We start from the raw sequence: 47,071 nt of genomic DNA on the forward strand, positions 1-47,071 counted from the left end.
TTTTTGGGTAAACCCTAACGGAACTACTTATGCCGTAGATAAGCGTCATCTATTTGCGCTTGGGGGAGAAAAACAAACTCCCGAAGGAACAGCAGGCCCTTTTGAGCAGGGAAATAAACGCATTATTATTCAATATAAAGAGTTTACAATATCGCCATTTATCTGTTACGACCTGCGCTTTCCCGTATGGTGCCGTAATCCAAATGATGTGCCGATTGACATTCTTCTATTTGTAGCAAATTGGCCGGAAAAACGCATAGATGTTTGGAATACACTGTTAAAGGCCAGAGCTATTGAGAACCAGTCTTTTGTAGTTGGAGTGAATCGTGCTGGGACGGAACCTAATGGGATAGAATATTCGGGAAATTCTGGTGTGTATTCGCCTATTGGAAAAAACCACTTTATGTCGAAAGAGAAAGAAGGGATATACTTTGTTTCAATTCAAAAAAGTGAACTAACAGAAACACGAGAAAAATTTCCTTTTCAAAAAGATGCAGACTGTTTTACTGTTTCAGATCAAGAAATAGAATACTTAACAGTATAAAGGGAATATTCTTTGCTATAAAGTGAGCCATCTGGCAGAATCGAACTGCCGGCCTGTTGATTACGAATCAACCGCTCTACCGACTGAGCTAAGATGGCCTAATATCGCGGCGCGAAATTACACAAAATTACGTTAATAGATAATGTGATTTACTTTTTTATTTTTTATTTGGATTAAATCTAAAATTGGACTTGTTTTGTGGCTGTGAATGAGTTTATAATCACTTTTCGGGAAAGCTTAGAGGCAGCTCTTGTGGTAGGTATTGTTGGTGCATTTGTTTCTAATTCAGGTGAAAAATCTAATTTTCGCTTTGTTTTATATGGAATACTTGCAGCCGTTGTTTGTAGTATTTTGGCGGCAGTAGCCTTAGAGTCTGCTGAGGAATTACTCCAATATCATTCTGCCGAGTATTTTTTTGAGGCTGCTATGATGTTTTTAGCATCAGGTTTCTTGATTTATATGGTCTCATGGATGGCTAAGAGAAGCAATATTCGCCAAGAATTAGAACAAAAGACTTCTACGGCATTGGAAACCGGTAGTAAGTGGGGGATTTTCTCAATCGTATTTTTTGCAATCATGAGAGAGGGCTTTGAAACTGTACTTTTTCTATTTGCAAGTGAAAACCAGACAAAAAGTTTTTCTTACGTAGGCGCAATAACTGGAATAATAGCAGCTGTTTTGATAGCATGGCTGATATTTTCACAAAGTAAAAGGCTGCCAATAAAGCAATTTTTTAACATTACCTCTATATTGTTGATTGTGATGGCTGCCGGCATGGCGGCTTATGGCACACATGAATTGGAAGAAGGTTTTGAAAAAGCTAAAATGTTAGGCTTGTTTGGTTTACATGATGAAACCTTACCTGACGGTAAAGTTATAGAAGCTGAAGATAAAATTGCCCGCCCATGGGATATTTTAAAACCCCAAAGTGAACTTTCCTCCGATTCAAATCCAACATTTTATACGCAGGCAAATGGCAAATATATACATTGGTTTCATGATAAAGGTTTGATAGGAAGCTACTTAAAAGGATTTATTGGCTATAACAGCAATCCAAATTGGCCGGAGTTTTTTATCTGGATATTTACGTTAGGCTTTGGAATTTATTTATGGAAAAAGCCGGTGCTTAAACCGTAAATAATCCGAATTTTGCCGCGAAGTATGCAGCAAAAGCCAAAAAACATCGAGGGTTTATTTTTTAGTAAATTTATTACTATTTATTTTTTGGGTGTCATCTTATTGGTAGGTTGCGCTATTGTTAGACCCCCAGAAGGAGGCCCAAAAGATGAAACAGGCCCGAAAATAGCTGCTACCTACCCAGAAATGGGACAAAAACAGGTCAATTCCCTGCCTATTAAAATTTCCTTTGATGAATATATCGACCCAAATGTTTCACCAAACGATTTGATAATAAATCCATTACCCAAAAACCGCCCAACTATTTTTGTGCAAGGAAAATCCTTATTTATCAAATTGAATGAAGATTTACTCCCTAATACTACATATTCACTTATCTTAAAGCCAAGTATTAAAGATTTTCGTGAGCGTAACCCGCTAAAAAAACCTTTTCACTTAGCTTTTTCAACGGGTGAAACCCTTGATACCGCAAGTATTTCAGGTAAGGTTTCAGATGCGGCCTCCTTAAAACCCGAACCAACCTGCTTAGTAGCCTTGTTCCCAGCCGAAACCGTTCCAGATTCTAACTTTATAGATATAAAACCCAAATACCTGACCCTTACGGACTCAACCGGCTATTTTAACCTAAAACATATAGCTTCCGGAACGTATCTATTGGCAGCATTTACCGATACAGATTTTAGCAACTCTTATAACAACAATTCTGAAAAAATTGGCCTAACGGAAAATTGCATAATTAAGATTTCAGTAAATTCAGAAGTATCTGATTTACAGATATTTACACAAATTTGGGACACCCTTCCGCCCAGCGTCTCAAAAGTAAAATGGCTTGGAAAAACTGCCATAGAAGTTTTATTTTCCGAAGGCTTATTGAATTACCCGGTTGTTCAATCTCCTAAAACAGCATTTTCTTCTACGTGGATTACTCAGGGGGGGAAAGCAATCCAGATTTTTTTGCCTCCTGAAAATCAACAGGATTCAATTATCCTGACACAAATAACAGATTCAGTAAAAAACACTACCTCAAGAACCATTTTTTTACCGGTAACACTTCCGCCGGATACATTTTGGCTGGAGCAAAAACCGCATCCCCAGAAATTAGAAACTTGGTTACTACGTGCTAATGAAAATATTCCACCGGATTCTTTTACAACCCATCTTACCTGTATAGATACTGCCGGCAAAAAAGTAGTTATTCAGGCAGAAATGAACAAAGGAATTGTAGAATGGACTCACCCCAAAAATCTAAATCCAGAATCACAGTTAAAACTCTTATTAAGCCCGTTTAACTACCCAAAAATTAAAATTGATTCTATCAAAACAGTTTACTGTTTTCCCAGATATGCTAATGATTTTGGCAGTTTATCCGGCCAAATTGACATAAAAGGGAATATAATTGTATATTTATTCAAGGAAGGAAATACTGTTCCGATAGCTATTCAAACAGATAAAAATTTTACTTTCAATTTATTAGAACCCGGAAATTATTTTTTGTCTGTTGTTTTTGATGAAGATAATAACGGGATTCGTACTATGGGTAGGCTTAAACCTTACAGGCTTCCTGAAAAAATATGGAAATGGAATGAACCTATTGTGGTAAAAGCAAATTGGGAAACTAACGTTAGTTCTTTAAAACCAGAATTTTAGGTGATTTTTAAAAAAGATATGAAAAGCCGTTCGTAAGTGTATAAAAGGTTTTATTGATTCCGGCAGGCGGGTACGTATCATGAAAAATATTGTAAGTTACAGCATAGGATAAATGCTTGGTGATTTTGAGCAATAGCCTTGTTTCGCTCGATATTCGGTAATCTGATAATATAGTAATATTGGGCTGAAAATAAGTTGTATTGCTAATTAGATACTGATCTTTTATTCTCCAATAAAACGACAGATAGGTGCTGATTCTAAAATCTCTATTTTCTCGGTTTATTTCTGTTCTAAGCAGTTCATTTTCCCACATTAAATTTAGTCCATAGAAAATACGTAAAGAGTCGTTTTGTAAAATTCTAAGGCGGCTACCGGCACCGATTAATGTTCTGGACTGTAACGCCTGAATAGGATTGTTTTGCCATTGAGCAAAAGCCTCCGGAGTGAGCTTAGCTTTAGTATTTAGCGTAAAGCGTAAATGCTGAAAAGTTTGATTAACCAAATTTTGATCAATTGCCCGAATAAAGGTGTAACTGCTTACTAATAAAATAGTTGGTTTTTTCCAGTTATATTGAACATGAGAGATAGCAGTAGCATTGTAAATCAAAGTCTGATTTTTGGCCACTGATAGTGATAAATTGATATTTCCGATAAGCCCTGTATCGGCAGATACAAATCGCTGACTTTCAATATTAACGACTTGCCCTGATGTATAAAAGTAGGTAAGTAGCCACGCTCCAAAGCACCAAACTCTCAGAGAGAATATCATGCATTATTTTAGCTTCAAATAGATATAGACCGGTAGGTGGTCGCTGTATCCGCCTAAGTATTTGTCTCCAACGTAAGTACGCAGTGGACTTCCTTTATATTTGGGGTCAGTTTCAAAAAGAAAATCTGCTTTAAATATTGTGGCACTTCCCATAACATAGGAAATTCCTTTTTTGTTGTTTTGTGGAAGCAAGTCATAAGAAATAATAATATGGTCAAGCATACCCCAATTACCTTTGTATAAGTGGCTTCCTTTTCCTTGTTCTTTGAGTGGATACATAGTATTGAAGAGTTCTCCCGGGCGAGTTTGTTCCGGCGTAGGCTTTGCTCCTAAGGTCTCTTTAACACTTTCGTCATTAGGCTCATCGTTCAAATCTCCCATGATTAAGATATAATCTTTATCAAACCGGTTCATAAGAGAGTCGCAAATATGTTTGACTACCTCTGCTGCTAACTTTCTTTTATAGATACTTTCGTTTCCGCCTCTTCTGGATGGCCAGTGGTTTACCAACACCGTTAAGGTGTCTTGCGTTGGTAATACCAACCCGGTAACGACCAAGACATCACGAGTTTTAAAATCGGCATTGGCTGGGTCAATAACGCCATATTTTTGTGTATTCAGTACCTGAAAACGGCTTTTTTTGTACAATAATGCTACATCTATTCCACGATTATCGGGAGAATCAAAATGTACATATCCGTAGTTGCCTTTTAAGGAAGGTTGATTAGCTAAGTCTTTAACGGTCTTTTCATTCTCGACTTCAGAAAGTCCCACAATATCTGGCCCTGTAGGGTTTCCTATTTGGCTAATTGCCTTTGACATATTGCCCAATTTTTGTTGGTATCTTTCTGGAGTCCATTTTTTAGGGCTTCCCGGTAAAAATTCAGCGTCATCTATAAGCGGGTCATCTTCGGTATCAAAGAGATTCTCTTGATTATAAAACGCAGCAACAAAGGGTTGCTTTGCCGTTAGTTTTTGGGACTGGCTACAGCCACTTAACACTAACAAACATAACGAAAGTAATAACAAATTTATACGGAGCATCAGTAGTTGGATTTTTGGGTTTCTAAGTGATTATTTGTTGCACTAAAGCAATTACAAAGATACAGTTTTTGGTTAAAAACTTTTCGCTAAAAAATATTGCCTACAAATTGCCTGCGGATAAATCTGGGAAAACAGCTATATCCGAAAATATATTTAACGCTGATAAAATCAGCATTTCGTTATTTAGAGATAGCGGTGATGTTCTTAGGAAATCAGGTAGTTACTGTTTTGGGAGCGAACGCCTAATGCAGCAGCTTTTTCATAGATAGGAGAGGCCGTTTGCTCAAATCCCGGAACATTAGACATACAATCTTCTAAGAGGATAAATTTTTGAGCAAAATTCATGTCGTATTCGATTGCTTGTGCTAAGGAATTTGCAACACAATGGGAGCGAGCTTCACCGGCAAGGTAGATTTCGTCAAACTGAGACAAGGTCTTGATAAGGTCATAATTCCAACCTGTTTCCGGAAAATCAGGCAGGATGATATTTGCACGGAATATTCCAAAATGCTCAGTGTAAGGATTTTGCCCCTTTTGAATACATGAAAAAGATTGTCCGGTTAAATCTGCCCATTTTTGTATTATAGTAAGTAATTCCGGCATTATTTCAGCACCATAACTTCCTGATAAACAATGCTCTGTCCATATTATGTGGGGAAATTGTCCTTGTTTTTCTAATTCTTCAAGATACCAAATTCCATGTTCTGGATTGGGTTGGAATACCCATTGTTTAGATTTGGCATCTTCTAAGGTGATTTGGGAAAACGGTTTCGGATGCTCCCCATTGGCATTAACCCAAGGTTCCGGAAGAGCAATATTTAGTTTTAAATGTGTATCCTGGGTGCAAAAAATCGCATCTATTTTGCCGGAATTATGAGAAATCCACCCACATAGTTTTTCAATATCTATTTCTGAATTAGGAACATACAGAGAACCTGCTGGTGAGCAAAAATCAATTTGTGGGTCAATTATTAATACGGTACGTTTCATGAGTTTTGAAAATCAGATAATTTATGTTGGCTTACAATAATGTCTTCCTGAATTTGAGCAATTAGTTTATCAACGGTTTCAAAGCGTTGTTGAGGGCGAATAAAATCAATGAACTCGATGGTTAGCGATTGGTCATAAAGATCTTGTTCAAAGTTAATTAAATGGGCTTCTATTTGTACATTTTGCCCGTTAAAAGTAGGCCTTGTGCCGATATTCAGTACTGCCGGGTATCTTTTTTGGTTCCAAATCACCCAAATTGCATAAACGCCTAAGGCCGGAATTAACTTATCAGGGTCTTCCGGTAAAATATTTGCCGTAGGAAAACCTATTTTTCTTCCTATTTGATTTCCACGTACTACCTTACCGCTTATAGAATAACGATAACCGAGATATTGATATGCTGTGGTTACACTTCCGGCGGCTAATGCCTCTCTAATTTTGGTACTACTGATATTCACTTGGTTAATCTGATATACCGGTATTTCAGAAACACCAAAATGGTGTATTTTTCCTAAAGCAATCAACTCATCTAAGCCACCGGATCTACTTCTACCAAAATGATGATCATAGCCAATAGCTATGTGTTTTATATTCAAGTAATTAACAAGTATTTTTTCAATAAATTCGGTAGATGATAAGTGGGAAAATTCAACCGTAAAAGGGAGTAAAATTAAGTTTTGAATATTTAGCTCATCTAAGCGGTGTGTTTTTTCCGGTAATGATTGAAGTAATTTTAGGTTATCGCTTTGTGGATTTAGTACTTTTCTGGGGTGCGGGTAAAAACTTAATACTCCCGTTTGGCCATGGATAGATTTAGCTTTTTCTGTAAGATTTTCTAATACTGCTACGTGCCCTAAATGCAATCCGTCAAAAGTTCCTATTGTTAAAACTAAGTCCGTTACTCCTTTAATTTCTTGATAATTACTAAATACCTGAATGCTCATAAAATTTTAAGTGGGGATTACTAAGACTAACTCGGCTACTGTGCTGCTAACTACGGTTTCGGTTTTATCTTCTATTTTGATTAATCGGGAGTTATCAAAAGGGATAATTTCCGCTATCTTTATTTTCATTCCGATATTAAGTTGTAGCCGGTTTAAGTATTTTAAAAGATTTGGGTCTCGCTGAGTAATACCGGATATTTTTACCTCTTGATTTATAGATATTTGCGACAATAAAGTGGCATTTAGCTGCTCTACTTCTCCGTTGATATTTGGGATGGGTTCTCCTAATGGGTCGTATTGTGGGTATCCAAGTAAATTATCCAAGCGTGCTATCAGTAATTCATCATCAATATATCCAAGTCGTTCTGCTGTATCATGAGCGTGTTTCCAAGGAAGTTCCAAAACATTGACCAAAAACACCTCCCAAAGTCTATGTCTTCGGATGGTCGTTAAGGCTGTCTGTTTTCCTAAGGCTGTTAATGTTACGCCACGGTAAGGTTGGTATTCTAAAAAGCCATTTTTAAACAAGCGCTTTAACATATCGGTAACTGAAGCAGGGCTTATTTTTAGGTCTGCCGATAAGGCGGTTGTTCCAACTTGTAAATTGTCTGCGGTATATTTATAGATAGTTTTGAGGTAATTTTCTTCTGTCTGGGATAATTTATGCATGAAAATTAGGGTGTTAATCAATCTGCAAAGAAATGCCTCCCTGCAAAGTAACTAATGGTATAGAGTAGTAAACTGCATAAGAGGCACCGAAAAATGGTTTAAGATGTAAAGTTGGTTTTGGAAATAAATTATAAGAAACTAAGCCGCATATTTCGTATCTGGGAGTACGGACTTCCACGATAGCCGGAGCGAACCGTCCCTCTACGTTAATTTGCCATTTTGGGTCAGGGTAAATATCTACGGTTAATGTCGTTTCATAGTGCATTTTGCTAATTCTGCGTTTTTCTCTCGTAGAGTCACTGTATTGGGTAAAACGTTCTAACATAAATCCGTTACCCCACCTCAGATTAACGTGCTCTGCTGCTACTAAGTTTAAACCCAGTAATTGCCAATCAATAACTTGATAGTTGTCTATAAATTTTGTTCGGATCTCGTAATATTGATTTAGGCGAATATCGGTAGCGAAGAGTCCCCATTTTCCGATTAGGCGAGGTTGAAAAAGATATAGATTATCAACGGCATTATGGCCGGTTAGTATTCTTAGTTCTAATGAGGTGATATGCCGTGAGTTAGCATCTTTTTTTCTTAAAATTTCCTGATGATATTTGTCTAAGAAAGCGAATATATCCAAGAATACTGGAGCGCAATTTGAGCAGGCATTACAGCCTTGTAGGCAGGCACCGGCTCCGTCTAAGCAACCGCCGGCATCTCCGCCACCGCTGCTACTCCTCCCCCCAGAAGAACTGCTCCCTGAATTACCTTTTATTCCTTCTAACTTTTGTCCGAAACACTCGTAATTCAAAAAAAAGCAACACACTACTATTGCTACCCGCCAAAACATTGCGCAAAAATACCAGATTTAAGTTTAGGTTACTACGTAAAAATGATAGACTTTGTTATCTCTTTTATAGCTTTTTTAAGCTATAAAAGCTATTTTAGGACTTAAACTGCTTAAATCTTAAAAAAGCCGTACTTTAAAATGCAATAAAGTGCCCGAAAGCCGTCTTTCCAGTTTATTTTTTTCCCTTCTTCGTATGTGCGTCCGTAATAAGAGATTCCCACTTCGTATATCCTGATTTTGGGAATTCTGGCTATTTTGGCAGTAATCTCCGGCTCAAATCCAAAGCGATTTTCCTGCAAAGAAATAGATTGTATAATGTTGGTTCTAAATACTTTATAACACGTTTCCATATCTGTTAAATTCAGATTGGTAAACATATTGGATAGAAAAGTCAAAAATTTATTTCCAATGGTATGCCAAAAAAATAAAATCCGATGTGGTTTTCCACCCATAAACCGAGAACCATAAACGACATCAGCAAATCCATTTATGATTGGCTTCAATAGTAGATTATATTCCTCTGGATCATACTCTAAATCAGCATCTTGGATAATTAAAAAATCTCCCGTTGCCTTAGAAATACCGGTTCTTAATGCGGCTCCTTTTCCCTGATTAACCGAATGTTTATGGTATTGAATATTTAAAGTACGATTATTAGCAATATATTGATTGATAGCCTCTTCGGTGTTGTCAGTAGAAAAATCGTTTATTAGAATGATTTCCTTTTCTATTTGATTAGCTAACTCTACGGATTTGATTTTGTCTAAAATAAGATGAATTGTAGCTCCTTCGTTAAAGACGGGTATTATAACTGATAGCTTACTCATTTGTATTTATGCCGGCTTGAAGTTATGCTGGCTTGCTATTTCAAAGAGGTAAGAGTTTACTGCTTAGGTTCTTCATTAGCCGGATTTTCTTGTGCCGGTTTTTCGTCTTCGGTAGGTGGTTTTGATGAGGATTCTATAGAGAATAGGCCGGCTCCAATGGTTACACGTAGATAAATTCCATTCAAAGAAGAGCCTTTTACGCCACTTACTGCTCCAACGGGGCCGCTCCAAGTTCCTTTTGCCGGACTTAGATAAAAGCCACCATCAACACCCAAAATAAGCCCACCGGAATTTCTGCTAAGATGCCGAAAACTGAATCCTAAATCAACCACGCTGCTGGTAGTAGTGCATTCAATTGTTTTGGCTCGCTCTATGGTTTGGTTTTCTCCAAAGACAACAGATTGGTTGTCATAATTACTGAGCTTTAAAGTAGATTTTCCTACTGAAAAACCTGCATAAGGATACCAAAGCCAACGGTTTGTGTTTTTTACTGCGAAACCTACTTGGCCGCCCCATAATGTAGTGTACATCTTAGCTTGACCTCTTTTTCCTTCGGCAGGTGTATGTGCAGACCCAACTCCGTATAAGCCAAGAATAATTTTTTTAGCCACCAAAAATTTAAAACCACCACCGTAATAACTACCTACTGCCGGTAATTTGGTTACGCTATCCGTCAAAAAAGAAGGTGTGGTTAAGTCCTTTTTTAAATTACCAAAAAAGCCATAAGTAACGCCAGAATACCCCTCTAAATACCCCCCCAACTTTAACGTAAACTGGCCGAAACTATGGTAATAAACGATAAAAAATAAACTAATAAATAAAATACGAAGTTTCATAAGCCGCCTAAGCAATGCCGCAAAGATACAAATCGGAATGATACAGTCAAATTTTTTTTTATAGATAAGATGTGTGTAGCCAACAATCCCCTATCTTTGTGGCCTTTATTAGCATCTGCATCATGTTAAATTTAGTTCTATTTGGCCCTCCGGGTGCTGGAAAGGGAACCCAATCTGCAAAACTCATTGCGCAATACAACTTGGTTCACCTTTCTACAGGAGATATTCTGCGATCAGAAGTAGCTAATAAAACCCAACTTGGATTAAAAGCAAAGTCTTTAATGGATGCGGGATTACTCGTCCCAGATGAAATTGTTATCGGCATGATTCAAGAGCGAATAAGCCAATACCAATCAGCCAAAGGCTTTATTTTTGACGGATTTCCACGCACGGTTGCGCAAGCCGAAGCATTAGATAAAATGCTAACAGAAAATAAATTAAGTATTACTGCAATGCTTCAATTAAATGTTCCTCAAAATGAACTTGTAAATAGGCTTTTGAGACGAGCAACACTTGAAAACCGCCCAGATGATACACCCGAAACAATTACGAAACGGATTCAGGAATATGAGCAAAAAACCCTGCCCGTTGCCACTTATTACAAAAACCAAGAAAAACTACATATCATAAACGGCGTAGGCGAAGTATCTGAAATTACCAATTATTTATTAAAAACAGTAGAAAATTTACTTTAACTCATTGAATTGTTTGTTTTTCCAAAACACTTTGTATTTTTGTGCACTCAAAACAGTAAAGAATAATTTATAAATTTATTATAATAACGTGACAAAGGCAGACATTATAGAAGAAATTGCCCATAAGACGGGAATTGACAAACCTAATGTATCATCAGTTATGGAGGCTTTTTTTAAGGTCGTGAGAAACTCTATGGTAGATGGAAATAACATTTATGTGCGAGGATTTGGTAGTTTCATCATAAAACGAAGAGCCGCTAAACCCGCCCGAATTATATCCGAAAAGAAAACTATATTGATACCGGAGCACTTTATCCCAAGTTTTAAACCTTCAAAAGAATTTGTGAAGAAAGTTAAAGAAAGCTCAAAAATCAAAAGCAGCACAAAAGTGGAAGATAAGCAGCGTCCTGCTAAGAAGGAAGATAAGAAAGGATAGTTGTTTGCGCTGTGCAGGATAGTGCTGGCCGTTGGACATGGCAACATTTTAGCTTAATTGCAGCAGGATTCTTGTTGTTTTTAGGACTGTTATCGGTAGATAGAAAGGTCTTGACAAATAATATGAAGCCGGCAGCTGTTACTGTGCCGTCAGCTTCAGCTACGCCTCAGGCAAAGTCTGATTCAATAATTACCCGGATTCCTGAGTTCATAGCTTCTTCAGAACAACAGACTGTTTATAAGGCGTTCCTACAAAAGTGGGAAAGATATTCAGAGTTAGATGAAAGTAGCAAAATTCGTTTAATACAAGAATTTGCTGCGTTTTTTGTAGGATCAGACCGACCAGATTGCGCCGCTTTACTACAAGAAAAACTATGGGAAGAACACCATATAGAACTCCCTAAACTTGCCATCCGCTTTATGGATTCCTATCAACTGCCCAAAATAGCCCAAGATTCATTGCTATATAGATATTTTAACCAACATACAATTGACTATGCTTCGCTTGCCGCAGCAGAACTATCTGGTAATGAAAAAGATAACTTTATGGTAATCAAATGGGTGGCTATGGCTAAATCCGAAAATCCAACAATAGTTATGCAAGGAATCAAGGAATTAGCAGCCTTTGGAGATAAACATCCAGAGCATTTTCAGGCAAATTTAGAACTTTCTATTTTTTCGTACCAAACAAACCAATATGAAAAAGCCCTAAAACGTTGCCAACAAGCAATTCAGGCAGATGCCCGTCAGGCAATAGCATACTTCTGGCTCGGAAATATCTATAAAGCACTTGGAAATACAGAACAAGCTAAACTTGCTTGGCAAAAAGCCACTACATTACACCCAGCGCCCGAATTAGCGCAACAAATTAACCAGCAAATTCAAAGTATTTAAAATTTTACACATTAACAATTTAACCCATTATCATTATGCCGTGTGGTAAAAAACGTAAGAGACATAAAATTGCAACACATAAACGCAAAAAACGCCTCAGAAAAAATAGACATAAAAAGAAACAGAAGTAGTAGCAACTGATTTTGGGGAATTTATTCCCCAAAATTACTATTACCATTATTTCCATGAAAGAACTTGTTGTTACGTCTGACAATGATCAGATTCGTATTGCTGTATTAGAAAATAAAAAAATAGTTGAACTACACCAGGAATCCCGTAATTCCCAGTTTTCTGTTGGAGATATTTTTTTAGGTCGTGTTCGTAGAGCTGATAATAGGCGAAACGCTGCCTTTATCAATATTGGATATGAAAAAGATGGATTCTTACATTATCCTGATTTAGGGCCACAGATTATTGATATTCAGAACTTCACAAAGCTGGCAATGGGTAAAAATACCCAAAATGCACATTTACAGGACGTAAATTTATCAGAACCAATAGACAAAAACGGTAAAATAACAGATGCGTTAAAAAATAATCAGTCTATTTTAGTTCAATTTACCAAAGAAGCAATATCTACCAAAGGCCCCAGACTAAGCGCAGAGCTATCTTTGGCAGGGCAATATTTAGTTTTAATTCCATTTGCCCAGCATATTAATGTTTCCAAAAAATATCAAAATCCTACTGAAAAAAACCGAATTAAGAAGATATTAGAGAAACTTCGTCCTCCGAACTTCGGTATTATAGCCAGAACGGCTTCTGAAAATGTAACAGCAGAGCTTTTGCAGCAAGATATTCAGCACCTGATGCAAAAATGGCAAGCTATTGTTTCGGCTATTGCCAACAGTACACCTCCGTGTAAGGTTCATAGTGAAATTTCACGAACCAACAGCCTGCTGCGCGATATGCTTAGTGTCGGCTTTGATTCTATCATTACAGATGACCAGCAATCCCATCAAGAAATCAGCAACTACCTGAAAGACCACCATCCACAAACCTTAAAGCTGCTTAAACTATACAAAACTAAAACCTCGCTATTTGAGCAATTAGGTATAGAGAAGCAAATTAAAACTTCTTTTGGGCGGATTGTTCCGCTGCCAAGTGGGGCATATTTGGTGGTAGAACATACCGAAGCCTTGCACGTTTTTGATGTAAATAGCGGCAGCACCCGTATTCAGGAAGAAAATCCGGAAGATTTTATTCTCAAAATCAATATAGAAGCTGCGGTAGAAATCGCAAGGCAGTTACGCCTCCGAGATATGGGCGGAATTATCGTAATAGATTTTATTGATATGCGAAGCCTCGACTTTCGGACTATGATCACTGACCGAATAGAGGCTGAAATGAAGCAGGATAGAGCAAAACATACTGTTTTGCCAATGAGCCGTTTTGGCTTAGTACAAATTACTCGGCAACGTGTTCGACCGCAAATAAATATCGAAACTACTGAGATATGCCCATCTTGTCAAGGCTCCGGCCAGATTCAATCTTCGATATTAATAAGTGATGAAATTGAGAAAACACTGGATTTTCTAATCAGGCAGGGTAAATATACTAAACTAACGATAAAGCTAAATCCTTATTTAGCAAGCTATTTCAAAATAGGTTTTATTAGCCGAAGGCTTCGATGGTTTTTAAAATACGGGAAATGGATTCAAATTCTGGAAGAACCTGCCTTTCCAATTACGATGGTGCGTTTTTTTGATGAAACTAACGAGGAAATCGTTGTAGAGCCGTAGTTTTATTCTGCACTTAATATCACAAACTTAGAGATGCCGGCTTGTTCACCGGAAGGTAGCGATACCAACGCAAGGTAAATTCCGGGTGCGGCTTTATGCCCTTGATAGTCTTTTCCGTCCCACACAGCTTGCCCTCCTAAGGCAGTTAGTTGAGCTACAACTTGTCCCGTTATAGATATAATCTTAACAATAGCATTGGAGGCTGTTCCTCGAATAGCAATTAACCCGTCAAAGTTTGCTTTAACGGGGTTAGGAAATATAAAGATATTTTCGCTATTTCCGGAGCTAAGGCTTGCTTCTCCTCTATAACTTACTATTCCAGAGCCAGTTGCAATAAAAACTTCTCCGGTTTCTTGGTCAATCGCTATATCTAAGATTTCATTTGAGGGAATGGGGCTGTTGTCTATGTTAAACATTTCTACTTGTTCATTGCCGTCTGGGCTAACGACAAAGATCCCGTTTTCGGTACCCAGCCATTTTCGGTTTGCTCCGTCTATAGCGATAGCGCGGACATTTTCATCTCGCAACAGGCATCGGCTACTCAGTATCGGACAAGAAGCATCACTTATTGTAGTATTTACTTTAAATATTTCTGAAGGATTATAGAAAACGACTGCCCCTTTATTGGTAGCGACCCACATATTGCCGTCTAAGTCCTGAACAATACGATTAACGTTATCGCTGGGTAGGTTTCCTTTTCCGGTTCCGGTTCTGAGTTCACGGACTTTATCATCGGCAGTATTATTGGGGGTTTTATTATCATTAAAAACGACTACTCCTTTATCACGGTTTACTAACCAGCAAGTACCGTAACTGTCTAAAGTAAGCTGAGTAAACAACGGATTATCAAATGTTGGAAAAGGAAAGTTGTAAATTTGGTTATTGGGAGTAATTACAGAAAGTGGAGTAGGGGTGAAGTAAGTTGATAACCAAGTATTTCCGCGTCCGTCAAATGCTATTCCTGAAATACGAACATCTTTTGGGTTGTTTGCGGTAATAGGTAGCCCGTCTGCTGAAGTGAGGCTTCTTATCCAATTATTTCCATTTTGGACTATAGAAATACCGCCTCCAAAAGTTCCCATCCATGTTTCACGGCTACCGGGGCGTGTGCTTATGCGGGCGTAACTATGGAATACTTTTTCAGGGTCAGGATCTAAAAGGTCAGTTCTGACCATCTTCCACTCTGCATTACGGATATTGTAGTAATAGTAACCGGAATAGTCATAAGAAGGTTTATAATTTGCGTTATGCCCTAATGGAGCAATGTATAATTCGCCATTAGCTACTTCAATTCTATTACAGTTATTATTTGTAAGTGGTTCATGAGCAGTATAATATAGGTTTCGGCTATTTTCGTCATACCCAACAATACCTTGTGCAAAATCAGCTATCCATATTACGTTGTTGGCTTCTACTGCCGCTGCTGGTATCTGGGATGAATATATCTTGATGGAACCTGTGGTTGCATATTGAATAACCATATCATTAAAAACTAAATACAAATTATTTCCAGAAACACGCATAAATTTGTAATAACCTGTATTAAGGTATTGATTATTAATGGTATTCCAAATACTATCGGATCTTGCAAAAAGAGAGTCTCCAATATGTACGAAGATATAGTTATTAAAAGTAGTAATCCACCGAGATGCGCCTGTGGTAGGCAAGCCGTATTTACCATTTTCAAGTTGCCATACCGAAGCGTCAGCTAAATTTGGAGCAGCTAAGGGTGCAGAATAAATGCCCGGTTCTCGCCCTCCCGAAACTGAAATCCATAATCTATCTTGAAATATTGTTAATGACGTAACTTCCTGTGCCTCGTCATTATTTCCCACCTTCAGATATGTATAACGTGTTTCTTTGTGTTTGAAATCATAAACAACTACACCAAAGGATGTTCCTATGTATAAATAATCGCCTGAAGCCAGAATAGAATTGATTTTTTTAGTGTTAAAATTTTTGGTTAAAAAAATATCCCTAATAGAGTAAATTTTTTGGCTTGGGTTGCGGAAGTAATGAATTAATCCGTTTTGATAGCCTACAAAGACATAATCATGAACATCATCATAAAGCATTACAGAGGGATAGTCGCCTAAGAAGCCATCTTTTTTTGTAAATCGCTGATAATCATTTGTGTCTAAGGTGTTTAATTGAACAATTCCTACGTCTGTTGCCGCAAATATGTATTGTCCACGCACACAAATATCCCGCGCTTGCCGGTGTGTTTGATAAGATTTCCATGCTCCAATAGGTTGTAATTGCGCAAATACCCAAAAATTGAGGTTTACGGAGCAAGCTATAAACCAAATAATAATTATTGGAACTCTATATTTCACAGTTTGGCTGTGGTTTAGAAAGTATGATTTTGTTAGGGAAAGGAACACCTTTTAGCTACGTATAAAGTAAAGATAAACGCAAAACGCCTCTCTATTACTGAGAAGCAAAAGTAGTTAAAAGTACCCTAAAAAAAAGACCACTTTAAACTTTTTGTAAAACGAAATTATGCCACAGATATTGTAAGGGATGATTTTTGAAATAGGGAAAGATTCGCAGGGTATGACGAATGGTTTAGATGTGGTTTTTAGTAAAAAAATAAATTCAAAAGCCTTGAAACTCTTTCAAGGCTTTTGAATGATTTGTACACTCGAGAGGAGTCGAACCACTAACCTTCTGATCCGTAGTCAGATGCTCTATCCAATTGAGCTACGAGTGCCTGATTCGGGTGCAAATATAGGATTATTTTTGATGCTATCAATAAAATTAAATTTTTGGAGTCAATTCTTTTTTGGGGGTTCAGAAAGTATGAAAGCTATGATTTCGTTAGTGAATCATTATTGCTATCATGACATCATGGTTCTCTGTTTTCTTGGAAAAGTAAGTAGCATTCCTCACAAATCTTCTGTTTCTATCTTGTAATGAGTTATTTATATTTTTTTACAAATATTTTTGTATTTTGGTAATGTGAGGGCAAATAACCATTAGTTTGACTTCTGATATAGACGATAAACTTAGTCTTTATTGCCAAATCTTTTCATCATACTTTCTGAACCCCTAACTGAAAATTTACTCTGCCAATCTCCAAAAATTATATTTTTGTCGTGTACTGTGGATAAATATACGAAAATCAACAGCTCCCCCAATTTCTAAACACGTAATTTATTGATAATTATATGTTTAAATTAAAAATTATTGTAGTATTGCCAGAACGAACCACAATTAATCTTAGGTTCTAAATCATTACATTTGTAGAGCTATCTTTGCTTGATGTGCGTATAATATTTTGTTGGCTGTGTTTTATCTGTTTTGGCAAACAGATTTATTGTCAAGGTATTTTAGATAAAGGACTTGATACTGTTCGTACGCGGAAGCCCCCAGCACATGACCGTTGTGCGCAGGCAGTTCCCTTAGAGTTTGGTCAATGGCGTTGGCATGAATCCAATGAATTTGCTACTGTTGGCCCAGCTATAGAAACCCCCAAAGCAATCCCTTACTCCTGTATTAAAACATTTGAAAACGACCTGTGGTATCGTTTTAGCTCTGGAAATCACTTGTTTGCAGAAATCACCATTGTACATCATCTCTGTAATACCCCTGCCGGAATGCAGGCAATTCTTATTGAAAATCTTACTTGTCATAATCAACAGCATAAATATCTTGCTTGCTCTAATTTAGAATCAACAGACACCATTAAATTATTTGCTGCACTAAAGCCGCAAACAAGCTACTTATTATACTTAGATGGTTTTGACGGCACCATTTGCGATTTCTCCATTTACCTAAATTCTCCCCTACATCCCAACGTAACTCCGGCAGACCTTCAATATCTTAAATATGACTTTCAAGATAACCCAACAGCCGGCTGGCAACCCAACTACCAAACAGAATTTCTAAATAACTACACCCAATTTTTGATACAAGATAATGAAATACAAGATATTGCATACTATTTGTTGGAAGTAACCACAGATACTATGCTTGGTTTTTGGGAGATTACGGCGGCTCATATTCCGCAGGAAATTACGGCAGAAAAAAAACGATTCTTCAACTTGATTCCCGGTAAGGCAGGCTCTGCACCCGGCGTTCGCTACTGTTTTCGCATCGTTAGAATCTCTAAAAACTACGAAAAACAAATTTCTCCAATCATTTGCCCAGAAACGCAGCCGCCAATAGAAGACTTCCATTTGGGAATACCAAAATTCAACCCGCAAACAAAACAATATGATTATCTGTATATTATAAGAAAAAAACAAGATTACACAATTAGCCTGGAAGATGAAACAGGAAAAGTGATGAAGCAAGTTTTATTAAAAAAAGAACCGACAGGGCACGCTAACGGAAGTGTTAATATCAGCCAATATCCTCCAGGAAACTATTACCTCAAAATGTATCACGAACCCAAAAGATATTTTAAATATTTACTGACAGAGTAGGTTTTTAAAATCGTTTAATACATAATTACTTAATAATCAGATTTTTGTGAAAGTTTAATTGACTTATTCCGATAATTATTAACTTTGCGGTTTATGAAAGAGGAACTACTGAAAATCTCCCCACAGAATTTAACGGAACTTACCGCAAAAACAGACAATATCTACAAGTCTGTAACTATAATTGCAAAGCGGGCAAATCAAGTTTCAAGCAAAATGAAGGCAGAACTCATGGAGAAGTTATCTGACTTTGCCCCGTCTGGAGACAGTATGGAGGAAATTTCCGAAAATAGAGAGCAAATTGAAATCTCTAAGTTTTATGAGGGGTTATCAAAGCCTACCCTAATTGCGCTGCGTGAATTTTTAGATAACAAGATAGAAGTAACGGAGCTGTAACTTGTGTTAGCTGGTAAGCGTGTTGTATTGGGAGTTACTGGCAGCATAGCTGCCTATAAGTCTGTATTTTTAGTTCGTTTATTGCAGCAGGCTGGTGCAGTAGTTCGGGTGGTGATGACATCCGCAGCCGCCAAGTTTATTGCACCACTTACATTTCGCACGTTGACCCGTGAGCCGGTGATGGTGGACTTGTGGGATGACCAATTCAGTTGGTCTCACCACGTTCAATTAGGGCTTTGGGCAGAGGTAGTGTTAATAGCCCCCTGCACCGTCAATACAATAGCGAAAATAACAACCGGTTTGTGTGAAGATGCCGTCTCTGCCGTTTGTTATACTACCCAAGCTCCGGTAGTTATCGCGCCGGCTATGGATAGAGAAATGCACAACCACCCCAAAACACAAGCAAATTTAGCAGAACTCACACAACGCGGCTGCACCATTATAGATGCGGAAACAGGCTACCTCGCAAGCGGCTTAGAAGGCGCAGGCAGAATGGCAGAACCCGAAGATATTATCGAACAATTAGAACAAATTCTTGCTGACCATAAGCTTACCGCTAAAAAAATACTGATAACCGCTGGGCCAACCCAAGAATCATTAGACCCAGTTAGGTTTATCTCAAATCATTCCAGCGGGAAAATGGGCTTCGCCTTAGCCCGTGCCGCCCGAAACTTAGGCGCAGCAGTTACGTTGGTTTCCGGACCAGTAACCCTAAAAATACCCAAAAATATTAACCACCAGCAAGTTACAACAGCCCAAGAAATGTTTGAAACTGTTACAACACAGCAAAATCAATATGACATCATCATCATGTGCGCCGCAGTAGCAGATTACCGACCGGAAACAACAGCAACCCAAAAAGTAAAAAAAAATCAGGACGAATGGACTATCCGACTCATTAAAAACCCAGATATTTTGCTACACTTAGGCCAACATAAACCAGCAAACCAAAAGCTAATCGGGTTCGCATTGGAAACGACAGACGAAATAAAACACGCTCACGAAAAAATGATTCGAAAAAACCTAAATATGATTGTACTAAACTCCCTCAACACCCCCAACGCCGGATTCGGATACGATACAAATGCAGTAACTTTACTATTTCCAAGTAATATAAGTAAATCATTTTCAGTAGATTCCAAACAAAAATTAGCTTATGAAATTCTTTTGGAAATCACAAACTTGGATTAAGTTTCTTCTGTTGGCGGTAGTTAGCTTTCATAATGCTTTTGCCCAAGAACTAAACTGCCGGGTAAACGTACTCACACCAAATATTCAAGGAGTTGATAGGTCTGTATTCACTCAGTTTCAGCAAGATATTACCCAATATATCAATAACCGCCGCTGGACCAACGACCGCTATGACGAATACGAAAAAATAAAATGCTCTTTTACCATAACCATTACCGCGCTTCCCTCATCCGACCGATTTGAAGGAACTATCCAAGTTCAGGTTATACGCCCTGCCCTGAATAGCACCTATGAAACTGTCATTTTTAACTTGATGGACAAAGACTTTAGGGTAAACTATGTGCCGTTTCAGGTCTTAGAATACTCAGAAAATACGTATCTCAATAATCTAACATCCATTCTGAATTTCTATGCCAACTTAGTTTTGGCAGCAGATTATGACTGTATGTCCCTTAAAGGCGGAAGTCCTTATTTTGAACGCTGCCGAAACATCGTTAATTTGGCCAATAATTCATCCGAAAGAGGCTGGCGTGCCGCTGATGACGGCCAAAATAGAAACCGTTATTGGTTTCTGGAAAATTTAACCAATAATTCTTACGCCGCAATTCATGGTATTCTCTATAAATACCATCGAGAAGGAATTGATAAAATGGAAAACGATGTAAACTTAGGCCGATCAAAAATATTAGATGCTTTACTTGACCTACAAAAGTTATTTATCCAAAACCCAAACCTATATTTCGTTCAGGTATTTAATGAAACCAAAAGCCAAGAACTTATCGGAATATTCAGCAAAGCTACTCCCGGAGAAAAACAACAATTTCTTCGGATAATGACCCAAATTGACCCCTCAAATCTCAATAACTACAACAATATTCTGAAAGAATAACAGTTTTTTCTGTTGAAAAAACACAATAACTACTTATAAGTTATTGATTGCCAGTAATTTTTTGAAATTCTATCTGTAAAGCATCATAAATTTGAGGTAAAATAAGGGATTTCCCATCATTATAGATGGTGAAGTCTGCTCGATAAATCTTTTCTGAGTCTGGAATTTGGCGGTTTATCCGAAGATAGATTTCTGCTTCTGAAAGGCTATCTCTGGTTTTAATCCGCTGAATACGAATACGTTGTGGGGCATATACGACCCACACAGAATCAACGCCCGAATTGGCACCGGCTTCATATAAAATAGCTGCTTCTTTGAAAATCAAAATCTTACCTAATTCGGATTGCTCTCGTTTCCAATCTTCAAAATCCGCTATCGTTACGGGGTGCACTATCTGATTCAGTAACTTTAGCTTCTCAGGATTTGAAAAAACCTGTTGGGCTAACCAAATTCTGTTTAAAGTTCCTTGTCCGTCAAATACATTTTCTCCAAAAGTCACAAATAACTGTTCTCGAACCTGCGGATGGTGGTTGCTAAGCCATTTTGCCCGAGCATCTGCATCATATACCGGATAAGAAATTGACTTCAAAATAATAGAAACCAATGATTTACCACTGCCAATCCCGCCTGTAATCCCAATACTATACATACCTAAAAGGTAACGGCAAAGTTAAAAAGACAAAACAATATTGGGAATCAATAAAATATAGAAATAGTAACTCTCTCAATGGGAACTGGCTTTTAGTTACTTTTGTAGTAAAGCTAAAGAGCTATATATCCTAATTTTAGCTAATCTATAATTTTGTAATGTAATGGGAAACAGAGAATTTCGATTTAAAACAAATATTAACTGCGGGGGCTGTGTGTCATCCGTAAAGCCTCATTTGGATGGCGCAAAGGGTATTTTTGAGTGGAAAGTAGATACAACCGCAAAAGAAAAAATACTCACGGTAAAAACCAGCGAACTCACCCAAGAGCAAATAATGGAAATTGTACAAAAAGCAGGTTTTAAGATAGAATTATATTGAGAAACATTCAGTTATAGGTGTTTCACTGTCTATAACATTACTGGCTGTAACAAAACTTCTAAATATTAAGAGTGGCGGATTTTAAAATCTGCCACTCTTATGAGCGTTTTTTTTACGTGAATTAAAACTTACTTTTAGCTATTAGTAGCGATAAGTATCTGATTTAAAGGGGCCACTTACCGGAACTCCGATGTAGCTTGCTTGGTCTGAAGTAAGGGTATCAAGTTCTACACCAATTTTAGCTAAGTGCAATCTGGCTACTTTTTCATCTAAATGTTTCGGAAGTGTATAAACTTTTTTCTCGTATTGTTTGTGGTTGTTCCAGAGTTCTATTTGGGCAAGTACTTGATTAGAGAAAGAGTTAGACATCACAAAAGAAGGGTGTCCGGTGGCACAGCCTAAGTTTACCAAGCGACCTTCTGCCAATAGAATAAGTTCTTTTCCCTCAACGTTGTAAATATCTACCTGTGGTTTTACGGTTATTTTGGTGTGTCCGTAATGGGTATTAAGCCAAGCTACGTCAATTTCGGTATCGAAATGGCCGATGTTGCAGATGATAGCTTTGTCTTTTACGCTTTTGAAGTGGCGTTCTTGAAGTACGTCTTTGTTTCCGGTGGCGGTAACGATGATGTCAGCAAGTGGGGCTGCTTTGTCCATTTTTAGAACCTGATAACCGTCCATAGCAGCTTGAAGCGCGCAGATTGGGTCTATTTCTGTAACGATAACTCGGGCACCTGCACCTCTTAATGAAGCGGCAGAACCTTTTCCTACATCTCCGTATCCGGCAACGACGGCTACTTTACCGGCCATCATGATGTCGGTAGCTCTGCGGATAGCATCTACTAAACTTTCTTTGCAGCCGTATTTGTTGTCAAACTTAGATTTGGTTACGGAATCATTAACGTTAATGCAGGGTAGCGGTAAAGTACCTTTGGTTTCGCGCTCATGTAGGCGCAGCACACCCGTTGTAGTTTCTTCGGAAATCCCGCGAACATGCTGAATTAGCTCTGGATATTTGTCTAAAACAACATTAGATAGGTCGCCTCCGTCATCTAAAATCATGTTGAGCGGCTTTCTATCTGGGCCAAAAAAGAGGGTTTGTTCAATGCACCAGTCGTATTCTTCGATAGTCATACCTTTCCATGCAAATACCGGGATTCCGGCAGCAGCAATAGCAGCAGCCGCATGATCTTGGGTAGAGAAAATATTACAAGATGACCATTGAACCTCTGCGCCTAAGTCCCGTAAGGTCTCTATCAAAACAGATGTCTGGATAGTCATGTGCAAACAACCGGCTATACGTGCACCTTTGAGCGGCTGGCTCGCTTTGTACTCTTCACGAATAGCCATTAAACCAGGCATCTCAGCTTCAGCTAACCGAATTTCTTTTCTGCCCCAATCTGCCAAAGTAATATCCTTTACTTTGTATGGAAATACTTCTGTTTTTAACATACTTGTTATCTAAAAATTAAATGACACCGCAAAAATACAAAAATAAATATTAGAAACAACTATTTTAAAGAACAAAATATAATTTTGGCTTATTAAAACCCGATAGTTTATCTCTTTTTAGATAGAAAAATATTTTTAAATAGTTTTAAAATTTAATAATAAATTATTAAAATCAGATTATTACTAAAATTATTATTTTTGTATTCTAAATAAATTTTTATGAATAAAAATAATTTTATTCATAAAATTATTTTAACTACCAATATAGTGTTTAAAAAAGGGGCTTTATTGGGTGTTTTTTTGGCAGTAAATTTTATTTACAGTTAAAATTGCAGCTTAATTTTATTGTTTATATTTTGTAGATAATGATTTTCTCGTTATCACGTCATAGGTAATAGTTTTGCAAGCGATAAAAGTGTTTATAGTATGGCTACTTGGTATTTAAGTAAGGTTCGTTATCTGCGTGAGGTTGAGGGGAAGGGTATTCGGCCGGTAACGGAGCATTTTCTCATGGATTCTGTTTCTTTTTCGGATGCAGAAGCGCGTGTGTATGCGGAACTTAGCCCTACAATATCCGAATTTGTGATTACCGGAGTTTCAAAAACCAAATACCAAGAAATATTTCCCTATGAAGGCATCGGCTTTTGGTATCGTTGTAAAATTGTGTACAAAACTTATGATGAAGCTACCGGCAAGGAAAATCGTGTGCAGCAATTAGTGTTGCTTAATGCTGCGGATATTCGTCAGGTCTATGATAGAATTACAGACCAACTACAAGGTACTACTTTAGAATATGAAATAACCGAAGTTGTAAAAAGCCCAATTGTGGAAGTATATCCTTACAATCCGGCGGAAGAGACAACAGAACCGGAACTATCCTCAAATAATATCGGCACAGTTCAAGATTTAGAGTCATGATGATTTCTGAAACAGGTTTTCCATTTAGGATTGGTTTTGGCTACGATGTTCACCGGTTAGTTTCCGGTCGAAAGTTGATTTTGGGTGGCGTTGAGATTCCCTTTTCGCTGGGTTTAGACGGCCATTCTGATGCTGACGTACTGCTGCACGCCATTTGTGATGCTGTTTTAGGGTCGTTAGCATTACGAGATATTGGCTATCATTTTCCAAACACTGATTCTGGCTGGAAAGATATTGCTTCAACATTTTTACTGCGCACTTGCGTGAGCAAAGTAGCGGCATTGAATTACGCCATTGGAAATATTGATGCTACAATCATAGCCGAAGAGCCTAAAATTAATCCATTTATCACTGATATGCAGCAGGTTATCGCAGATTGTTGTGGCCTTCAGCCGGGTCAGGTTTCTATTAAGGCAACGACACAGGAAAGATTGGGTTTTGAGGGCAGAAAAGAAGGAATTTGCGCCCATGCAGTTGCGCTTGTTTATAGAATTCATTAATTCACATAGTCCAAAATCATACTTTTCGGGTTTCGTTCATAACTTCATGTGCTAATTCCGGTGATACTCTAATACTTTTGTTTTGTGGAATCATTTGTGGTTTCTGCCCGAAAGTATCGCCCGGGCACATTTGAGACTGTTGTAGGTCAGGGTCATGTTACCAACACTTTGCGGAACGCTTTACTTTTAAAGCAGTTACCTCATGCGTTTTTATTTTGTGGCCCTCGTGGAGTGGGCAAAACGACTTGTGCCCGAATCTTAGCCAAATCTGTTAATTGCAGCCAACTAAGTAATAGCGGTGAACCTTGTAATGAGTGTGAGTCCTGTAAAACCTTTAACGAGGGTCGTTCCTTAAGTATTTTTGAGTTAGATGCGGCCTCCAACAACGGCGTTGAAGATATTCGGAATCTCATTGAAAGGCTACGGGTTATTCCGCAGCAGGGTTCAAAGAGCGTTTATATCATTGACGAGGTGCACATGCTCACAACGGCAGCGTTCAACGCTTTTTTAAAAACCCTTGAAGAACCCCCGCCGCACGCCATTTTTATCTTAGCAACTACCGAGAAGCAAAAGATACTCCCTACAATATTGTCCCGTTGCCAAAAATTTGAATTTAAACGAATCCGTGTAAATGAAATGGCAACGTATTTGCAAAATATTGCAGCCCAAGAAAATATTCCGGCAGAACCTGAAGCCCTACACCTGATTGCCCAAAAAGCAGACGGTGCCCTCAGAGATGCACTCTCTCTATTTGACCAAATTGTGAACTTTAGTAATAGAAATATTACCTATGAAATGGTTTTGGAAAACCTAAGTATCTTAGATTATGATTATTACTTCCGAATTGTAGATGCCATTCAAAACCAAGACCATGAAACTGCTTTACTAACGCTCAATCAAATTGTAGAAAAGGGGTTTGACCTATATTATTTTTTGACGGGCTTAACGGAGCATTTTAGGAATCTGATTATCGCACAAAGTAGCAAAACAGCTACTATTTTAGATTTTCCAGAAACTGTAACAAAGCGTTTTATGCTGCAAACCAGCTATTTTCCGGGAACATTCTGGCTAAATGCACTAAATTTATGCTGGGATTCAGAGCAAAAATACCGCAATGCCGCAAACACAAGACTCCACCTTGAGCTACTGCTCATCAAATTGGTCTATTTAAACCAAGCAATTGATGTGGCCATAAATACAGTCATCGAAAAAAAAAAGCCACTGAACAACTAAATACACCGGAAACCAACATTTCCGCTGCCCAGCAAATATCGCAGCCTCCCAAACAAGAATCTCTATCGCCAATTAAGTCGAAGTTTACAATTCCTGACAAATTAGATGATTTTCAGCACGTTCAGGAAAAGCCAACAAATCAAGTTGAGAAAATAGAAAAAATAGGAATAGCTGAAATCCCCATTGATGTAAATTTATTTGAAAACGCCTATTCAGAACTCAGAAGTTGGGCTGCTCAAAAATCTCCCTATCTCGGAAATGCAGTACTATTTAGAGAACGAGCCTACATCAAAAATCACATCTGGGTGCAGGAAGTTATATCAGACATTGATAAAGATAGATTACTTACAGAGAGGGAAAAATTATTGACAATTATCAAAGCCCGAACCAACAATCCCACTGTTGAGTTAGAGATTATCGTTAATGAAAAGTTGGTGCCTCCCAAAGAAAGACCTTTAACCAAACAAGAACGTTTTCAAAATATTGTTAATCAGAACCCAAGCCTTCAAAAGCTGCAAGAAAATTTTGGGGCAAAATTGATTGATTAAAATCTACTGGTTTGAGCGTTATTTTGGTCGTTCAATCCAAATCACTCATCTAATTGGGTAAGGATTTGGCTCTTTAGTTATGTTAATTTTGTGCCAAGATGTTATTTCGGGAGAATATTACCCAGGCTTTAATAGCCATTCGCGCCAACTTACTGAGAGCCGGAATAACGATTCTGATAATTGCTTTCGGAATCATGGCGATAGTGGGCGTGCTAACCTCCATTGAAGGCGTAAAGTATTGGTTACAAGCAAGTTTTTCTACATTAGGTTCCAATACTTTTAAGATTCAGAATTATGAATCAACTATTCGTATTGGGGGCAGCAAGAAACGCCGTGTTGATTTTTCAGTAATTACTTATTACCAAGCAGATAGATTTCGAAAACAATTTGCAGACCAAGCGGTTGTAAACATTACTACGTGGGTCAATTTTGCAGGAAAAGCGGTTTATCAAAATTACAAGACCAACCCAAATTTATCCGTCAGAGGAGTAGATGAAAACTTTTTATTGGTAGAGGGTTATAAAATTTCGGAAGGCCGCTTTATCACTGCTGATGACGTTCAGCAGGCAAATCGTATTGTGGTTATTGGGCAAGAAGTAAAGAACCGGTTATTTCCATATTCATCTCCGATAGGGCATAAAATCATGATAGATAAGCAACAATATACCATTGTTGGTTTATTAGCTTCACGGGGAACTACCTTTGGAGGCGGTGGAGACAAGATTTGTATTCTTCCTGTTACCAGTGCCACGCGGGATTTTTCTATTCCGGAGCGAAGTTATATTATCCAAATTCATGTAGCTAACCCACATGAGATGCCGGTATTAGTAGATAAAGCACGTGGCGTTTTTCGATTTATTCGGAATTTACGCCCTGTGGATGACGACAACTTCTCAATTGTATTAAGTGATAGTTTCGTAAATACATTAATGGAGAATTTACGGTTGCTCACTTGGTCAGCCACAGCGATTGCTGTTATCACCCTTTTGGGTGCAGCTATTGGGTTAATGAATATCATGCTGGTTTCGGTAACAGAGCGTACCAAAGAAATTGGCCTTAGAAAAGCATTGGGAGCTACTAAAGAGCAAATACAGATCCAATTTTTAACAGAAGCTATTGTTGTGTGCCAAATTGGTGGGTTATTGGGCATTTTGTTCGGAATAGGTATCGGAAATGTTATTGGTTATTTTTTAGGAAGTGGCTTTTTAGCTCCTTGGGAGTGGATTATGCTGGGCTTCGTTGTTTGCTTTATTGTAGGGCTTGCTTCCGGATACTATCCAGCCCAAAAAGCCGCTTCCTTAGACCCGATAGAAGCCTTACGCTATGAATAGCTATTGGGTTAAAAAAATAACGCTACCTTATTGAGGTAAAGTTATAGTTTTTTCAAAAAGTCAAAATGGTATGTTTGCTCATCTACATAGGTATAGTACGGAACTCCATTGTAGTATGCTTCAAAATCCCCATAAACACCTTGTTTGCATTTTCCTACCTGATAAACGTTATATTTGAGTGTCAGTGTGTCAAAGTCATCGTGGCGCAGATAAATTAAGAACTTTCTCTCAACGGGTTTATCTAATTGGACAAAGTCGTCTTCGATAAAGATGTAGTTATTGATATAAAAAGGAGCTGCTACGGTATCGTTTTCGTCTTCATACCATTTGTAGATACGGAGGGAGTCTAAGGAATAGCGGATTTCATCGTGATAAAATATATCCGTCTTAGTGCCTTCACGCAATATACTAAAATTAATTCCCCAAGGCTCGGTGGTTACATCTTCACAGTTGCGGCACGAGGGTAACAAAAAAAGCAGGGAAACTGCCATAACAGCACACCTTACCATAGGTAATGGTCAATATTCTTTGTTACAAAGTAACTGCTTTTTTCAACATGAATTACACGTAAATTGTGTTTTTCGCCTTGAAAATATATTCTCATTTTTTGCATCGTTTGCTTCAAGAACGGTGTAGTTTTGTGGTAGTTATTGTAAATTTACTCGGTGAAAATCCTATTGATAGAAGACGATTACACTCTTAACCAAAATATCAGCGAACTGCTGCGGGCAGAGAACTTTACCGTAACCTCCTTTTATGACGGGCTGCTTGCAGCAAAAATCCTCAAAAAGGAAACATTTGACTGTATTGTGGTGGACATAAATCTGCCGGGTAAAAGCGGATTCGATATTTGTAAGGACTTTAGGCTACACAACACTACCACTCCAATAATAATACTGACTGCATTTAGCGAATTAGAAGACAAAGTGCAGGGCTTTAACTGCGGTGCTGACGACTACCTAACAAAACCCTTCTATATGCGAGAACTACTCCTGAGAATCAATGCATTAATCAAGAGAAATACCAAAAATAGCACCCAAAAAGAAACCATAATCTGTCATGACATTGCCATAAATCTTTCTACCAAAAAAGTTACCAGACAAGAAAAAGAGGTCATTTTGACCCCAAGAGAATTTCAGGTTTTGGTGAAATTAATTGAAAACAAGGGAGATATAGTATCCAAAAATGACCTGATTAAGGAAATTTGGGGGAGTATTGTAGATGCTAACACAAACACTATTGAGGTGTATATCAATTTCTTGCGAAATAAAATAGACAAACCCTTTGGTAAAAACAGCATCAAAACAAAAGTTGGCTACGGATACTATTTTGAAGACCTAAATGGGGATTAGAAATAAAATTTTACTGTATTTTTCATTCACCACTATTTTACTAACCGGGGTGGTCCTGTTCCTTATTTACAGACTTTTTGCAGAATACCGCGAAGAAGAATTTCACCGGTGGCAAAAAGAAAAAATAAAATCAACTTTATTCTTTTTAAGCGAGATCAAAAAAGCAGATAAAGAACTAATTGAAACGATTGATAGATTGACTATCAATGAGTTTTATGATGAAAAACTGCTTATCTTTAATACACAAAAGAGCCTTATCTATTCCAGCATTGACGATACCCCGATTCATTATCCCAAAATTATTTTAGACAAACTCTCCCATAAAAACGAATGGTACGAAAATCAAGAAGGCCGCTATGATATTGTTGGGCTGTATTTTGAGAACGAGGGAAGTACTTATTTCGGCATCAGTAAAGCCTACGACAAGTTTGGGTATTCAAAGCTATATTATCTGCGGATGATATTAATCGCCTCATTTGTCGTTATTTCGGTTGCAGTAGTTTTGCTGTCTTACTTTTTATCCCAAAAAATCACCCGTTCATTAATTTCTATTACCAACCAAATCAGTAGCTATAACTTTGATAGTGAGTATGTTCCGATTAGCCATGAGTACTCAAAAGATGAAATTTTGATTCTTGCCGAACAATTCAATAAATTGATGCAAAAGACAAGTCAGATTTTTACCTTTCAAAAACATACGATTCATCATATTTCCCATGAATTAAAAACGCCTATCGCTATCTTAGTATCTAATTTTGAAAGAATTGAAAATGAAACGGATATAGAAAAAGTCTTAGCACTCATTAAAACCCAAAAAGAGGACACCAAAAGGTTAAGCGAAATAATCAATTCATTATTAGAGCTTTCAAAAATAGAAAGTGGACTTTTCTTAAAAGATAACAGCACCAGGGTAGATGAAAAAATTTTTGATATAGCCGATGAACTGAAAGGCATTTATCCTGATTTTCAATTTTCTATCCAATATATTCAGGCAGAAAACGAGGATGCCTTAACCGTTTTATGTAATTCTCAGCTACTTAAATCAGCTTTTATGAACTTAATGCTAAACTGCATTCAATATAGCAGCGATAATAAGGCTAAGATTAGCTTTGAGGCACAAGACGGATTTATCCAAATTACGTTTGCTAATAAAGGCAGCATTATTTCAGAAGAAGAAAGCCAATTTCTGTTTCAGCACTTTTTTAGAGGCAAAAATAGTCAAGGAAAAAAAGGATTTGGCTTAGGATTAGTTCTTGTGCATAAAATAATCAGCCTGCATAAAGGAAAAGTTTCCTACCAAACAATCAACGACAGTATCAATGTTTTTACTATTTCCATTCCTTTAAGTTAAATTTTATCCGATTTAAGGGGTTTTTAAGGTTGTAGTTCCAAACTTTGCAGGCTCATTAAAGAGTTACAATGTATTGTTGTATCAAATACGGAAAACTTTTTTTCATACTACTTATATTTAGCTACTTAGCTAAGGCGCAAGATACTCTCAGGGTTAATTTACAGCAAGCTGACAGCATTTTTATCTCGAATAGCTTTTATTTACTTGCTTCTTCTATGAATATTGAAGCTCAAAAGGCGCAGATTTTGCAGGCAAAACTATATCCAAACCCGAACCTTACAGCAGAAATAAATGGCTACGATATTGCCAACAATATACCTCTTCATGCGGGGCGGAGCGGAGAAAAAACCCTTCAACTTGAACAGCTTATTCGGCTCGGTGGAAAACGAAAATCTGAAATCGAAATGGCTAAAACCAATGCCCTTATCGCCGAATTAGAATTTCAGCAATTAGTAAGACAACTTAAATTTCGCCTACGCAGTAATTTATTTACCATAGGGCAGCAAAAGTATTTATTATCAATATACAACAGACAGTTAGTTTTATTAGACACCTTACTCACTACCTACCAAACCCAGTCAGATAAAGGCAGAATCCCGCTCAAAGATGTGGTAAGGCTCAAAGGTGCTTATTTAAAACTAAATAACGACAGAGCTGAATTACTCAAAGGCTATTACGCTGCACAAGCTGACCTCCAAACCCTCTTACAAACAAAATTAAAAATTGATTTTCAGTTTTCGGAAGAAGATATCAAGAAATACATAAAATTGGTTTCTCTATCAGACATGGAGGCAGAGGCACTGCAAAGCCGGCCGGAAATGCTAATCAAAAGACAAGATAAGGTTCTGGCAGAGCAATACCTACAATATCAAAAGAGATTAGCGATTCCTGACGTTAATGCTTATGTTTCTTATGACCAAAAAGGAGGCGCTTTTGACCACCAAATAAATACCGGATTATCCGTTCCATTGCCATTCTGGAATCGAAATCAAGGAAACATCAAAACATCCCATTTTAAGCTAAAAGAAACTGAATATGAACTCCAAGCAATGGAAACCGAAATTGTAAGTACGCTACAAAACACATATACTTTTTACAATCAAACTGTTACAGAATACCGAAGAGCTACTACTCTCTACAATGAAGATTTTGAAATTACGGTAAAAGGAATGACCAAAAACTTCCTAAAACAGAATGTATCTATCATTGAATTTATAGACTTTTTTGAAGCCTATAATGAAGTTTTAACCGAAATCACCAGAATAAAAGCAGAATTAGTCAATTCAGCCGAGCAATTAAATCTTGTAGTTGGAAAAGATATTTACTAAAAAAATGAAAAATAACATATTTAGCACCTATTTAACGCTATTTACCTGCTTATTGCTACTAAATAGTTGCAGAAAAGAATTGCCGGAAGAAAAAGCAACCGCTTTTTCAATGAGTGATTCCATGATGGCTAAGTGCGAGTTTTATAAGGTTATTCAAACCGATGCAAAAAATGAAATTCGTCTATTTGGAAAAATTGCAGCCGATAACAGCAGAATGGCGCGGGTAACGCCCGTTGTGGGGGGAGTGGTAAAATCCATAAAAGTAGAACTCGGTGATTATGTAACGCAAGGGCAGTTATTAGCCAGCATCCAAAGTAGCGAAGTAGCTGAATTTCAAAAAGAAAAGTTAGATGCTCTCAATGACGTAGCCATCGCAGAAAAAAACCTCCAGATTACCAAAGACCTATTTTTGGATAAGCTAAACTCCGAAAAAGACGTTGCCGTAGCCGACCGAGAATTGGTAAAAGCCAAGGCTGAATTGGTCAGAATCAACGAAATATACAGTATCTATAACCTAAAAGATGGCTCCATATTTGACGTAGTAGCCCCAATCAGCGGCTTCGTAATATCCAAAAAAATCAGCCAAAACGAACAACTCCGCTCAGATAATTCAGAACCTATCTTCTCAATTGCCGAAATTAGCGAAGTGTGGGTGCTGGCAAACGTAAACGAAAGCGACATCGCCAAAATACAAGTAGGCTATGAAGTAGCTGTCCGAACCCTCGCTTTTCCCGATATTTCTTTTCCCGGAAAAATTGACAAAATATTCAACGTCATTGACCCTGAAACAAAATCCATGAAAGTACGCGTAAAAATAGCTAACCCAGATTTAAAACTAAAACCCGAAATGAACTGCACCGTAACCGTTAGTTATTCCGAAAACCAACAAATGCTCACCGTCCCCTCCTCTGCCGTAATCTTTGATAAAAGCCAATATTGGGTCATGATTTTTAAAGATAAACACAACATAGAAACCCGAAAAGTAGAGGTATATCGCCAATTAGGAGACCTAACTTACCTAAAAAGTGGCATAAAAGAAGGAGAATCCGTGATTTCAAAAAATGGATTACTGATTTATGATGCCATAAACGACTAAGCAGGCTATGAATAACTTCATCAAAAGCATAATAGCATTTTCCCTTAAAAACAAATTCTTTACGTTCTTTTGGGTAGGAATTATAGCTATTGCCGGCATCATCAGCTATATCAAAATTCCGATAGAGGCTTTTCCGGACGTTACCAACACCCAGATTATCATTGTATCTGAATGGAACGGCAGAAGTGCCGAAGAAGTAGAGCGCTTTGTTACGACCCCCATCGAAATAGCGATGAACAGCGTACAGCGAAAAACCAACGTCCGAAGCATTACCATGTTTGGCTTATCAGTTATCAAAATCATCTTTGACGATGATGTAGAAGACTTCTTTGCCAGACAACAAGTTAATAATCAGCTACAAAACGTTCAATTACCGGAAGGAGTAGATGCCGAAGTTCAGCCGCCTTATGGCCCAACAGGTGAGATTTTTCGCTACGTCTTAACCAGTAAAAAAGGAAGGGATACCAGAGACCTATTAACTATCCAAAATTGGGTGATTGACAGAGAAATAAGACGCGTGCCCGGCGTAGCCGACTTAGTAGCCTTCGGCGGGCAGGAAAAAATCTATGAAATATCCGCAAACCCCATAAAGCTACAGCAATATGACATAACCCCGCTTGAACTCTATGAAGCAGTGAGCAAATCCAACCTAAACGTTGGCGGAGACGTAATCGAAAAAAACGGACAAGCCTACGTAGTGCGAGGTATTGGCCTATTAGACAGCAAAAAAGACATTGAAAATACCACCGTTGATATTTTTAACGGCAACCCTCTCTTAGTCAAAGATGTGGCTATCGTTCAAGAATCAAGTGCACCCAGAGTTGGTCAGGTCGGCTTAAATGACAACGATGACGTAGTAGAAGGAATCATCGTGATGCGCAAAGGCGAAAACCCAAGCCAAGTATTAGCCAGAGTAAAAGAAAAAATACAAGAGCTAAATACCTACATCTTACCCTCTGATGTAAAAATGGAAACCTTTTATGACCGCGATAACCTGATGAACTACTGCACCAAAACGGTTATGCATAACCTATTGGAAGGTATAGTGCTGGTTACTGTAATCGTATTCCTGTTTATGGCAGACTGGCGAACAACGGTAATTGTTGCAGTCATCATTCCCTTAGCATTGCTCTTTGCCTTCCTGATGCTGCACATAAAGGGAATGAGTGCTAACTTACTTTCTCTGGGAGCCGTTGATTTCGGGATTATTATAGACGGAGCCGTTGTGATGGTAGAAGGTATTTTCGTGGCCTTAGACCAAAAAGCCCACCAATTAGGTACGGATAGGTTTAACCGCCTCGCAAAAATGGGGCTAATCAAAACCACCGGAATACAAATGGGCAAAGCTATCTTTTTCTCCAAATTGATCATCATTTCAGCCCTACTGCCAATCTTTTCGTTTGAAAAGGTAGAAGGCAAAATGTTTTCTCCCTTAGCTTGGACACTTGGCTTTGCCCTACTGGGAGCATTGATTTTTACACTTACCTTAGTCCCTGTATTAATATCCGTTTTATTAAAAAAAGATGTAAAGGAAAAACATAACTTCTTTACCAAATTTGTCAATAATATTGTTTCTACAGCATTTAACTGGACTTTTAAGCACAAGAAACTCTCTCTCATAATAGCCGGAGTCTGCTTTTTATTAACTATATTTTCAACCCGTTGGCTTGGAACAGAGTTTTTACCCCAGCTAAACGAAGGTGCGTTGTGGGTTACGGCAGAACTTCCAATGAGTATGTCGCTACCAGAAAGCGTTAAACTAACTGCTGAACTGAGGCATAAACTAAAACGATTCCCGGAAGTAAAGGACGTGCTTTCGCAAACAGGGCGAAGCAATGACGGAACAGACCCTAATGGCTTCTATTTCGTACAATTTCAGGTAGATTTAATTCCCAAAAATGAATGGAGAAAAGGATATGATATGGATCAAATTGTTGCTGAAATGGATAATGAACTTTCTAAATATCAGGGGATTATATACAATTATTCGCAACCCATTATTGATAATGTGGCCGAAGCTGCCGCAGGTGTAAAGGCTTCTAATGCCGTAAAAATATACGGTAACGACTTAGATAAATTAGATGAATATGCGAACCAAGTGATTGCCCAAATTAAAGATGTAAAAGGCGTAAAAGATGTAGGAATTTTAAGAAATATCGGCCAGCCCGAACTTAGTATCCTTCTAAATGAAGAAAAAATGGCTATCTACGGCGTTACCAAAGCAGAAGCCCAAGCCGTAATTGAAATGGCCATAGGCGGCAAAACAGCTACCCAAAAATATGAAGGAGAAAGAAAATTTGACATCCGAATCCGCTATGACAAAGACTTTAGGAAAAATGAAAACGATATTTTAACCTTGATGATACCCACCATCACCGGAAACAGAATACCACTGAAAGAAATCGCTACCATAAAGCAAATTACAGGTCCTGCTTTCATTTATCGTGATAATACAAAGCGCTTTATCGGCGTAAAATTTTCCGTACGTGAACGAGACTTAGGCAGCACCATTGCCGAAGCACAAAAAAATGTTAATACCAATATAAAACTATCCCAAGGATACCGAATCGGCTGGACAGGTGAATTTGAAAACCAAGTGAGAGCAAGTAATCGCTTAGCTCAGGTTGTGCCCATCAGCTTAATCTTGATTTTTGTATTGCTTTTTATTATGTTTAACAACGCCAAAGATGCCGGATATGTGTTAATCAACGTTCCTTTTGCGCTTATTGGAGGGATTTTGGCACTACACATCACCCGAATCAATTTTGGGATTTCAGCCGGAGTTGGCTTTATCGCACTCTTTGGTATCTGCGTTCAAAATGGGGTTATTATTATTTCGGAGTTTCATAAACAAGTAACCTTATTGGGAGACCTGAACGCAGCTATTATTGAGGCAGTACGTGTCAGAACAAGGCCCGTTGTTATGACCGCGTTGATGGCTGCAATCGGGCTTTTTCCGGCTGCTATCAGTACCGGCATCGGCTCTGAAAGCCAAAAACCCTTAGCTATCGTTATCATCGGAGGGTTAGTAACCGCCACAATATTCACTTTATTGATATTCCCAATCATCTATCACAAAGCACTCCGCATCCGTAAAGCAAAGCAGGCTTAGTTTAGGCTTAATGATGTATCTTAGTTGAGTTTTCCAGTATATTTGTTCGCTGCTCTTCTGGCACGTTGTATCAGATATAGTTTTGATGGACAAAATAGAGAAAAACATCATTGATTTATCGGTAGTTGTACCTATTTACAATGAAGCTCCCATAATACCGGAGCTTATTGATAGACTTCATGCGTCTGTTTCACCTCTTGGTCTAAATGTGGAATACATATTGGTAGATGACGGCAGCCAAGATACTTCCTTAGCGCAGCTAAAATTTTTTGCCCAAAAAAATGCTGCACTACGCTACATCAGTTTAAGCCGAAACTTTGGCCACCAAATAGCCATCATGGCTGGGTTAGAGCATTGCCAAGGTAAAGCAGTAGTGATCATTGACGGAGATTTACAAGATCCGCCGGAGCTAATCCCAAAACTTTACGAGCAATATCAGCAAGGTTTTAAAGTAGTTTATACCAAAAGGATTCACCGCAAGGGAGAATCCCTGTTTAAGAAAGTTACTGCAAAATTATACTACCGTTTTTTACGGACAATTACCCGCGTAAATATCCCCACAGACTCCGGAGATTATCGCTTGATAGATAGACAAGTAGTTTCTGCATTGCTCTTAATGCCTGAAAAACACAAATATCTACGCGGGCAAATTGCTTGGATTGGCTTCAAACAAACCTTTGTTCCTTTTGAAAGAGATATACGAAAGATTGGAAAGACAAATTTTACAGTCCGAAAAATGGTGCGCTTCGCTTGGGACGGAGTTACCGGTTTTTCAGATTTACCGCTCAAGTTAGCCACTGTTTTTGGCTTTTGGGTGTCATTAATATCTCTTTTTATCATCATTTATGCACTTCTTTCTTATTTTTTGTGGCAAAAAGCCGTTCCTGGCTGGACATCCCAAATCATCAGTAGCACATTTATCGGTGGTATCCAGTTACTTACAATCGGAATTATTGGTGAATATATCGGGAGAATCAATAGTCAGGTAAGAAACAGACCTTTGTACATTATATCAGATACCAATTTTGAACAAGATTTAGAGAAAAAAAGATATGAAAACTAAGCATTTAGTAGTCGTTGGGGCTGGTATTGCCGGGCTAAGTGTAGCCTACTATTGGGCTAAAACAGGCGGAAAAGTAACTATTTTGGAGGCAAATACAATTGGTTCCGGTGCCACTTGGGCATCCGGCGGTATGCTTTGCCCAATCGTTGAGTTAGAATTTACAGAGCCCGATTTGTTAGAAATCGGGTTAATGTGCCTACAAGAGTACCGTAATTGGGCGGATAGCTTGGGCAATATTGGCTACAAACAGGCAGGAACAATTGAAGTCGCACTGCATCCAGAAGATACACAAGGACTTCGAAGATTTTATGAATTTGCAAAAAAACAAAATGTCCCTATTCAATGGTTAAACAAGTCAGAACTTACTGATATTGAGCCACTATTATCTAACAGAATTTCAGGAGGGGTTTTTTGCCCGAACGAAGCACAAGTAGATAATAGATTGTTAGCTATTGTTTTAGCAGAAAAAATCATTGAATTAGGCGGAGAAGTCATAGAAAAATGCCGTGTTCATCAGCTTACAACCCTGAATGACAAGGTTTTAGTTGATTCTGCTGAGCAGGCTTTTTCGGCAGATTATTGCGTTGTAACCACTGGTGTTAGTATTAGTTTATTTCCGCCGGAAAGTCCTCGCGTATATCCGATTCGAGGGCAGATGCTGAGTTTATCTCATAATGTAAATTTTCCCTTAGAAAAAACCATTCGGATACGTTCTAAGCGTTACGGATTCGGATATGTTGTGCCCAAAGAGACCCGAATTATTGTAGGTAGCACTAATGAAAATCAAGGATACGACCTATCTCTTACTGCCGGAGGGATGTTAGATAATCTCAGGAGGGCTTATGAAACCCTACCGGGTGTCTATGAATTAGCTATTCAGGAAACATGGTCAGGGCTACGCCCTGCCGCAGATACAAGACTTCCGTTTATCTATCAAGATAATAAAATACTGTATATCAATGGTTTATTTAGAAATGGAATTTTATTAGCTCCTTGGGTTGGGCAGCAAGCTATTCAAAAGTTAGCTTTAATGTAACTCAAACTACTATCTAATCTTTTTTGTAAATTATTTTGGCTATTTAGCAGTAGATTCTTTTTTGTTTTTGCTCAAAATAGCATCATAAATTGGTTTTGGGAAAATCTTTATCTTCAAGATGTATATAAATGAGTCAAAGTTTTTGCTCACTAATGGGCTGGCAAGTAGTTTTCTATATCCAATACCTCCGCCAATACCTATCCATGGGAAGATTTTATAGTGCCCGGTAATAGCTGCTTCACCCAATAAAGTTATCCCTTTAAACTGCTGAGGTGGGTCATTCGGGAGATCTAAGCGGATTGCCTTAACGGAAATAGTTCCTAATCCGGCAATAAGAGGGGTGCTTAGTTCCCAATGTTTAGATTGATACCAGACGTATTCAAAGAAGGCTGCAAAGTAGTTTAGGCGTATGGTAGCAGAAACGTGTACTGGGTCAGATTTATGGGGAATATAGACATGAACTGCTTTGGTTACAGGGGGTTCTGTGCCATAGATACCCAGCCCAAACCGGTATTTTTTGTTTAGTTCTAAACCCATTCGTATTCCGCCAATTCTTGCTTTTTGGTCAGCTACAAAAGAATTACGTGCGTCAAGGCCAATTAGAAATCGTATTTTGTGCTTATTTTCTGTGGAATCCGCCGGAGCAACTGCAAATAGCTGCGTAACCTGCAAAAGCATCACTATAATAAGTGCAGATCGGCACATAATACGCTTTTTTAGGCAAATAGTAGCGGCTGCTCTTGATGTAGCTGTTGTAGCCACTTCCATTGCTCTGCTATTCCCTGTTCAAGGCTGATAGCCGGTTCCCAGCCATAATGCCGGTAAATTGCCATCCTATCTAAAACAATCTCCCGAATACCGGAAGATGTACTTTGTATGTATGATAGAGAAACATTTTTAGCAGCTATTTTCTTTATTATCTCGATAAGTTCGAGTAAAGATATTCCTTTTCCTGATCCAACGTTCCATATACCGGGTTTCCACGGGCTTTGGCAAAGCATAACGACCAAATTGGCTATATCAGAAACATTAACGAAGTCGCGCACTTCTTGGCCTGTACCCCAGATTTCTACGGGTTCATTCTGTAAAATCTTAAATAAAAAATGCGCAATAACGCCTTGGTTGCTCAAGAAACTTTGCCGAATACCATAAATATTTGCCGGCCTCAGAATTATAGGTTTTAGATTGGCAGAACGTTGATACCATAGTAAATAGCTCTCAATAGTAGCTTTTAGCAGACCATAGGCACTAAGAGGCTGAAGTAAATGGCTTTCCGGAGTTGGAGATTGGGTAGGTTCACCATAGACGGTTCCCCCCGAAGAGAAAAATATAAGATTAGATTTATTGTATTGCTGCATCACCTCAACAAGCTGAAGAGTGCCGGTTAGGTTGATTTCGGTATCATTTAATATTTGTGAGTTAGAGCTTGCCGGTACTGTGGAAGAAATAAGATGAATGACGATATCACTTTGCTTTACGGCTGTTTTGAGCAGTTCTAAGTCATTCCAGTTTCCGTAATAATACTGAGCATTGGGATTTGGGTTTCTAAAATGTTCAGGGGTAATATCCAATACAATTACGTAAAAGGATGCCTTTAATAGTGCGTCAATCAGGTGCGAACCTATGAATCCATTCCCGCCTAAAAGTAGAACCCGTAACTTCATGAAAGGTTTCGGTTGTAAATTTGCTGCAAAGTTTGGTAAAAAACTTCATCATTGAATGTAGAATCCACCCATAATTTAGCATTTAATCCCATTTGGGTGCATTTTTCTGGATTTTCCCAAAGCGTTTTGATGGCAATAGATAGCTGTTCGCTATCCATTGCGGGATAAACCAAGCCAAATTCGTCCTGTTTTACAAGTTCTGGGATTCCTCCTTTGTCTGAACCTATTACTGCTTTTCCAAAGGCAAAAGACTGCACTACTACATAGGGAAAGTTTTCGTGCCAAATTGAAGGGATTACTACAAAACGGGCGCGTTGCAAGTATTCTTCTAATGCTGCCCCCCATTTAGGCCCCACAAAGGTTACATTGGTTAAGTTCAAGTCTTTTGCTAACTGTTTATAAAGTTCTTCTTCTATGCCGTCTCCTACTAAAATAAGTTTTGCTTGGGGAACATATTGCATAGCTTTCAAAAGTACCGGAATGCCTTTTTCTTCTACCATTCTACCAAAATATAAGAGATAATCTCCGCTCGTGGGGCAGTATGGTTTTTCTTGTGTGTTATAGGGATTCCTGAGTAACCCCCACTTAAAGGTATTTCCCCAATATTTAGAAATAAGAGAAGCCATAAACTCACTGGCAAATAAAAATTCTTTTACATTTTTACGATAGATATCAAGGATATTTTGATTTATGTATGATTCTAAAGCACTCGCTACGCTAAATACCGATGAATCTTTGCAGCATTTGTTTTGAATAGCACGGTAGAAATGTTTTCCCTCGCAATCAAAGCAAATTCGATTGTGATGAAAAAGTTTGTAGTTCGGGCAGATGAGTTTGTAGTCATTACAAGACATTACCACTGGAATACCTTCTTCTCGGCAGGCATCTAATATTGCGGGGGTAATTCTTACATAAATGGCAAAAACGTGCACAATATCCGGCTGGAAGTCCTCTAAAAGTTTTATAAACTGCCGTTTGTTTTGGTAGGAATAGACCATCTTAGGGAAACGGAGTACTTTGGATACCACATTTCCTTGGTTATAGTCAGGATCTTTTCCAAAATAGGTTTCCCAAGAAGACGGCTTATTTTGTGGATTTTGGATGGAAAAATAGGCTACCTCGTGGCCATTTTTTTCAAGGACTCTTCCTGTTTCAAGAAAAAAGACCTCGGCACCGCCGTTCATGTAAAAGAAGTTATGGGCTAATAAAACACGCATTATAGTAGTTTATAAAATAGCTCAAGAGCAAATACAGCTAAATTCGGAGGCTTATTTATCTCGATATTTGTATATTGGTTAAATAATTTTGGGGTTAAAAACTTCTTCATAAGGTTCTATGTGGGTTTGAATATAAGCTAATTCAGGGATTTCTTGTTGCAGTTTTTTCTCTAATGCATGGGCTATTTCATGACCCATTTTTACACTGATAGCAGCATCAACTAACACCTGAATATCCACATGATATTTTGTTCCGGTTTTTCTGATAGCGCATTTTCCGATCGAAATAACACCTTGTACAGTTGTAGAAATTTTCAAAATATCTTTTACGGTATCATCATAAAAGTTTTCGTCCATAATTTCCCCTAATGCCGGGCGGAAAATAGTGTAGCTGTTATACAAGATAAATATTGCGGCAAAGATAGCTGCCCAATCATCAGCAGATTCAAATCCTTTACCCATTAATAAGGCGACAGAGATTCCGATAAATGCAGCTACCGATGTAAGAGCATCACTTCGGTGATGCCATGCCTCTGCTTTTAGTACGGTGCTGTTTATTTGGCGGCTCCTTTTTATCACTAGTTGAAAAGAAATTTCCTTCCAAAGGATGATGCCAGCTAAAACTATTAACGTAAAAGGCTCCGGCAGCTCGTGCGGGTTACGGATATTTTGAATACTTTCATAGGTTATGACGGTCGCAGAGGTAACTAAAAATGCTACTACAATAAATGTTATTAGGGGTTCTACGCGCCCGTGCCCATACGGATGGCATTCATCTGCCGGGCGGCTGGAATATCGTAACCCTAAATAGACTAAAAAAGAAGCAAAAATATCTGTTGTAGATTCTATGGCATCTGCAATCAGCGCATAAGAATTACCCCAAAAACCTGCTGCCCACTTGATTACCGCTAATAAAACATTTCCCACAATACTAAAGTAGGTGATTTTAATGGCTGCCTCTTCGTTATTCATCAACTAATAAATCCGGTTAGATATAAGATAAATTATCGCTACAAAAGTACAAAAGGTTGGGGTTCAGAAAGTATGAAAACCATGATTTCGTTGATGAATCATTATTGCTATCATGGCATCATGGTTTTCTGGTTTTTGGGAAAAGCAAGTAGTCTTTTTGGATAATCTTCTGTTTATAGCTTGTAATGAGTTATTTATACTTATTTTTAGCTATTTTTGTACTTTGGTGATGAGGGCAAGTAACTCTTAGTTTGACTTCTGGTATAGACAATAAAGTTATTTCTTATTACCAAATCTTTTCATCATACTTTCTGAACCCCAACCTATTACTTTTTGTATATCTGATTATCAATCTGTATGTTGATAAAAAACCTTCCGTATTTTAAAATCTAAAATACACTTTTTGGGATATTTTTTCGTTTTATCTAAACATTAACGAACTTTGAAACCGTTAAACAATTATGACAAACCCTAAAATTCTCTGGGCGGATGATGAGATAACTTTGTTAAAACCGCATATTCTATTTTTAAACCAAAAAGGATTTGATGTAAAGGCTGTTCAAAATGGCCATGATGCCGTCAGTGCAAGTGCGCAAGAAGATTTTGACATTGTTTTTTTGGATGAAAATATGCCCGGTATGAACGGCTTGGAGGTCTTAACGCAGATAAAACAGCAGAAACCTCACGTGCCCGTTGTGATGATTACCAAAAGTGAAGAGGAACACCTCATGGAAGATGCCATCGGCGGGCAAATCGCAGACTACCTCATTAAACCGGTAAATCCCAATCAGATTTTACTGTCATTAAAAAAATTATTAGAGGGAAAAATATTAGTCAGCCAAAAAACAAACTCTGCGTACCAACAAGACTTCCGTAAAATAGGAATGGCCTTCTTTGAAAATCAAGGACCTGATGATTGGGTAGAATTGTATAAAAAACTGATATTCTGGGAGTTAGAACTTGAAAAAACATTGGATAAAAGTATGATGGAAGTCCTCCAAAGCCAAAAGGCTGAAGCTAATACCAATTTTTCAAAGTTTGTAATCAAAAATTATGCGCATTGGGTAAACCGTAAAACGGATAATCGTCCAACTTTTTCTCCCGAAATTATGGGACAAAAGGTAATCCCTACGCTAAAAAACAACCCGAAACCTACTTTTTTTATCTTGATAGATTGTTTACGCTATGACCAATGGCGTGTGTTTGAGCAAATGATAGCTCCTTATTATACCATCGAAGAAGAAAGTTATTACGCTATTTTGCCAACAGCAACCCAATATGCCCGAAATGCCATTTTTGCCGGATTATATCCCATAGAAATCGCCCAGCAATTCCCTAAACTTTGGCTCAATGACGACGACGAAGGCGGAAAAAACCTCCACGAAGAAGAACTCTTTATAGCACAACTGCAAAGACATAAAATCTATAACGCAAAAACATCATTCCATAAAATTATCCAAAATGAAGATGCTTGGGCCTTAGTAGAAAACTTCCAAAACCTATTACATAATACCATAAATATCATTGTCTATAATTTTATTGACCTAATCTCTCATGCCCGAACGGAAATGAACTTAGTAAAAGAATTAGCCCCTGATGAAGCCGCTTTTCGCTCCCTAAGCCGCGCATGGTTTGAACATTCTTCGTTGTTAGAACTCCTTAAAAAGCTACGAGAACATGATGTTAAGATATTTATCACTACTGACCACGGAACCATTCGGGTAAAACATCCGCACAAAATTATTGGAGATAGAGCTACAACTGCCAACCTACGCTATAAGCAAGGCAAAAATCTAAACTATGATAAAGGCAGACATATCTATGCCGTCAATAATCCGGCTGACATTCGGCTGCCAAAATCTAATGTAAGCTCTACTTATGCCTTTGTCTCTGAAGATTATTTCTTTGTGTATCCCAATAACTATAACTACTTTGTTAATTTTTATCAAGGTACGTTTCAGCATGGAGGCATTAGCTTAGAAGAAATGGTATTACCCTTCATCACACTTACACCTAAAAAATAATTAACTATCTGATAATTAGTTATTTTGTTTTTTTAATAACTGTAAAATAGTCTCTACGGCAAGTACATAGCCGTAGAGACCGAAGCCACAAATACTCCCCACACAGGCAGGAGCTATCACCGAATGATGCCGAAAGGACTCTTCGCGAGCATAAATATTGCTTAGATGAACCTCTATAACCGGAATAGGCGAAATTGACCGAATACCGTCAGCCAGCGCATAACTATAATGACTTAACGCACCCAGATTTACTATAATCCCCTGATAATCAGTAATCGCAGATTGAATTTTATCTAATAAAATCCCTTCATGATTACTTTGAAAGCGATCAATAATGATATTTGGAAAACGGTCTAAAAGTAATTTATCTAAATCTTGCCACTTGTTAGTACCATAAACTTCCGGCTGCCTAATCCCTTGCAGGTTAAGATTAGGGCCATTTAAAATCAAAATAGACACTGTTTTTGGAGAATTAGATGTTATTGCATTTAAGCACAAAGTTGCACTGTTTTTTTAGTATTCTGATACTTTTTAACGGGAGAAAGATATTTTTAGCACTTATTCCGAATAAGCTATGAATTTGATTTTTTGATTTTAGCTATTGATAAATTCTTTTTCTTTGAATTTTTATGGCATATTTTATCTCTCGCAGATAACATAAATCAAGACACAGAAAACTAACTTTACCGATTAAACCACGATGAATAAAGTAACCCTAATCTTATTGATAGGATTATTTTCTTGCCAAAATATTGTAAAAGAGCAAGATACCGGTTATCTGAGTTTGCAGGATAGTACGAAATATGCCGGAACAGAGGCTTGTATTGCGTGCCATGCAGATAAACATCAAACGTTTATGCACACCGGGATGGGGCAAAGTTTTGATCGTGCAAACCGGCAAAAGTCATCTGCCAAAGGCCAAAAATATGAACCCATTTATGATAAATATGCTGATTTCTGGTATCAGCCAATTTGGGATAAAGATAGCCTATTTATCGCAGAATTTCGGTTAGCCGGCAAGGATACTATCCACAAACGTATTGAGCCGGTAAGCTATATTATTGGTAGCGGGCAACATACAAATTCTCATTTGCAGCTAACAAACGGTTATTTGTGCCAAATGCCGCTTACTTTTTATACCCAAAAAAAACAATGGGATTTGCCCCCCGGCTTTGAGAATGGCAATAACTCACGATTTACCCGAAAAATCGGCTTAGAATGTATGGCCTGCCACAACTCTTTTCCGCAACTTGTGGCCGGCTCAGAAAATAAATACAACCTGATTCCCAATGGTATCGGTTGCGAACGTTGTCATGGACCAGGGGCTACACATATTGAACAAAGACGGCAAGGAATAACCCCAAAACAGGGAGAACCAGACTACACAATAGTGAACCCAGCTAAACTACCTACTGAACTTCAATTTGACCTTTGCCAAAGATGCCACCTGCAAGGAAATGCAGTGCTAAAAAAAGGAAAATCTTTTTACTCTTTTCGACCTGGAATGAAATTAAGTGATGTGATGACCACTTTTTTACCTAAATATGAAAATACTGACGATGAATTCATCATGGCAAGCCACGCACACCGCTTGAAGCAAAGCCAATGCTTTATCAAATCTAACCAAAACCAAAATAAAGCCAAACTTACCTGCATTACCTGCCATAACCCGCATATCAGCGTCAAGGAAATAAAAGCTACTCATTTTAATCAAATTTGCCAACAATGCCATTCTACTGATAATCAATTAGTTTGTAAACAAAAATCAGATATTCGTAAGCAAAAACAAGATAATTGCACTGCCTGCCACATGCCCCGAAGCGGCTCTATTGATATTCCTCATGTAACGATAACAGACCACCGCATACAAGTACCAACCCCCCAAAAAGCGCAAAATATCCAACAGATAAAGCATTTTTTAGGTTTAGTAGCCATTAATGAAGAAAATCCGGATTCTTATACACGTGCCTTAGCTTACCTACAGCAATATGAAAAATTTGAAAAACAGCCTTATTTGTTAGATTCTGCCCAAAAATTCCTCCCCGATAAAACCAATATTCAAACTACAGAAGACTTTACTTTATTCGTATATTATTTTTTCCTACGGCAAGATTACCGTCAGGTTTTATCGTTGGTTCAATCTTTTGGAGGAGCAGATAACTGCTTGGCAAAACTAAATCGTCAATCCTATGATAATAACCATGCTTGGTGTTGTTATCGTATTGCAGAAAGTTATCTTGACAGCAGATTGCTTCAAGATGCCTTACGATTTCTAAAGCAGGCTGACAAATTATCCCCATTTAACCTTGATTTTAAAAGTAAATATGGAAAAACTGAAATAGACTTGGGAAATAATATTGCTGCAATAGAAATATTCCAACAAATAATTGCCGAAAACCCTAAGCACGCTCAATCTTACTCTAATTTAGGATACTTATACCTATTGCAAGGAGATATTCAAAAAGGAGAAAGCCTTATTAATCAATCTCTTAAATTAGATCCAGATAACGAACAAGCGTTGTTAAATCAAGCACAAGTCTATATTTTAAAAAAACACTATCCAAAAGCCCTTGAAACGATTCTTTATATCTTAAAAAAGCATCCGCAGAGCCAAAAGGCGCAGGAAGCCTTAAAAGCCTTGTCAAGATTGGGATACAAATAACCCAAAAAATACTTAGATAGGATTTTTTACTTATTTGATAAATTATTTTTTTTAAAAATATAATAAGATGGATTATTAGGCTAAGCAGTTTTGTCGAAATTGCACATAGTCGGCTAAATTCCTTCTATGGTGCCAGGTTAAAATAGACTTAAAAATACAGAAAGAAAAAATCCTTGTTTTTCATGCTGTTAGTTTTGCTACAATACATTATAGACAAAGGTTTTTCAGGAAAATTACTAAAAATATTACCAAAAACCATCTAAATTAATC

43 protein-coding genes and 2 tRNA genes (1 of these 45 running past the window's edge) are annotated in these 47,071 nt (G+C 37.9%); 26 read left to right on the plus strand and 19 right to left on the minus strand.

Annotation, left to right across the window (positions count from 1 at the left end; translation table 11 throughout):
* Positions 1-544, plus strand: the 3' portion of a protein-coding gene (locus LC115_08545) for a nitrilase family protein (GenBank protein ID MCZ2356720.1). It extends 305 nt beyond the left edge of the window; the window shows 544 of its 849 coding nt (coding positions 306-849); its start codon lies beyond the left edge, outside the window; its stop codon occupies positions 542-544.
* A 25-nt stretch (positions 545-569) separates the two neighbouring features.
* Here LC115_08545 and LC115_08550 read toward each other — a convergent pair.
* A tRNA-Thr gene (locus LC115_08550) sits at positions 570-642 on the minus strand.
* Positions 643-748: 106 nt separating this feature from the next.
* On the opposite strand from LC115_08550, the gene LC115_08555 reads away from it, so the two are divergent.
* Entirely contained in the window at positions 749-1,681 is a 933-nt protein-coding gene (locus LC115_08555) for an FTR1 family protein (protein MCZ2356721.1), read from the plus strand.
* A gap of 24 nt (positions 1,682-1,705) precedes the next feature.
* Positions 1,706-3,328 (plus strand): Ig-like domain-containing protein, encoded by a 1,623-nt coding sequence (locus LC115_08560; protein ID MCZ2356722.1) that lies wholly within the window; start codon positions 1,706-1,708, stop codon positions 3,326-3,328.
* 7 nt (positions 3,329-3,335) lie between these two features.
* On the opposite strand, the gene LC115_08565 is transcribed toward LC115_08560, so the two are convergent.
* From LC115_08565 to LC115_08600, 8 genes are all read right to left on the minus strand, one after another.
* Positions 3,336-4,097 carry a DUF481 domain-containing protein gene (locus LC115_08565; protein MCZ2356723.1) on the minus strand — a complete coding sequence of 254 codons (762 nt, stop codon included), beginning with the start codon at positions 4,095-4,097 and terminating at the stop codon, positions 3,336-3,338.
* Between the two features lie 3 nt (positions 4,098-4,100).
* Complete coding sequence (locus LC115_08570) at positions 4,101-5,141, minus strand: endonuclease/exonuclease/phosphatase family protein (GenBank protein ID MCZ2356724.1); 1,041 nt, start codon at positions 5,139-5,141, stop codon at positions 4,101-4,103.
* A 204-nt stretch (positions 5,142-5,345) separates the two neighbouring features.
* Complete coding sequence (locus LC115_08575; protein MCZ2356725.1) at positions 5,346-6,131, minus strand: nicotinamidase; 786 nt, start codon at positions 6,129-6,131, stop codon at positions 5,346-5,348.
* On the minus strand, positions 6,128-7,075 hold the full coding sequence (locus LC115_08580) for a bifunctional riboflavin kinase/FAD synthetase (GenBank protein ID MCZ2356726.1): 948 nt from the start codon (positions 7,073-7,075) through the stop codon (positions 6,128-6,130). The genes LC115_08575 and LC115_08580 overlap by 4 nt, the downstream gene beginning before the upstream one ends.
* A gap of 6 nt (positions 7,076-7,081) precedes the next feature.
* Positions 7,082-7,744 (minus strand): metal-dependent transcriptional regulator, encoded by a 663-nt coding sequence (locus LC115_08585; protein MCZ2356727.1) that lies wholly within the window; start codon positions 7,742-7,744, stop codon positions 7,082-7,084.
* Between the two features lie 13 nt (positions 7,745-7,757).
* Positions 7,758-8,546 carry a hypothetical protein gene (locus LC115_08590; protein ID MCZ2356728.1) on the minus strand — a complete coding sequence of 263 codons (789 nt, stop codon included), beginning with the start codon at positions 8,544-8,546 and terminating at the stop codon, positions 7,758-7,760.
* 149 nt (positions 8,547-8,695) lie between these two features.
* Entirely contained in the window at positions 8,696-9,412 is a 717-nt protein-coding gene (locus LC115_08595) for a glycosyltransferase family 2 protein (GenBank protein ID MCZ2356729.1), read from the minus strand.
* Between the two features lie 56 nt (positions 9,413-9,468).
* The gene (locus tag LC115_08600) at positions 9,469-10,248 is read right to left on the minus strand and encodes a hypothetical protein (protein ID MCZ2356730.1); all 780 of its coding nucleotides are present in this window, start codon (positions 10,246-10,248) and stop codon (positions 9,469-9,471) included.
* A 122-nt stretch (positions 10,249-10,370) separates the two neighbouring features.
* Here LC115_08600 and LC115_08605 point away from each other — a divergent pair, with 122 nt between their 5' ends.
* From LC115_08605 to LC115_08620, 4 genes are all read left to right on the plus strand, one after another.
* On the plus strand, positions 10,371-10,943 hold the full coding sequence (locus tag LC115_08605) for an adenylate kinase (protein MCZ2356731.1): 573 nt from the start codon (positions 10,371-10,373) through the stop codon (positions 10,941-10,943).
* Positions 10,944-11,031: 88 nt separating this feature from the next.
* Positions 11,032-11,379, plus strand: coding sequence for an integration host factor subunit beta (locus LC115_08610; protein MCZ2356732.1), 348 nt, complete (start codon positions 11,032-11,034; stop codon positions 11,377-11,379).
* A gap of 11 nt (positions 11,380-11,390) precedes the next feature.
* Positions 11,391-12,272, plus strand: coding sequence for a tetratricopeptide repeat protein (locus LC115_08615; protein MCZ2356733.1), 882 nt, complete (start codon positions 11,391-11,393; stop codon positions 12,270-12,272).
* Between the two features lie 185 nt (positions 12,273-12,457).
* Positions 12,458-14,011, plus strand: a complete 1,554-nt coding sequence (locus LC115_08620; GenBank protein ID MCZ2356734.1) for an Rne/Rng family ribonuclease — start codon at positions 12,458-12,460, stop codon at positions 14,009-14,011.
* 2 nt (positions 14,012-14,013) lie between these two features.
* On the opposite strand, the gene LC115_08625 is transcribed toward LC115_08620, so the two are convergent.
* Both LC115_08625 and LC115_08630 read right to left on the minus strand, forming a co-directional pair.
* Positions 14,014-16,347, minus strand: a complete 2,334-nt coding sequence (locus LC115_08625; GenBank protein ID MCZ2356735.1) for a hypothetical protein — start codon at positions 16,345-16,347, stop codon at positions 14,014-14,016.
* 303 nt (positions 16,348-16,650) lie between these two features.
* Positions 16,651-16,724: transfer RNA gene (locus tag LC115_08630), tRNA-Arg, on the minus strand.
* Between the two features lie 553 nt (positions 16,725-17,277).
* On the opposite strand from LC115_08630, the gene LC115_08635 reads away from it, so the two are divergent.
* The 4 genes from LC115_08635 to LC115_08650 all read left to right on the plus strand — a co-directional run bounded on the left by LC115_08635 (position 17,278) and on the right by LC115_08650 (position 20,914).
* Positions 17,278-18,441 (plus strand): T9SS type A sorting domain-containing protein, encoded by a 1,164-nt coding sequence (locus LC115_08635; GenBank protein MCZ2356736.1) that lies wholly within the window; start codon positions 17,278-17,280, stop codon positions 18,439-18,441.
* A gap of 93 nt (positions 18,442-18,534) precedes the next feature.
* A complete protein-coding gene (locus tag LC115_08640; protein ID MCZ2356737.1) occupies positions 18,535-18,834 on the plus strand; it encodes a DNA-directed RNA polymerase subunit omega in 300 nt (99 codons plus the stop codon).
* A gap of 3 nt (positions 18,835-18,837) precedes the next feature.
* Positions 18,838-20,025 (plus strand): bifunctional phosphopantothenoylcysteine decarboxylase/phosphopantothenate--cysteine ligase CoaBC, encoded by a 1,188-nt coding sequence (gene coaBC, locus LC115_08645; GenBank protein MCZ2356738.1) that lies wholly within the window; start codon positions 18,838-18,840, stop codon positions 20,023-20,025.
* Complete coding sequence (locus LC115_08650; protein MCZ2356739.1) at positions 19,991-20,914, plus strand: DUF4835 family protein; 924 nt, start codon at positions 19,991-19,993, stop codon at positions 20,912-20,914. The genes coaBC and LC115_08650 overlap by 35 nt, the downstream gene beginning before the upstream one ends.
* Positions 20,915-20,954: 40 nt before the next feature.
* Here LC115_08650 and coaE read toward each other — a convergent pair whose 3' ends face one another.
* On the minus strand, positions 20,955-21,563 hold the full coding sequence (gene coaE, locus LC115_08655; GenBank protein ID MCZ2356740.1) for a dephospho-CoA kinase: 609 nt from the start codon (positions 21,561-21,563) through the stop codon (positions 20,955-20,957).
* Positions 21,564-21,726: 163 nt separating this feature from the next.
* Here coaE and LC115_08660 point away from each other — a divergent pair, with 163 nt between their 5' ends.
* Entirely contained in the window at positions 21,727-21,942 is a 216-nt protein-coding gene (locus tag LC115_08660; protein ID MCZ2356741.1) for a heavy-metal-associated domain-containing protein, read from the plus strand.
* Between the two features lie 141 nt (positions 21,943-22,083).
* Here LC115_08660 and ahcY read toward each other — a convergent pair whose 3' ends face one another.
* On the minus strand, positions 22,084-23,394 hold the full coding sequence (ahcY, locus tag LC115_08665; GenBank protein ID MCZ2356742.1) for an adenosylhomocysteinase: 1,311 nt from the start codon (positions 23,392-23,394) through the stop codon (positions 22,084-22,086).
* A gap of 426 nt (positions 23,395-23,820) precedes the next feature.
* On the opposite strand from ahcY, the gene LC115_08670 reads away from it, so the two are divergent.
* The 5 genes from LC115_08670 (at position 23,821) to LC115_08690 (ending at position 27,924) form a co-directional block, all read left to right on the plus strand.
* Positions 23,821-24,312: a DUF4494 domain-containing protein gene (locus tag LC115_08670; protein MCZ2356743.1), complete on the plus strand. Its 492-nt coding sequence runs from the start codon at positions 23,821-23,823 to the stop codon at positions 24,310-24,312.
* Entirely contained in the window at positions 24,312-24,812 is a 501-nt protein-coding gene (gene ispF / locus LC115_08675) for a 2-C-methyl-D-erythritol 2,4-cyclodiphosphate synthase (protein ID MCZ2356744.1), read from the plus strand. Before LC115_08670 ends, ispF begins: the two co-directional genes overlap by 1 nt.
* An 84-nt stretch (positions 24,813-24,896) precedes the next feature.
* Positions 24,897-26,045, plus strand: coding sequence for a DNA polymerase III subunit gamma/tau (gene dnaX, locus LC115_08680; GenBank protein MCZ2356745.1), 1,149 nt, complete (start codon positions 24,897-24,899; stop codon positions 26,043-26,045).
* Between the two features lie 305 nt (positions 26,046-26,350).
* Positions 26,351-26,593: a hypothetical protein gene (locus LC115_08685; protein ID MCZ2356746.1), complete on the plus strand. Its 243-nt coding sequence runs from the start codon at positions 26,351-26,353 to the stop codon at positions 26,591-26,593.
* A 98-nt stretch (positions 26,594-26,691) separates the two neighbouring features.
* Positions 26,692-27,924 (plus strand): ABC transporter permease, encoded by a 1,233-nt coding sequence (locus LC115_08690; GenBank protein MCZ2356747.1) that lies wholly within the window; start codon positions 26,692-26,694, stop codon positions 27,922-27,924.
* A 41-nt stretch (positions 27,925-27,965) separates the two neighbouring features.
* Here the strand turns inward: LC115_08690 and LC115_08695 are convergent, their stop codons facing one another.
* Positions 27,966-28,415: a hypothetical protein gene (locus LC115_08695; GenBank protein ID MCZ2356748.1), complete on the minus strand. Its 450-nt coding sequence runs from the start codon at positions 28,413-28,415 to the stop codon at positions 27,966-27,968.
* A 174-nt stretch (positions 28,416-28,589) separates the two neighbouring features.
* Between LC115_08695 and LC115_08700 the strand changes: the two genes are divergently transcribed.
* From LC115_08700 to thiO, 7 genes are all read left to right on the plus strand, one after another.
* The gene (locus LC115_08700) at positions 28,590-29,276 is read left to right on the plus strand and encodes a response regulator transcription factor (protein MCZ2356749.1); all 687 of its coding nucleotides are present in this window, start codon (positions 28,590-28,592) and stop codon (positions 29,274-29,276) included.
* Positions 29,277-29,325: 49 nt separating this feature from the next.
* Positions 29,326-30,627 (plus strand): HAMP domain-containing histidine kinase, encoded by a 1,302-nt coding sequence (locus LC115_08705; GenBank protein MCZ2356750.1) that lies wholly within the window; start codon positions 29,326-29,328, stop codon positions 30,625-30,627.
* A 68-nt stretch (positions 30,628-30,695) separates the two neighbouring features.
* Positions 30,696-31,955: a TolC family protein gene (locus tag LC115_08710; protein MCZ2356751.1), complete on the plus strand. Its 1,260-nt coding sequence runs from the start codon at positions 30,696-30,698 to the stop codon at positions 31,953-31,955.
* A 4-nt stretch (positions 31,956-31,959) separates the two neighbouring features.
* Positions 31,960-33,051, plus strand: coding sequence for an efflux RND transporter periplasmic adaptor subunit (locus LC115_08715; GenBank protein ID MCZ2356752.1), 1,092 nt, complete (start codon positions 31,960-31,962; stop codon positions 33,049-33,051).
* Between the two features lie 7 nt (positions 33,052-33,058).
* A complete protein-coding gene (locus LC115_08720) occupies positions 33,059-36,163 on the plus strand; it encodes a CusA/CzcA family heavy metal efflux RND transporter (protein MCZ2356753.1) in 3,105 nt (1,034 codons plus the stop codon).
* Between the two features lie 85 nt (positions 36,164-36,248).
* Positions 36,249-37,226, plus strand: a complete 978-nt coding sequence (locus LC115_08725) for a glycosyltransferase family 2 protein (GenBank protein MCZ2356754.1) — start codon at positions 36,249-36,251, stop codon at positions 37,224-37,226.
* Positions 37,216-38,262 carry a glycine oxidase ThiO gene (gene thiO, locus LC115_08730; GenBank protein ID MCZ2356755.1) on the plus strand — a complete coding sequence of 349 codons (1,047 nt, stop codon included), beginning with the start codon at positions 37,216-37,218 and terminating at the stop codon, positions 38,260-38,262. Before LC115_08725 ends, thiO begins: the two co-directional genes overlap by 11 nt.
* A gap of 39 nt (positions 38,263-38,301) precedes the next feature.
* On the opposite strand, the gene LC115_08735 is transcribed toward thiO, so the two are convergent.
* The 4 genes from LC115_08735 to LC115_08750 all read right to left on the minus strand — a co-directional run bounded on the left by LC115_08735 (position 38,302) and on the right by LC115_08750 (position 42,115).
* Positions 38,302-39,030 carry a hypothetical protein gene (locus LC115_08735; GenBank protein ID MCZ2356756.1) on the minus strand — a complete coding sequence of 243 codons (729 nt, stop codon included), beginning with the start codon at positions 39,028-39,030 and terminating at the stop codon, positions 38,302-38,304.
* Entirely contained in the window at positions 38,979-39,926 is a 948-nt protein-coding gene (locus tag LC115_08740; GenBank protein MCZ2356757.1) for an NAD-dependent epimerase/dehydratase family protein, read from the minus strand. Before LC115_08740 ends, LC115_08735 begins: the two co-directional genes overlap by 52 nt.
* Entirely contained in the window at positions 39,923-41,143 is a 1,221-nt protein-coding gene (locus LC115_08745) for a glycosyltransferase (protein ID MCZ2356758.1), read from the minus strand. Before LC115_08745 ends, LC115_08740 begins: the two co-directional genes overlap by 4 nt.
* 78 nt (positions 41,144-41,221) lie before the next feature.
* Entirely contained in the window at positions 41,222-42,115 is an 894-nt protein-coding gene (locus LC115_08750; protein ID MCZ2356759.1) for a cation diffusion facilitator family transporter, read from the minus strand.
* Positions 42,116-42,576: 461 nt separating this feature from the next.
* Here LC115_08750 and LC115_08755 point away from each other — a divergent pair, with 461 nt between their 5' ends.
* Positions 42,577-44,139, plus strand: a complete 1,563-nt coding sequence (locus LC115_08755; GenBank protein MCZ2356760.1) for a PglZ domain-containing protein — start codon at positions 42,577-42,579, stop codon at positions 44,137-44,139.
* Between the two features lie 15 nt (positions 44,140-44,154).
* Here the strand turns inward: LC115_08755 and LC115_08760 are convergent, their stop codons facing one another.
* A complete protein-coding gene (locus LC115_08760; protein ID MCZ2356761.1) occupies positions 44,155-44,598 on the minus strand; it encodes a 3-dehydroquinate dehydratase in 444 nt (147 codons plus the stop codon).
* A gap of 241 nt (positions 44,599-44,839) precedes the next feature.
* Here LC115_08760 and LC115_08765 point away from each other — a divergent pair, with 241 nt between their 5' ends.
* Entirely contained in the window at positions 44,840-46,801 is a 1,962-nt protein-coding gene (locus tag LC115_08765) for a tetratricopeptide repeat protein (protein ID MCZ2356762.1), read from the plus strand.
* The last annotated feature ends 270 nt before the right edge of the window (positions 46,802-47,071 follow it).

The organism is Bacteroidia bacterium, assembly GCA_026932145.1.
In the GTDB taxonomy this organism is placed as follows: domain Bacteria; phylum Bacteroidota; class Bacteroidia; order J057; family JAIXKT01; genus JAIXKT01.

Bases quoted from the DNA above. Each gene is read 5' to 3' on its own strand.
- LC115_08560 (MCZ2356722.1), top strand. From the start codon at position 1,706: ATGCAGCAAAAGCCAAAAAACATCGAGGGTTTATTTTTTAGTAAATTT.
- LC115_08565 (MCZ2356723.1), bottom strand. From the start codon at position 4,097: ATGATATTCTCTCTGAGAGTTTGGTGCTTTGGAGCGTGGCTACTTACC.
- LC115_08570 (MCZ2356724.1), bottom strand. From the start codon at position 5,141: ATGCTCCGTATAAATTTGTTATTACTTTCGTTATGTTTGTTAGTGTTA.
- LC115_08575 (MCZ2356725.1), bottom strand. From the start codon at position 6,131: ATGAAACGTACCGTATTAATAATTGACCCACAAATTGATTTTTGCTCA.
- LC115_08580 (MCZ2356726.1), bottom strand. From the start codon at position 7,075: ATGAGCATTCAGGTATTTAGTAATTATCAAGAAATTAAAGGAGTAACG.
- LC115_08585 (MCZ2356727.1), bottom strand. From the start codon at position 7,744: ATGCATAAATTATCCCAGACAGAAGAAAATTACCTCAAAACTATCTAT.
- LC115_08595 (MCZ2356729.1), bottom strand. From the start codon at position 9,412: ATGAGTAAGCTATCAGTTATAATACCCGTCTTTAACGAAGGAGCTACA.
- LC115_08600 (MCZ2356730.1), bottom strand. From the start codon at position 10,248: ATGAAACTTCGTATTTTATTTATTAGTTTATTTTTTATCGTTTATTAC.
- LC115_08605 (MCZ2356731.1), top strand. From the start codon at position 10,371: ATGTTAAATTTAGTTCTATTTGGCCCTCCGGGTGCTGGAAAGGGAACC.
- LC115_08620 (MCZ2356734.1), top strand. From the start codon at position 12,458: ATGAAAGAACTTGTTGTTACGTCTGACAATGATCAGATTCGTATTGCT.
- LC115_08640 (MCZ2356737.1), top strand. From the start codon at position 18,535: ATGAAAGAGGAACTACTGAAAATCTCCCCACAGAATTTAACGGAACTT.
- LC115_08650 (MCZ2356739.1), top strand. From the start codon at position 19,991: ATGAAATTCTTTTGGAAATCACAAACTTGGATTAAGTTTCTTCTGTTG.
- coaE (MCZ2356740.1), bottom strand. From the start codon at position 21,563: ATGTATAGTATTGGGATTACAGGCGGGATTGGCAGTGGTAAATCATTG.
- LC115_08660 (MCZ2356741.1), top strand. From the start codon at position 21,727: ATGGGAAACAGAGAATTTCGATTTAAAACAAATATTAACTGCGGGGGC.
- ahcY (MCZ2356742.1), bottom strand. From the start codon at position 23,394: ATGTTAAAAACAGAAGTATTTCCATACAAAGTAAAGGATATTACTTTG.
- LC115_08670 (MCZ2356743.1), top strand. From the start codon at position 23,821: ATGGCTACTTGGTATTTAAGTAAGGTTCGTTATCTGCGTGAGGTTGAG.
- ispF (MCZ2356744.1), top strand. From the start codon at position 24,312: ATGATTTCTGAAACAGGTTTTCCATTTAGGATTGGTTTTGGCTACGAT.
- LC115_08690 (MCZ2356747.1), top strand. From the start codon at position 26,692: ATGTTATTTCGGGAGAATATTACCCAGGCTTTAATAGCCATTCGCGCC.
- LC115_08695 (MCZ2356748.1), bottom strand. From the start codon at position 28,415: ATGGCAGTTTCCCTGCTTTTTTTGTTACCCTCGTGCCGCAACTGTGAA.
- LC115_08710 (MCZ2356751.1), top strand. From the start codon at position 30,696: ATGTATTGTTGTATCAAATACGGAAAACTTTTTTTCATACTACTTATA.
- LC115_08715 (MCZ2356752.1), top strand. From the start codon at position 31,960: ATGAAAAATAACATATTTAGCACCTATTTAACGCTATTTACCTGCTTA.
- LC115_08720 (MCZ2356753.1), top strand. From the start codon at position 33,059: ATGAATAACTTCATCAAAAGCATAATAGCATTTTCCCTTAAAAACAAA.
- LC115_08725 (MCZ2356754.1), top strand. From the start codon at position 36,249: ATGGACAAAATAGAGAAAAACATCATTGATTTATCGGTAGTTGTACCT.
- thiO (MCZ2356755.1), top strand. From the start codon at position 37,216: ATGAAAACTAAGCATTTAGTAGTCGTTGGGGCTGGTATTGCCGGGCTA.
- LC115_08735 (MCZ2356756.1), bottom strand. From the start codon at position 39,030: ATGGAAGTGGCTACAACAGCTACATCAAGAGCAGCCGCTACTATTTGC.
- LC115_08740 (MCZ2356757.1), bottom strand. From the start codon at position 39,926: ATGAAGTTACGGGTTCTACTTTTAGGCGGGAATGGATTCATAGGTTCG.
- LC115_08745 (MCZ2356758.1), bottom strand. From the start codon at position 41,143: ATGCGTGTTTTATTAGCCCATAACTTCTTTTACATGAACGGCGGTGCC.
- LC115_08750 (MCZ2356759.1), bottom strand. From the start codon at position 42,115: ATGAATAACGAAGAGGCAGCCATTAAAATCACCTACTTTAGTATTGTG.
- LC115_08755 (MCZ2356760.1), top strand. From the start codon at position 42,577: ATGACAAACCCTAAAATTCTCTGGGCGGATGATGAGATAACTTTGTTA.
- LC115_08765 (MCZ2356762.1), top strand. From the start codon at position 44,840: ATGAATAAAGTAACCCTAATCTTATTGATAGGATTATTTTCTTGCCAA.